At 74.9% G+C, this 57,671-nt stretch carries 42 protein-coding genes (2 of these 42 running past the window's edge); 10 read left to right on the top strand and 32 right to left on the bottom strand.

Annotation, left to right across the window (positions count from 1 at the left end; translation table 11 throughout):
• The 3 genes in view from O7628_RS25145 to O7628_RS25135 are tightly spaced (each overlapping or abutting the next) and all read left to right on the top strand, a layout consistent with a single transcriptional unit that may run on beyond the window.
• Positions 1–672, top strand: partial view of an enoyl-CoA hydratase/isomerase family protein gene (locus O7628_RS25145; RefSeq protein ID WP_278134240.1) — the 3' portion only. It extends 66 nt beyond the left edge of the window; 672 of the gene's 738 nt are visible here — the last part of the coding sequence; the start codon falls outside the window, past its left edge; the stop codon is at positions 670–672.
• Positions 669–1,487, top strand: a complete 819-nt coding sequence (locus O7628_RS25140; RefSeq protein WP_278134238.1) for a VOC family protein — start codon at positions 669–671, stop codon at positions 1,485–1,487. The genes O7628_RS25145 and O7628_RS25140 overlap by 4 nt, the downstream gene beginning before the upstream one ends.
• Positions 1,484–1,999: a flavin reductase family protein gene (locus tag O7628_RS25135; protein ID WP_178064395.1), complete on the top strand. Its 516-nt coding sequence runs from the start codon at positions 1,484–1,486 to the stop codon at positions 1,997–1,999. The genes O7628_RS25140 and O7628_RS25135 overlap by 4 nt, the downstream gene beginning before the upstream one ends.
• An 85-nt stretch (positions 2,000–2,084) precedes the next feature.
• Here the strand turns inward: O7628_RS25135 and O7628_RS25130 are convergent, their stop codons facing one another.
• The 5 genes from O7628_RS25130 to O7628_RS25110 all read right to left on the bottom strand — a co-directional run bounded on the left by O7628_RS25130 (position 2,085) and on the right by O7628_RS25110 (position 5,795).
• On the bottom strand, positions 2,085–2,573 hold the full coding sequence (locus O7628_RS25130) for a MaoC family dehydratase (RefSeq protein ID WP_278134236.1): 489 nt from the start codon (positions 2,571–2,573) through the stop codon (positions 2,085–2,087).
• A 72-nt stretch (positions 2,574–2,645) separates the two neighbouring features.
• Entirely contained in the window at positions 2,646–3,389 is a 744-nt protein-coding gene (locus O7628_RS25125; protein ID WP_278134234.1) for an enoyl-CoA hydratase/isomerase family protein, read from the bottom strand.
• Positions 3,386–4,342, bottom strand: a complete 957-nt coding sequence (locus tag O7628_RS25120) for a zinc-binding dehydrogenase (protein WP_278134231.1) — start codon at positions 4,340–4,342, stop codon at positions 3,386–3,388. The genes O7628_RS25125 and O7628_RS25120 overlap by 4 nt, the downstream gene beginning before the upstream one ends.
• Positions 4,339–5,049: a nitroreductase family protein gene (locus O7628_RS25115; protein WP_278134229.1), complete on the bottom strand. Its 711-nt coding sequence runs from the start codon at positions 5,047–5,049 to the stop codon at positions 4,339–4,341. The genes O7628_RS25120 and O7628_RS25115 overlap by 4 nt, the downstream gene beginning before the upstream one ends.
• The gene (locus tag O7628_RS25110) at positions 5,046–5,795 is read right to left on the bottom strand and encodes a nitroreductase family protein (protein WP_278134227.1); all 750 of its coding nucleotides are present in this window, start codon (positions 5,793–5,795) and stop codon (positions 5,046–5,048) included. Before O7628_RS25110 ends, O7628_RS25115 begins: the two co-directional genes overlap by 4 nt.
• 265 nt (positions 5,796–6,060) lie before the next feature.
• On the opposite strand from O7628_RS25110, the gene O7628_RS25105 reads away from it, so the two are divergent.
• A complete protein-coding gene (locus O7628_RS25105; protein ID WP_083303027.1) occupies positions 6,061–7,209 on the top strand; it encodes an acyl-CoA dehydrogenase family protein in 1,149 nt (382 codons plus the stop codon).
• Positions 7,210–7,318: 109 nt separating this feature from the next.
• On the opposite strand, the gene O7628_RS25100 is transcribed toward O7628_RS25105, so the two are convergent.
• The 10 genes from O7628_RS25100 to O7628_RS25055 all read right to left on the bottom strand — a co-directional run bounded on the left by O7628_RS25100 (position 7,319) and on the right by O7628_RS25055 (position 25,879).
• Entirely contained in the window at positions 7,319–7,957 is a 639-nt protein-coding gene (locus tag O7628_RS25100; RefSeq protein ID WP_074478869.1) for a TetR/AcrR family transcriptional regulator, read from the bottom strand.
• A 98-nt stretch (positions 7,958–8,055) separates the two neighbouring features.
• Positions 8,056–8,790 (bottom strand): SDR family oxidoreductase, encoded by a 735-nt coding sequence (locus O7628_RS25095; protein WP_278134224.1) that lies wholly within the window; start codon positions 8,788–8,790, stop codon positions 8,056–8,058.
• Positions 8,791–8,961: 171 nt separating this feature from the next.
• Complete coding sequence (locus O7628_RS25090) at positions 8,962–10,854, bottom strand: hypothetical protein (protein WP_278134222.1); 1,893 nt, start codon at positions 10,852–10,854, stop codon at positions 8,962–8,964.
• On the bottom strand, positions 10,851–14,534 hold the full coding sequence (locus O7628_RS25085) for a DUF5682 family protein (RefSeq protein ID WP_278134220.1): 3,684 nt from the start codon (positions 14,532–14,534) through the stop codon (positions 10,851–10,853). The genes O7628_RS25090 and O7628_RS25085 overlap by 4 nt, the downstream gene beginning before the upstream one ends.
• Positions 14,531–15,724, bottom strand: a complete 1,194-nt coding sequence (locus tag O7628_RS25080) for an AAA family ATPase (protein ID WP_278134218.1) — start codon at positions 15,722–15,724, stop codon at positions 14,531–14,533. The genes O7628_RS25085 and O7628_RS25080 overlap by 4 nt, the downstream gene beginning before the upstream one ends.
• 81 nt (positions 15,725–15,805) lie before the next feature.
• Positions 15,806–20,764, bottom strand: a complete 4,959-nt coding sequence (locus O7628_RS25075; RefSeq protein ID WP_278134217.1) for a hypothetical protein — start codon at positions 20,762–20,764, stop codon at positions 15,806–15,808.
• Complete coding sequence (locus O7628_RS25070) at positions 20,761–21,618, bottom strand: DUF4132 domain-containing protein (protein ID WP_278134215.1); 858 nt, start codon at positions 21,616–21,618, stop codon at positions 20,761–20,763. The genes O7628_RS25075 and O7628_RS25070 overlap by 4 nt, the downstream gene beginning before the upstream one ends.
• 108 nt (positions 21,619–21,726) lie before the next feature.
• A complete protein-coding gene (locus O7628_RS25065; RefSeq protein ID WP_278136397.1) occupies positions 21,727–23,862 on the bottom strand; it encodes a peptidase domain-containing ABC transporter in 2,136 nt (711 codons plus the stop codon).
• A 14-nt stretch (positions 23,863–23,876) separates the two neighbouring features.
• The gene (locus O7628_RS25060; protein ID WP_278134213.1) at positions 23,877–24,869 is read right to left on the bottom strand and encodes a TIGR04500 family putative peptide maturation system protein; all 993 of its coding nucleotides are present in this window, start codon (positions 24,867–24,869) and stop codon (positions 23,877–23,879) included.
• The gene (locus tag O7628_RS25055; RefSeq protein ID WP_278134212.1) at positions 24,866–25,879 is read right to left on the bottom strand and encodes an MvdC/MvdD family ATP grasp protein; all 1,014 of its coding nucleotides are present in this window, start codon (positions 25,877–25,879) and stop codon (positions 24,866–24,868) included. The genes O7628_RS25060 and O7628_RS25055 overlap by 4 nt, the downstream gene beginning before the upstream one ends.
• Before the next feature lie 120 nt (positions 25,880–25,999).
• On the opposite strand from O7628_RS25055, the gene O7628_RS25050 reads away from it, so the two are divergent.
• Positions 26,000–27,418, top strand: a complete 1,419-nt coding sequence (locus tag O7628_RS25050; protein WP_278134210.1) for a helix-turn-helix transcriptional regulator — start codon at positions 26,000–26,002, stop codon at positions 27,416–27,418.
• Positions 27,419–27,471: 53 nt separating this feature from the next.
• On the opposite strand, the gene O7628_RS25045 is transcribed toward O7628_RS25050, so the two are convergent.
• Positions 27,472–29,055 carry an arabinofuranosidase catalytic domain-containing protein gene (locus O7628_RS25045; protein ID WP_278134208.1) on the bottom strand — a complete coding sequence of 528 codons (1,584 nt, stop codon included), beginning with the start codon at positions 29,053–29,055 and terminating at the stop codon, positions 27,472–27,474.
• Between the two features lie 40 nt (positions 29,056–29,095).
• Complete coding sequence (locus tag O7628_RS25040) at positions 29,096–30,931, bottom strand: RICIN domain-containing protein (RefSeq protein ID WP_278134206.1); 1,836 nt, start codon at positions 30,929–30,931, stop codon at positions 29,096–29,098.
• A 260-nt stretch (positions 30,932–31,191) separates the two neighbouring features.
• Between O7628_RS25040 and O7628_RS25035 the strand changes: the two genes are divergently transcribed.
• The gene (locus O7628_RS25035; protein WP_278134204.1) at positions 31,192–32,904 is read left to right on the top strand and encodes a trehalase family glycosidase; all 1,713 of its coding nucleotides are present in this window, start codon (positions 31,192–31,194) and stop codon (positions 32,902–32,904) included.
• 9 nt (positions 32,905–32,913) lie between these two features.
• Here O7628_RS25035 and O7628_RS25030 read toward each other — a convergent pair whose 3' ends face one another.
• A complete protein-coding gene (locus O7628_RS25030; RefSeq protein WP_278134202.1) occupies positions 32,914–33,927 on the bottom strand; it encodes a LacI family DNA-binding transcriptional regulator in 1,014 nt (337 codons plus the stop codon).
• A gap of 157 nt (positions 33,928–34,084) precedes the next feature.
• The gene (locus O7628_RS25025; protein ID WP_278134199.1) at positions 34,085–34,987 is read right to left on the bottom strand and encodes an oxidoreductase; all 903 of its coding nucleotides are present in this window, start codon (positions 34,985–34,987) and stop codon (positions 34,085–34,087) included.
• A 64-nt stretch (positions 34,988–35,051) separates the two neighbouring features.
• Between O7628_RS25025 and O7628_RS25020 the strand changes: the two genes are divergently transcribed.
• The gene (locus O7628_RS25020; RefSeq protein WP_278134197.1) at positions 35,052–35,636 is read left to right on the top strand and encodes a TetR/AcrR family transcriptional regulator; all 585 of its coding nucleotides are present in this window, start codon (positions 35,052–35,054) and stop codon (positions 35,634–35,636) included.
• Positions 35,637–35,750: 114 nt separating this feature from the next.
• On the opposite strand, the gene O7628_RS25015 is transcribed toward O7628_RS25020, so the two are convergent.
• The 5 genes from O7628_RS25015 to O7628_RS24995 are packed head-to-tail and all read right to left on the bottom strand — an operon-like array spanning position 35,751 to position 42,501.
• The gene (locus O7628_RS25015; protein WP_278134195.1) at positions 35,751–38,147 is read right to left on the bottom strand and encodes a ricin-type beta-trefoil lectin domain protein; all 2,397 of its coding nucleotides are present in this window, start codon (positions 38,145–38,147) and stop codon (positions 35,751–35,753) included.
• 37 nt (positions 38,148–38,184) lie between these two features.
• Positions 38,185–39,423, bottom strand: a complete 1,239-nt coding sequence (locus O7628_RS25010) for a mandelate racemase/muconate lactonizing enzyme family protein (RefSeq protein WP_278134194.1) — start codon at positions 39,421–39,423, stop codon at positions 38,185–38,187.
• Position 39,424: 1 nt separating this feature from the next.
• Positions 39,425–40,255 carry a carbohydrate ABC transporter permease gene (locus tag O7628_RS25005; RefSeq protein WP_246384575.1) on the bottom strand — a complete coding sequence of 277 codons (831 nt, stop codon included), beginning with the start codon at positions 40,253–40,255 and terminating at the stop codon, positions 39,425–39,427.
• The gene (locus O7628_RS25000) at positions 40,252–41,211 is read right to left on the bottom strand and encodes a sugar ABC transporter permease (RefSeq protein WP_278134192.1); all 960 of its coding nucleotides are present in this window, start codon (positions 41,209–41,211) and stop codon (positions 40,252–40,254) included. The genes O7628_RS25005 and O7628_RS25000 overlap by 4 nt, the downstream gene beginning before the upstream one ends.
• Before the next feature lie 21 nt (positions 41,212–41,232).
• Positions 41,233–42,501: an extracellular solute-binding protein gene (locus O7628_RS24995; RefSeq protein WP_278134190.1), complete on the bottom strand. Its 1,269-nt coding sequence runs from the start codon at positions 42,499–42,501 to the stop codon at positions 41,233–41,235.
• Between the two features lie 154 nt (positions 42,502–42,655).
• Here O7628_RS24995 and O7628_RS24990 point away from each other — a divergent pair, with 154 nt between their 5' ends.
• Positions 42,656–43,423 carry an FCD domain-containing protein gene (locus O7628_RS24990; protein WP_278134188.1) on the top strand — a complete coding sequence of 256 codons (768 nt, stop codon included), beginning with the start codon at positions 42,656–42,658 and terminating at the stop codon, positions 43,421–43,423.
• A 65-nt stretch (positions 43,424–43,488) separates the two neighbouring features.
• Here O7628_RS24990 and O7628_RS24985 read toward each other — a convergent pair whose 3' ends face one another.
• The 7 genes from O7628_RS24985 to O7628_RS24955 form a co-directional block, all read right to left on the bottom strand.
• A complete protein-coding gene (locus tag O7628_RS24985; protein WP_278134186.1) occupies positions 43,489–45,900 on the bottom strand; it encodes a ricin-type beta-trefoil lectin domain protein in 2,412 nt (803 codons plus the stop codon).
• Positions 45,901–46,150: 250 nt separating this feature from the next.
• The gene (locus tag O7628_RS24980) at positions 46,151–46,846 is read right to left on the bottom strand and encodes a FadR/GntR family transcriptional regulator (protein ID WP_278134184.1); all 696 of its coding nucleotides are present in this window, start codon (positions 46,844–46,846) and stop codon (positions 46,151–46,153) included.
• 218 nt (positions 46,847–47,064) lie between these two features.
• Positions 47,065–48,354 (bottom strand): cellulose binding domain-containing protein, encoded by a 1,290-nt coding sequence (locus tag O7628_RS24975; RefSeq protein ID WP_278134183.1) that lies wholly within the window; start codon positions 48,352–48,354, stop codon positions 47,065–47,067.
• A gap of 28 nt (positions 48,355–48,382) precedes the next feature.
• Positions 48,383–49,711 carry a PHB depolymerase family esterase gene (locus O7628_RS24970; protein WP_278134181.1) on the bottom strand — a complete coding sequence of 443 codons (1,329 nt, stop codon included), beginning with the start codon at positions 49,709–49,711 and terminating at the stop codon, positions 48,383–48,385.
• A gap of 138 nt (positions 49,712–49,849) precedes the next feature.
• Positions 49,850–51,223: an endo-1,4-beta-xylanase gene (locus O7628_RS24965; RefSeq protein ID WP_278134179.1), complete on the bottom strand. Its 1,374-nt coding sequence runs from the start codon at positions 51,221–51,223 to the stop codon at positions 49,850–49,852.
• 726 nt (positions 51,224–51,949) lie between these two features.
• On the bottom strand, positions 51,950–52,399 hold the full coding sequence (locus O7628_RS24960; RefSeq protein ID WP_074478830.1) for a hypothetical protein: 450 nt from the start codon (positions 52,397–52,399) through the stop codon (positions 51,950–51,952).
• Positions 52,400–52,555: 156 nt separating this feature from the next.
• Entirely contained in the window at positions 52,556–53,527 is a 972-nt protein-coding gene (locus tag O7628_RS24955) for a PaaX family transcriptional regulator C-terminal domain-containing protein (protein WP_278134176.1), read from the bottom strand.
• A gap of 303 nt (positions 53,528–53,830) precedes the next feature.
• On the opposite strand from O7628_RS24955, the gene O7628_RS24950 reads away from it, so the two are divergent.
• Together O7628_RS24950 and O7628_RS24945 are read left to right on the top strand one after the other, a co-directional pair.
• On the top strand, positions 53,831–55,168 hold the full coding sequence (locus tag O7628_RS24950) for a PHB depolymerase family esterase (RefSeq protein WP_278134174.1): 1,338 nt from the start codon (positions 53,831–53,833) through the stop codon (positions 55,166–55,168).
• A 322-nt stretch (positions 55,169–55,490) separates the two neighbouring features.
• A complete protein-coding gene (locus tag O7628_RS24945; RefSeq protein ID WP_278134173.1) occupies positions 55,491–57,578 on the top strand; it encodes a UvrD-helicase domain-containing protein in 2,088 nt (695 codons plus the stop codon).
• Positions 57,579–57,596: 18 nt separating this feature from the next.
• Here the strand turns inward: O7628_RS24945 and O7628_RS24940 are convergent, their stop codons facing one another.
• A protein-coding gene (locus O7628_RS24940) for an FAD-dependent oxidoreductase (RefSeq protein WP_278134170.1) crosses the window boundary here: on the bottom strand, positions 57,597–57,671 show its 3' portion. 1,041 nt of this gene lie beyond the right edge of the window; 75 of the gene's 1,116 nt are visible here — the last part of the coding sequence; the start codon falls outside the window, past its right edge; its stop codon occupies positions 57,597–57,599.

Below are 57,671 nucleotides of genomic sequence, written 5' to 3'. Positions count from 1 at the left end.
CGCGGCAACTGCGTCGACGACGCCGCGCTGCGCGAACTCGTCGACACCATGACGGCCGCCGCCGCCGACGAGACCTGCGTGGTGATCCGCCTCGACATGGCCGGGCGGCACTTCTGCGGCGGCTGGGACACCTCGTCCTTCGCCAAGCTGGCCGGCGCAACCCGCGAGGCGGTCGCCGCCCGGCTGCGCGGCAGCGACGCGGCGCTGGAGGAGATCCGGCGGCTCCCGGTGCCCGTCGTCGCCGCCGTCCGGGGCCAGGTCATCGGGTTCGGCGCGGGCCTGCTCGACGCCGTGCACCTGCCCGTCGCCGCCGCCGACGCCCGGCTGTCGCTGCCGGAGGCCCGCTTCGGCTTCGCGCCCGCCGGGGTCGGCCACACGATCACCCGGGCCCTGCCCCGGCCGCACGCCTACCACCTGCTGACCGGCGCGGCGACCGCCACCGCCGCCCAGCTGCACGCCTGGGGCCTGGTCGCCCGGGTCGTCCCCGACGCCCACCTCGACCGCGAGGTGGACGACCTCGTCGACTCGCTGCTCGCCCTGCCGCCGGGCACCCTGCGGGCGGTGGTCGAGGTCGTCGAGTCGAGCCTCGCCAGCGGGGCCCCCGACCACGCGTACGACGTCTCGGCGCGCACGATCGTCGCCGGCCTCGCCGCGCGGGCGGTGTCCGGGTGAGCCGGCCGTTCCGGCCCGGCGAGGCCGTCTGGGTGGAGTTGTGCACCCCGGACCCCGAGCGGGCCGAGGCCTTCTACGGCGACCTGCTCGGCTGGACGGTGCGCGCGGAGCGGCTGGGCGTCGGCACCTACCGCATGTGCGGCGTCGACGGGCGCGACGTCGCCGGCATCTCCGACGCCGCCGCGCTGCACGGGGGCCGCCCCCGGGGCTGGCTCACCTACTTCGCGGTCGACGACGTCGCGGCGTCGGCGCGGCAGGCCGTCGCGCTCGGCGGCGAGCTGGTCACGCCCCCGCGCTACCTGCCCGCGGCCGGCACCGGGGCGGCGGTCGTCGACCCCTTCGGCGCGGCCTTCGGCCTCTACCAGGGCGAGTCGCGCGCCGGCGTCCAGGCCCTCAACTCGGTCGGCGCGCTGTGCTGGAACGAGCTGGACACCGGCGAGCCCGCGCGGGCCGTGGCCTACTACCGGGCCCTGTTCGGCTACACCACCCGCCAGCGCGGCGACGCGCCGACGGCCCGGCCGTACACGCTGCTGATGCTCGGCGACGTCCCGGTGGCCGGCGTCCTCGAACTGGACAACGAGTGGCCCAACCTCATCCCGTCGAAGTGGATCACCTACTTCGCCGTCGCCGACCTCGACGACGCGCTGGCCCGGGTCGCCGCCCTGGGCGGCACGCCGACCGTCGGGCCGGTCGACAGCCCGCACGGACGCCTACACCTGATCAAGGACCCCGGCGGGCACACGCTGTGCCTCATCCAGCTCGAAGGCGGGCTCCGCCCCGTACCCGACTCCTGCGACCCGGCGGTGACCCGATGATGGCCGAGCCCCTGTTCGACTCCGCCGAGTTCCGCCAGGTGTGCGGGCACTTCCCCACCGGCGTGACCGCCGTGACCGCCGTGACCGGCGCGGGCGAGGTCGCCGCGCTGACCGTGAACTCGTTCACCTCGGTCTCGTTGCGGCCGCCGAAGGTGCTGTTCTGCGTCACCAGCCACTCGTCGAGCTTCCCGGTCCTGATGGCGGCCGACCGCATCGCGATCCACATCCTCAGCCAGAACCAGGAGGACGTCGCCCGGCGGTTCGCCACCTCCGGCCTGTCCGGCGCGCAGCGGCTCGACGGCGTGTCCTGGGTGCCCGGCCCCGACGCCGTCCCGCTGCTGCCCGGCACGCCGGCGATCCTCGCCGGCCGCCGCGACGAGGTCATCACCAGCGGCGACCACGTGATCGTCCTGCTGGACGTCGACCACGTGCACCTGAAGCCGACGGGCGTGCCGGCGCTGTCGTTCTACCGGGGCCGGTTCGTCGCCCCGTCGGACGCCGCGCCGCAGTGAGCGCGCCGGCGCGACCGACCGGCGGGCCCGCGCCGGCGCGACCCGGCGGGTCGCGCCGGCCCGACGCCCGGCCCCGGGCGCGGGCTCAGCCGTAGTAGCGGAACAGGATCTCCGCCACGCAGCAGGGCTGCGACCGGTCGGCGAACTCCACGACCACCGCCGCCTTGGCCTGCACGCCGCCGGGCGAGCCGTCCTGCGCCGCCGGGATCGGCCGGGCCGAGACGAGGGTCGCCGTGCCCTGGATCTCGACGCCCGGCGGCAGCGGCCGGACGAAGCGGACCCGGTCCAGGCCGTAGTTGACCCCCATCGAGTGCGTGCGCACCTCAAGGATGTCCGCGAGCAGGAGCGGGACGAGCGCCAGGGTCAGGAACCCGTGTACGACCGTCGTGCCGAACGGCCCGGAGCGCGCCCGTTCGACGTCGACGTGGATCCACTGGTGGTCGCCGGTGACGTCGGCGAACCGGTCGATCTGCTCCTGGGTCACCACCCGGGGCTCGCTGACCCCGAGGTCCTGGCCGACCAGGTCGAGCAGGTCACCCGGGGTGTGCACGATCGTCTTCTTCGCGGTGCGCATGGTTCGCTCCGTTCCAGCGGGTCGGTCGAGGGCGGCGGCGGGACAGGGGCTGCGGCGGGACAGGGTCGTGGACTACGCCGGGGCCCCGGGCGGGCCGGGCCGGGCCGCCGCCTGGTCCGCGACGTGCGCGGCGAGGGCCGCCCACTCGCGTTCCCAGGCCGCGTCGGCGACGGCGGGCCGGGCCAGGCCCAGCATCCGGCGGACCGCCGTCTCGTCGCGGGCCGCGACGGTGGCCACCAGCGCGTCGACGTGCGGCACGAGGTCGGCGTCGGCGACGGCCTCGCTGACCAGGCCCCGGCGGGCGGCCTCGTCGGCCGACCACGTCTCGCCCGTGACGAGCAGCCGGCGGGCCAGCGCCGGGCCGACGGCGAGCGGCAGCAGGACGCTGGAGCCCCAGCCGGGGACCTGACCGGCGGCGAGGTGCCGGTCGCCGAGGCGGGCGCTGCCGGCCGCGACGGCGATGTCGCAGGCCAGCAGCAGTTCGAGCCCGCCGCCGAAGGCCGCCCCGTTGACCGCGGCGACGGTGGGCACCCGGGCCGACCGGATCGCGCGCACGAGTGAGCGGCCCCGGTCGAGGAAGGCCAGCAGCGCGGGCAGGTCGCCGAGCAGGCCGGTGGCCTCGGTGAGGTCGGCGCCGGCGCAGAAGCTGCGGCCGGTGCCGGTGAGCACGAGCGCCCGTACGCCGGGATCGTCCGCGCCGGCGAGCCACCGTTCGAGGCCGGCGAGCACCGTGCTGTCGCACGCGTTGCCCGCGCCCGGGCGGTCGATGCGGGCCCAGAGGGCGGGGCCGCGCCGGGTGACGACGACGGCGGTCATGCCAGGCTCACGCAGAGCTTGCCGAACGCCATGCCGGCGAGCATCCGGGCGGCCTGGGCGCGGACGTCGGCGAGGTCGACGACGCTGTCGACGGCGGGCCGGATGCCGTGGGTGTCGACGTAGTCGACCAGGGCCCGGAACTCGTCGAGGGTGCCCATGGTCGACCCGTGCACGGTGATCTCCCGGGCGAACAGGCGCGGCAGGTCCAGCTGGGCGGTGAAGCCGCTCGTGCCGCCGCACACGACGATGACGCCGCCGGCCCGGGTCGAGCGCACCGAGTGCGCGAAGGTGGCGGGGCCGACGGTCTCGACGACGACGTCGGCGAGCTCCGGCACGCGTTCGCCGACGTCCAGGGCGACGGCGGCGCCGAGGGCGAGCGCCCGCTCGCGCTTGGCCGGGGAGCGGGAGGTGACGACGACGGAGGCGCCGGCCGCCACGGCGAGGCCGACGGCGGCGGTCGCGACGCCGCCGCCCGCGCCCTGCACGAGCACGACCCGTCCGGGCCCGACCGTGGCCTTGGTGAACAGCATCCGGTACGCGGTCAGCCAGGCCGTCGGCAGGCAGGCGGCCTCGGCCCAGCTCAGGGCGGCGGGCTTGGGCACGAGGTGGCCCGCCGGCACGACGACGCGCTCGGCGAGGAGGCCGTGGCCGGCGTCGGGCAGCAGGGTCGCGTGGGCGACGGCGCGGCCGTCGGGCGCGGTGGGCAGCACCGGGTAGACGACGACGTCCCGGCCGTCGGCCACCCCGGCGGCGTCGCTGCCGATGACGTGCGGCCCGCCGTGGGGACGGCCGGCGACGCCGCGCAGCGTCCAGATGTCGTGCATGTTGAGCGTGCCGGCCCGGACGTCGACGCCCACCCAGCCGGGGTGCGGCTGCGGCGCGGCGAGGTCGCCGACGCGCAGGGCGTCGACGGGGTGGTCGGCGCTGGGCTGGACGACGTGGGCGGCCCTCATGCCGGCACCGAGCCCGCCCGCTCGACGGGCCCGTTCCAGAAGGCCACGTCCGACAGGTCGGCGCGGGCGGCGGGCCGGAAGTCGAGGCCCCGGGTGTACGCGACGGGGAGCAGGGTGATCGGCCGCCACTCGGCCGGCAGGCCGAGCACCGCCTGGACGCCGCTGGCCTGGTGGGCCAGGGCGGTGGCCATCACCGAACCCAGGCCCCGGGAGCGCAGCGCGAGTTGGAACGACCAGGCGAACGGGAAGATCGACCCGTAGTAGCCGGACGCGGTGCCGCCGACCGGCCGCTCCGGCAGCGGCTTGGTGCTGCACAGGACGACCAGGACGGGCACCCGGTCGAGGTGGTCGACGAGGTGCTTCACCGCGCGCAGGATCCGGGCCTGTCGCGCCCGGGACTCCGGGTCGGCACGGACGGTCGGCGACAGGCGGGTGGTGGTCGCCGCCTCGCCGCTGGCCAGGGGTCGCTCGACCGTCTGCTGCCAGATCTCGGTGTAGAGCTCGGACAGCTTCCGTTTGAGGGCGGGGTCGTCGACGGCGACGGCGCGCCAGTCCTCGAGGTTGGAGCCCATCGGCGCCTGCTGCGCGAGGCGCAGGCACTCCTCGACGACGGCGCGGCCGACCGGTCGGTCGAAGTCCATCCGGTGGCGCACGGCCCGGGTGGTCGTGAGGACCTCGTCGATGTCGGTGATCACTCTGGTGGTCATGCGGGGTCCTCCCCCGTGAGGCGGTCGACGGGCTTGTCCTCGTAGGGGAAGGGCACTCCCCACCGGTCGAGGTAGGTGACGCTGTTGACGGGACGACGGGTCGCGGCCCGGAAGTCCGTGCCGACGGTGTAGGCGACGGGCAGCATCGTGATCTGTAGCGCGTCGTCGGGGATGCCGAGCAGTTCGGCGGCCCGCGCGGCGTGGTGCAGGTGCAGGGTCGTGATGACGGTGCCGAGTCCACGGGCCCGCAGGGCCAGGTTGAACTGCCAGATCGCCGGGTAGAGGGAGCCGTAGACGGCGGAGTTCGTGCCGGGGCCGCCGGTGGCCGGGTTGGGCCGGGTCGCGCAGGGGATGACGAGGTACGGCGCGCGGCCGATGTTGTCCGCGAGGTGCTCGGCCCCCCGCAGGATGCGCGCGGTCCGGGCGCTGACCTCGCCGTGCGCGCCGACGCCGCCGAGGCGGCCCCTGACCACGTCGCTCTCGACGCCCGCCGCGCTGTGCAACGGCTCGTGGACGTGCTCCCGGTACGCGGTGCGGTAGAGCTCCGCGAGCTCGCCCTTGCGGGCCGGGTCGGCGACGACGAGCCAGCGCCAGTCCTCGGCGCCGCCGCCGGTGGGCGCCTGGAGCGCGAGTTGGAGGCACTCGCCGACGACGCCGAGGGGCACCGGGCGGTCGTAGTCGAGGCGGAGCCGGACAGACCGGGTGGTCGTCAGGACGTGGTGGAGGTCGGTGAACGGCGGCTTCATCGGCCGACCTCCGCGACGTGCTGGGCGTGGATGGTGTCGAGGTATCCGCGGACCGAGACGGGCGCAGCTACGCGCGAGGCCGCCGAGGCTCCCCCGGTCGAGCCCGGAGATGAATCCATCCCCGCCCGTACGGCGCGTGTCACCCGACCCCCTACATACCGACTGGAAGGTATCTACCACGCCCGGCGGGCCAACTCAAGGGGCGTACTTCATACCGACCGGATGGTATTCTGCGCCGACAGGGTGTCCGACGAGGGGGTTCGTGGTGTTCGAGGCATACCAGCTGCCCGAGGAGCACGCGGCGGTGCGGGCGGCCGTCCGCGCGGTGTGCGACGCGAAGGTCGCACCCCACGCGGCCGAGGCCGACGAGACGGGGCAGTTCCCGCAGTCCTCCTACGAGGCGCTGCGCGCCGCCGACTTCCACGCCCCGCACGTCCCCGCCGAGTACGGCGGCGCCGGGGCCGACGCCCTCGCCACCGCGATCGTCATCGAGGAGGTCGCCCGCGCCTGCGCCTGCTCCTCCCTCGTCCCGGCCGGCAACAAGCTGGGCACCATGCCGCTGCTGCTGGCCGCCGACGAGCACCTCAGGCAGCGCTACCTCCCGCCGGTGGCCCGAGGCGAGGCCATGTTCTCCTACTGCCTGTCCGAGCCCGAGGCCGGCAGCGACGCCGCGAGCATGCGCACCCGCGCCGAGCGCGACGGCGACACCTGGGTGCTCAACGGGGTCAAGCGGTGGATCACCAACGCCGGGCTGAGCGAGTTCTACACGGTGTTCGCCGTCACCGACCCGGCCGCCCGCTCCCGGGGCATCTCCGCGTTCGTGGTGGAGCGCTCCGACCCCGGGATCAGCTTCGGCGCGCCCGAGCGGAAGCTCGGCATCAAGGGGTCGCCGACCCGCGAGGTCTACTTCGACGACTGCCGCATCCCCGCCGACCGGATCATCGGCGCGCCGGGCACCGGCTTCGCCACCGCGATGCGGACGCTGGACCACACCCGGGTCACCATCGCCGCCCAGGCCCTCGGCATCGCGCAGGGCGCGCTCGACCACGCGCTGGCCTACGTGCGCCAGCGCCGGCAGTTCGGCCGGCCGGTCGCCGACTTCCAGGGCGTCCAGTTCATGCTGGCCGACATGGGCATGACGCTGGAGGCGGCCCGGCAGCTCACGTACGCCGCCGCCGGCCGGTCCGAGCGCGGCGAGGCCGACCTGACGTACTTCGGCGCGGCGGCGAAGTGCTTCGCCTCCGACGTGGCCATGCGGGTCACCACCGACGCGGTGCAGCTGCTCGGCGGCTACGGCTACACCCGGGACTTCCCGCTGGAGCGGATGATGCGCGACGCCAAGATCACCCAGATCTACGAGGGCACCAACCAGGTGCAGCGCATCGTGATGGCCCGTCAGCTCCTCGGCGGCTGACCCGCTCGGCCCCTACCGACCCGGTCGGCGGCCGGTAGGGGCCGGCCCGGTCGACAGCCTCCCCGGCCGCCGCCCGACCGTGCCCGACCGGGGGCCGGCCGGCCGGCGGTCAGGCGTGGAGGCCCTCCAGCACCATCGCGCTGAACTGGCGCGCCACTTCCTCGACGCTGAGCGGGCCGCCGACGTTGAGCCACTGGTACGCCCAGGCGCACATCCCGACCAGCCCGAACGTGGCGATGCGCGGGTCGACGTCGGAGCGGAACGCCCCCCGGGCGACGCCGTCGGCGATCATCCCGGCGAAGGCCGACTCCACCAGGCTCCGCTTGCGGGTCACCTCGGCGAACAGGTCGGCGGTGAGGTTGCGCCGCTCCTGGTAGAAGATCGTCACGTGCGCCCGGTATTCGGCCACGCTGGTGAGGCTGAACCGGATCAGCTCGGCCACCCGCACCTTCGGGTCGTCGCTGCCGGCCTCGATCTTCGCGATCGCGGCGAGCTGCGCCTCCAGGTATTCCTCCTGGATGTGGCGCAGCAGGTCGTCCTTGCTCTCGAAGTGGTGGTAGAAGGCGCCCTTGGTGAGCTTGGCCCGGTCGGCGATCTCCTGCACCGACGTGCGGTCGAAGCCGCGCTTCTCGAACAGCTCCAGCGCGCTGGCGATCAACGACTTGCGGGTGTTCTCCGGGTCGTAGCCGTCGGGCCACCGCTGCCGGCGACGGGTCGACTCCGGCCGGTTGGACGTGGCACGCGCCATTGGTGGCCTCCTATCCCCTGCACAGCCCCACAATGCTACCGTCCGGTCGGAAGGAATGGGGTACGCGACCCGGGGCGGTTCGCGCCGCGCCCCGCCGGTCAGGCCGCGCCCCCGTTGACGTACAGCACCTGGCCGTTGATCCAGCGGGCCGGGCCGGCCAGGAACGCCACCACCTCGGCGGTGTCGGCCGGCTCGCCGAGCCGCCCCATCGGCGACATGGCCGCCATCGCGGCGATCGTCTGTTCGTCCTTGCCCGCCAGGAACAGGGCCGTGGCCGTGGCGCCCGGCGCGACCGCGTTCACCGTGACGTCACGCCCGCGGAGCTCCCGGGCCAGGATCAACGTGATCGCGTCCACCGCAGCCTTGCTGGCGGCGTACGCGGCGTAGCCGGGCAGCGACAACCGGGGCGTCGTGCTGGAGATGTTGACCAGCGCGCCGCCGGGCCGGATCCGGCGCGCCGCCTGCTGGTCGACCACGAAGGTGCCGCGCACGTTGACGCGGTGCACCCGGTCCAGCTCCGCGAGATCCAGCTCGGTCACCGGGGCGTGCGACGCCACCCCGGCCGAGTGCACGACGACGTCGATCCCGCCGTACGTCCGCTCGGCGACGTCGAACAGCTCCGCCACCGCCAGCTCGTCGGCGACGTCGGCCCGCACCGCCACCGCGTCGCCGCCGGCGGCGACGATCGCCGCCACCACCTGCTCCGCCTCGACCTTGCCGGTGACGAAGTTGACCACCACCGCGAAGCCGTCCGCCGCCAGCCGGCGCGCCACCTGCCGGCCGATGCCCTGGGAACCGCCGGTCACGACGGCGACACGCTGCGGGACGGTCATGACGATTCTCCTGGTCCTCGCGGGGCCGGGACGGCGACGCCGCCCCCGGAGATCGAATTAGATCAAACGGAGTGCGTCGCGCGCCGCCCCCGCGGCGGCTGGAGCCGCCCCCACGGCCGCCCCGCACCAGGCGTCGTGGGGGCGGCCGTCAGGCCGGGCCCGCCCCGGGGATCAGCAGATCGCCGGGGCCACCCAGGAGGACCGGATCAGCTCCCGCTCGGTGGCCGCGAGGTGGGCGGTCGCGGCCAGCCAGGCCCAGGCGTACCGGTCCGGGTCGGGGTCGGTGAGCCGGCCGAACGCGTCCCGGCCGCGCCGGTCCGACTCCGCCACCAGCGCCGAGGCCACCGCGGCGGCGGTGGTGAAGCCGGCCCGACGCAGCGGCGCCGTCAGCGAGGCCGCCTCGTCGCGGGCCGCCTCGGCCACCGCCCGGCGGCCACCGGAGACGGCCAGCTCCACCAGCCGACGCACCCGCCACAGCGGGGACTCCGCGACCGTGTCGACGGCCGACGCCGGTTGCGCCGGGCCGGCCTCCGCGCGGGGCGGCAGGTGCGCGCCCTGGAGCTGGTCGTAGCCCAGGTCCGCCCGGCCGCGCCACTCGGGCGGCAGCCGCAGGGTCTCGGTGGCACCCGGCACCGCGCCGACCGCGAGCGGGCGCAGCGTGCCGGCCCGGTCGGGGTCCAGCCGGCCGACCACCCGGATCCGCAGGCCCGGCCAGGACGCCAGCCGCCGCAGGTTGGCCACGTGCGCCAGCACGGGGTGCGGGTCGGCCGGCACCAGCCGGATCACCGGACCGTCCGGCACCGGGGCCCGGTCCGGCCCCGCGCCGGGGGCCAGCTCGCGGGCCAGCACCTGGTCGCCTACCGCGCCGACCACCACCAGGTCGGCGCCGAGCAGCGCCGTGCCGGCCCGGCCCGGATCGGCCGGGTCGTCGGCGGCGAGCTGCCCGGACACCACGTCCGCCAGCGGCCGGGCGAACAGCTCCGCCAGCGGCCCGGTGGACCAGTCGGCCCCGGCGACCGGGGTGGACCGGACCCCCGCGCCGGCGCCGAGCCGGCCGTCCGGGGAGACCGTGGTGCCGGTGATCCGCAGGCCGCCCCGGGCCAGCGCCGCGTGGTCGACCGAGGCCGCGCCCATCTCCGTGACCGCGTGGGCGCAGTCCCTGGCGCGGTTCGGGCCGCCCGGCTTCACGTCGGCGAACGAGAGCCGGCGACCGTCGGCGGCGACCAGGTGGGTGACCACGCCGGCGTACCCGGTCGCGCTGATCACCGGTTCCCGGCAGATGCCGTGCACCTCCAGCGTGCCGTCCGGCTGGTAGGCCCGCCGGAGCACGCCGACCAGCGCCGGATCGGGATCGCCGGCGGCGAGCCGACCGGACGCGTACAACAGGTCGTGCAGCACCTCGACCAGGTCGGCGAGCCGGTGGCCGGTCTGCCGGGACCGCTGCGCGCGCAGGCCGCGCACCAGGCGCAGCGCGGCCGCCTCGGCGCGCGGCAGGGCCGCCAGGCGGGCGCCGTGCGCGGCGCGCAACAGGTCGGCCTGGCCGACCGCGCCGGCTGCCGGGACCCCGGAGGCGAGCACCGCGGCGGCGGCCCGCCACAGGGCCCCGGCGGCGGCCCGCTGCGCCTTCGTCGGCGCGCCGCCGGCGACGGCCGGGCCGGTCGCGCCCACCCGCCCGGCCTTGGCGGGGCGGCCGACGTCGTCCGAGATGGACGGCGCGGCGGGCGCCGGATCGGGGTGGCTGGCCGGGTCGGCCACCGGGCAGGCGGCCAGGACCGCCGCGAGGTGCAGGCAGCGCGGGGCCAGCAGGCAGGCGCACCGGGCCTGGTCCGGGCCGGTGACCGCGCCGTCCGGCCCGGGCCGCAGGACGACCAGGGCCTCCGGCCCACAGTCGACCGACACGCCGCCGTCGACCCGGCCCACGGGCACCGCGGCCAGCCGTTCGACGGTGGCGTCCAGCCGGCGGCGCAGCCTCGACGGCAGGGCCGCCACCGCCGCGGCGGCGACCGCCGGCGACACCGGCGGCAACCGGTCCGCGGCCACGGCGGTGGGGGTACGGTTCGTCAACGTGATCCTCCCCGGACACGGTCGCCCACCCAGCGGGCGAGTTCGAGCGGGCTGAGCGCGGCGACCGGCATCCCGGCCGCGACGAGCTGCTCGGCGACCGGCACCGAGTAGCAGGGCGCCCCCCGGTCGTTGAGCGCGGCGCAGCCCAGCAGGTGCACGCCGGCCGACGCCAGGGACCGGACCTCGCCGAGCAGCCCGGCCAGCGGGTAGCCCTCCTCGAAGTCGCTGACCACGGCGACGATGGTGCGGCTCGGCACGGTCACCAGCGAGCGGGCGTGGGCCAGCCCGGCGGCGATGTGCGTGCCGCCGCCGACGCGCACCTCCAGCAGCAGCGACAGCGGGTCGTCGACCCGGTCGGTCAGGTCGACCACCTCGGTGGAGAAGGCGAGGAAGTGGGTGGACAGGGTGGGCACCCCGGCCAGCACGGCGGCGGTCAGCGCCGACCACACCACCGACGCCTCCATCGAGCCGGACACGTCGACCACCAGCACCAGCCGCCAGTCGGCCTCCCGGCGGGTGCGGGTGTGGAACACCGGGCGCTGCGGCACGACGACCGTCCGGCCGTCGCCGAGCCGCCGGGTGTGCGCCAGGTTCGCCCGCAGCGTACGGGCGAGGTTGATCCGCCCGCCGGGGCGGCGGGTCGGGCGCGGGCTGGACAGCCCGGTCAACGCCGGCCGCGCCTGGTTGGCCAGCCGCGCGGTCAGCTCCTCGACCAGCCGCCGCACCAGGGGCCGCAGCGCGGCCAGCTTCGCCTCGGGCAGGCCGCCGGCCAGCGACAGCACCGAGGCCAGCAGCTCCACCGACGGGCGCACCGAGGCCGGGTCGAGCTCGCTGAGCACGTCGGTGCGGCCGCTCTCGGCGGCCCGGGCGATGACCTCCTCCCGCACCGTCGTGCCGAACAGCGCCTCCAGCTCGTCGGCCCACTCGCGGGCCGTCGGGAAGGCGGCCTCCTGCCCACCGCCGGCCGACGGGCCGAGGTCGATGCCGCCCTCGCCGCGCCCCGCCCCGTACAACTCGTCGAGGGCGCGGGCGTAGCGGCGGGCGTCGGCCGGCAGCCGGTCGGGTTGCCGGCCGAGCAGCAGCCGCCACCGGTCGGTCGGGGCGAGCCCGCCGCCCGGCGCGTGCGCCGCCCGGTCGCCGCCGTCGACGGGGGCGTCGACGGCCCCGGTGTCGGGGCCGGGGATCGGCAGGGCGCGGGCGAGCAGCACGGCCCGGCCGGCCGCGTCGGCGGCGGCCCACCGGGCCAGCAGCTCGGGCGGGGCGGACAGGGACAGGTCGAGCCGGTCGCCCAGCCGTTCGGCGACGGTGTCCAGCAGCCGCTCCCGGGCCGCCGGGGTGAGCGCGTCGAACCCGCCCCGCAGCGCGGGCAGCCGGTCCAGGAACTCGGCATCGGTGAGCCGTTCGACCCGGTCCAGCAGCGGGTCCAGCGCGGCGGGCGCGGACTGCAGCAGCGGGTGCGCGGCGGTGAGCAGGCCGCCGAGCAGCCGGTGCAGGTGCCGGCGGGTGTCCGGCCCGGTGGCCGCGTCGATCCAGCCGGCCACCCGGGTGCCGAGGGTCGCCAGGTCGGTCAGGTCGAGCAGCACCCGGGCGGCCAGGGCGGCGCCCTGCATCAGCGCCGAGCCCGACCGGGTCAGGTCGTCGAGGGCGGCGTCCAGGCGCAGGCCGATCCGGTCCTGTCCGGCCCGGATCGCGAGGTCGACCAGGGCGGCGGCGTCGTCCGCCGCGTCGCTGCCGGCCAGGCCGGGCAGCCCGCGCACCGCCGCGTCCAGCAGCACGACGGCCAGCTCGGCCGCCTGCTCCCGGCTCTCGGCGGTGGTGCCCGGCAGGTGCTGCCGGCGCAGCGCCTCCAACAGGTCCAGCGCGGCCAGCAGCTCGGGCAGCGTGCCGGTGGCGGGCAGCACGGCGGCGGCCAGGTCGAGCCGGTCGGCGACCAGCTCGGGCAGGTCGCAGCGGGCGGCGTCGCGGAGCCCGGCGAGGAGCTGCGCGGCGGTGGGCCCGCCGTCGGCGACCTCGCGGCGGAAGCGTTCCCGCAGCGTGCCGGTCGCGGCCAGCGCCGCGGTGACCCCGCGCACGCCGACCAGGTCCAGGCGGGCCGCCACGGACGGGGTCCAGGCGAGCTGCCAGCGGGTGGTCAGGGCGGCCCCGTCGCCGGTGCCGGTCACCGCGACGGGCTCGCCGTAGCCGACGCCGCAGACATGCAGGCGGTGCAGCAGGACCTCCCGCCGCCGGTCCAGGTCCGTACGCAGCGGGTCCAGGCGGACCTCGCGGGCCTTCGGGCTGTCGGGGTGGGGCAGGCGCAGCGCGGCCAGCGCCGCCTCGACCGCCGGGCCGAGCCCGGAGCGGGGCGTGCCGGGGGCCGTCCGGCCCCGGTCCGCGCCGACCAGCACGGTCTCCAGCGCGCGGGCCAGGGCACGGCCCCGGCCGAGCAGCTCGCCCTGGCCGAGCACGGTGGTGACCGCCTCCAGCACCTCGCCCCGGCCGGGGGCGGGCAGGCCGCGCAGCCGGGCCAGGTCGTCGGCCAGCCGGACCGCCTCGGCGGCCTCGCCGGTGCCGGCGGTGTGCCCGGCGGCGCGCAGCTCGCGGCACACGTCGGTGACGGCCCGGGCGGCGGCGGCCCGGATCCGGTCCGGGTCACCGGCGGCGGCGAGGACCGCCTGCTGCCAGCGTGGGTCGCGGATCCCGGCCGGGTAGCCCGACCGGGAGTCGAGCAGATCGAACGCGTAGGGCACCAGCGAGGTGGCGACCGCGTCGCCGCCGGGCGCGGCGCCCGGCCGGTCGGCCGCCCCGCCCAGCGGGCCGGCGGTGTCCGGGCCGGCGTGACCGGCGGGGTCGGCGTGACCGGCGGCGTCGGGCGCGGCGGCGAGCAGCAGGGCCGGAGCGTGGAAGGCGCCGACGACGGCGGCGACCCGCCGGCCGTCCGCGCCCGCGTCGGCCAGCACCCGGCGCATGTGCGCCTCGCGGGCCAGGTCCCGCGCCGGCACACCCTCGTCGCCGGCGCTGTCGGCGCGCATCGCCCAGCCCACCCCGAGGGCGGCCCGGCGCACGGCCTCCGGCGGGCAGCCCGGGGCGCGTACCTCGACCACCCGGTCCCACATGTCGTCGCCGTCGCGGCCGGTGCCGCTCGCGCCGAGCCCGGCGGCGTAGCGCGCCGGGCGGGGGCCGGGCACGCCCGGGTCCGCGTCGGCACCGTCGTCGGCCGTCGGGGCCGCGCCGGCGCCCGCCCCCGTCGCCGTCCAGCCGGGATCGGCCAGCGGCAGGTCGCAGCAGATCACCTCGACGCCGCGCTGCCGGGCCCAGCGGATCGCCGCCAGCTCCGGCGAGAAGTCGGCGAACGGGTAGAAGCCCAGCGGCCCGTCCGCGCCGTGGCTGCCGACCACGGCCAGCGGGGCCCGGGCGGCCGGGTCGGACAGGTACGGCAGCCAGTGCTGGAAGTCCGCCGGCAGCTCGACGGCGACCACCTCGGCCCCGGCGGCGTCCAGCAGGGCGGGGACCACCGACGCCAGGGCGGGGCTGTGGTGCCGCACCCCGATCAGGTAGGGCCGCGCCGAACCGGCGAGCGCGTCGACCACCGCGCGCGGGTCGTCGGCCGGCGGGCCGACCGGTGCCGGGCCGACGCCCGGCGGGTCGGTCACGGCCGGTGCGCCGGTCGGGCCGGCGGCTTCGCGGGACGCCGCCGTCACCGCAGGCTCGCCCGCAGGTCCCAGAGCCGACGCCACATCGCCGAGCCGTCCTCGGCGCGGCGGCGGACCGGGCCGTCCCAGTAGCCCAGCAGCCGGGCGTGGTCGTTCTCGTCGTCCTTGCGGACCACCCCGAGCAGGTGCCCCGGGACCAGGTCGAGCGGGTCACCGCCGGGCAGGTACGCGGCGGCCAGCCCGAGCGACGCCGCCACCTGAACCGCCTCGGCGGTGGACATCACGGTGCCGGGCCGCTCCACGTCCCAGCCCTCGCCCGACCGGCCGGTACGCAGGTCCCGGAACACCGTGATCAGGGCGTCGAGCACCGCGTCGTCCACCGTGTACGCGGCACCGGCGCGCTCCACGGCGGCGGTGGCCTGCCGGCGGACCAGGTCGGTCTCGGTGCCCGCGTCGGCGATCGGGTGGACCGTCTCGAAGTTGAACCGGCGCTTGAGGGCCGAGGACATCTCCGACACGCCCCGGTCGCGCAGGTTGGCGGTGGCGATCACGGTGAACCCGGGCGTCGCGCGGATCAGGCCGTCGCCGGTGCCGGACAGCTCCGGCACGTTCATCCGCCGGTCGGACAGGATGGACACCAGGGCGTCCTGCACCTCGGGCAGGCAGCGGGTGACCTCCTCGATCCGGGCCACCCGGCCGGTGCGCATCGCGGTCAGCACCGGCGAGTCGACCAGGGCCTGCGGGGTGGGGCCCTGGGCGAGCAGCAGCGCGTAGTTCCAGCCGTACCGGAAGGCGTCCTCGGTGGTGCCGGCGGTGCCCTGCACGGTCAGCGCGCTGGTGCCGCAGATGGCGGCGGCCAGCAGCTCCGAGAGCATCGACTTGGCGGTGCCGGGCTCGCCGACGAGCAGCAGGCCCCGCTCGCCGGCCAGGGTGACCACGCACCGCTCGACCAGGCTGCGTTCGCCGACGAACTTCGGCGCGATGGTCATGCTGGCCGGCAGGTCGACGCCGCCGGGGCGGCCGCGCCGGTCGGCCGGCAGCGACAGCGCCTCGCCGTCGCTGCCCCGGATGAAGGTGACCACGGCGCGCGGGGTCAGCGCCCAGCCCGGCGGCCGGGCCCCGTCGTCGTGGGCGGCCAGGAAGGCCAGCTCGTCGGCGTACCGCTGCTCGGCGGAGAGCACCTGGGCGGCGGCGTTGTCCGGTGCCGCGGTGGGGCGGACGTGTTCCGTCACGGTCACGGGTTTCCTCGATCTCTCACTGGTGTCGGACGGGTGGGCGGGTCGGTGGCGGGGCCGGCGGCCCCGCCACCGACGCGGGGATCAGCGCGGGGTGCGGGAGGCCGGGGCGTCGAGGCGGGGCGGGTCGCCGTCGCGCACCCGCCGCCAGGCCCGTCGGTAGAGGTCGGCGACCGGCTCGCCGGGCACGGTGACGCCGAGCGCGGCCGTGCCGTCGGGGGCCAGGTCGAACAGGCTGGCCTTCCAGCCCTCGATCGGGGCCTGCCCGCCGCCGCGGGCCAGCCACGGGCCGGGCAGGAACAGCGACCGGCCGGCCCGGGGCCGGCTGGCCGCGACGACCAGGTCGGTGCCGGCCAGCTCGGCGCGGGCGGCCTTGAGCCGGGCCGGCTTCCAGCCGGTCCACGTCGCCGTGTCGCGGTCGGTCGGGTCCGGCATGGCCAGCAGCATCAGGTACACCGCCGCCGCGTCGACGCCCAGGCCGTGCGCCGCGGCCACCTCGGCGACGAGATCGGGCACGGACCGGGTCGGGTCCTGCGGCCACCACGTCCCGTCGGCGGCCCGCTCGCCGCCGGCCGGGTCGCCGGGGTCGGCGAGCAGCGCCGCGAACCGCGGGTCGCGGACCAGCCGCAGGGCCACCTCCATCGGGTACGGCCGGGCGGCGTCGTGGCGCAGCGCCGGCAGGTACGGGTCCGTCCCGTCGGCGTCGAGCAGGTCCGGCCGCAGCGCGGGCGAGGGCTGGTCGTCGTGGGTGGCCAGCACGATCGCGCCGTAGCGTTCCCAACCCGGCCCGGTCTCCGACGGGGTGCCCGCCACCTGGCGGAAGGCGGGCAGGGAGACGTACCGGTCGAGGTCGAGCAGCAGCTCGGGGTTGGCCAGCCGGTCCCGGATCGCGGCGAGGGCGGCCGGCAACGCGGCCCGGCACGGGTCGCCGGCCGGCGTGTGGTGGGCGACCCAGGCGGCCAGGGCGACCGTCGAGGTCAGCACCGCGCCGGTGAAGCCGGCGGCCCGCTCGTCGACCGGCCGGGCCCGGTCGCCACTGATCCGGAAGGCCAGGTCGGTGCCCAGCTCGACCGAACGGGCCGGGTCGAGCAGAGCCGGCAAGGCCCGGGCGGGGCTCCAGGCGGCGCGGACCGCCCGCACCGCTGCGGCGAGCAGCTGCTCGGGCACCACGACCCGGCGGCCGAGGGCCGCGGTCCAGACCTCCGCCGCCGCGTCGACGTCCGGCCCGTCGGTCCACAGCCGGGCCGGATCGGCGGGCAGCAGGGCCGCGACCACGGCCCGGCGCAGCTGCGCGCCGGCCTCGCTGAGCACGCCGAAGGCCAGCTTGACCTCGCCGACCTGCCGGATGCCGAGCGCCCGGCGGGTCTCGACCGGCACGGGGGTCGCCGAGTCCACGTGCGGCAGCCCGGCCAGCACCAGCTTCGCTGCGGTGGGGGTGACGCCGGTCAGCTCGGCGAACCGCTCGGCTGCCTCCGGCCGCCACGGCAGCGGGCCGCGCGCGGCCCACTCGGTGCGGAAGCGGGCCAGCCAGCCGGCCGGCCGGTCGTCGCCGACCGACGCCGAGGAGTCCACCGTGTACGGCTCGGGCACGGCGAACACGCCGGCCGGGTCGTGGTGCAGCGCGTCGAGGTGGTAGCCGGTGTGGGTGCCGCTGGCGGTGAGGACGGCGAGGAACGCCCCGTCGGGCAGCGGCAGGATGCCCGGCCGGGGGCGGCGGCGGTTGCCCTGCGCGTCGAGCAGGTCGTCGTCGAGCAGGTGCAGCCGCAGCCGCCGCCACCGGGCGGGCTCGGCGGCGGTGGCCAGGTCGAGCCGGTCGAGTTCCGTGAGCAGGGCGGCCAGGTCCTCCCGCTGCTCGTCGGGGGTGACCGCCGCGACGGCCCGGTAGGCGACAGCCGCGACGCCGTCGAGCATCGTCCACCAGTACAGCGCACCGGGCAGCGCCGGCCCGTCGATGTGCAGCCGCACGGCGGGGTCGACGCCGCCGGTCGCGGAGCGTTGGGCGGCCAGCGCCTGGAACTGGGTGAAGGCGTGGGCCAGGTCGGCCTCCCCGTAGGCCGTGCCCCGCAGTCCGTCCAGCGCGGCGCCGAGCCGCCGGTCGGTGGGCCCGGTGGCGGTGGTCGCCGGGGCCGACGTCGGCGCGGACAGCGCCCGGGTGAGCCGAACGGTCGCCGCGTCCAGGTCGGTGCGGACGCGGGCGGCCATCCGCAGCACCCCGGCGACCCCGGCGAGCAGCGCGTCGTGGCGGATCGCCGGCACCGCCGACCGGATCAGCGCGACCAGCGGGTCGGGGGTGGGCTCGGCCTGCCCGCCGGTGGGCGCCGGCGCGGCCGGGCCGGGGCGGCCGGCGCCCGTCCGGTTCGCCGCCGGGTCGGCCAGCTGGGCGCGCCGTTCGTCGACGGCGGCGGCGAGCAGACCGGCGACGGCGTCCCGGTCGATCCGGCGCAGGGCGGCGGAGCCGGCCGGGTCCCGGGGCAGCAGGTTGCCGAGGAACTCCGCGCCGGGCAGCGGCACCGCGCCGGGGGTGTAGTGCCGGCCGGTCTCCCCGGCCACGGCCGACGCGACCCCGTCCGGGCCGAGCAGGGCGAGGTTGCCGAGCACGGCGCGGGGCCGGTCGTCGCCGGGCAGCACCAGCGCGGCGACCGGCTCCTGTCCCGCCGGCACGGTGACGGCGCGGCCGGCCAGGTCCTCGCCGCGCACGGAGCCGTCGGGCCGGGTGACGACCCGCCAGCCGAGCAGGCCGTCCACCGGCGCGGCGGCCGGGGTGGCCTGCGGCGACAGGGCGGGCCGCAGCCAGCTCGCCCGCTCCGTGAGGTGCTCCCCGGCGGGCAGGTCGGCCAGGAACCGGGGCAGGCTGCGCCGGCCGTGGGCGTCGCCGGCCGGGTCGTACTCGCGCCAGCCGCGGTCGCCGTCGTCGTCGGTGCGGTAGACCCAGTGGGCGGTGCCGTCGGTGATGACCGGCACCTCGTCGGGGACGGCGGTGTCCCCGGCGTGCAGCACGCCGCCGCCGGTGGTGCGCCCGCCACCGGGCAGGGGCAGGGTGATCGTGTTGCGCCGCGGCTGGCTGCCGCGGGTGCGGCCCTGGAGGGGCTGCGGCTCGTCGGGGGCGGTGTGCCAGTAGCCGCGCAGGTTGTAGTCGAGCTCCTGGGAGCGCCAGTAGACCAGCAGGCGGCCGTCGACGTAGTGGTAGCCGGGCTCGCCCCACTTGTCGCCGGCGGGGATGCGCAGGTCGTGGCGGAGCACGATGCCCTCGGCGCCGACGACGCGGACGGTGGTGGGGCTGCCGAGGATCACGTAGGGCCAGGCCTCCTGGCAGGTCGTCTCGACCCGGTGGTCGCCGCCGGTCACCTCCTGCCAGGCCGTCTCCCACTCCGGCCAGCCCAGCTCGTCGAAGATGCCGCCGCGCAGGCTGGCGGCGACCTGCTCGGCGAGGTCGGTGCCGAGCGCCCGCCCGAGGGCGCCCTGGCCGGCGGCGGGCCCGTCGGCGTCGTCGGTGACCAGCCGGAGCGCCTCGACCGGGAGCCCGCCCAGCCAGCTCACCGAGTCCCGCAGGTACGGCAGCCCGGCGGCGAACCGGTCGCGCACGCGACCCCGCAGCCAGTCGGCCAGCAGCGGCCGCAGGCCCGGCGTGCCGGCCAGCCGGCGCAGCGTCTCCGACTCGTTGTCGAGCCGGGCCAGCCCCCGGCGCAGGGGCTCGGTGAACCGGTCGTCGCCGGCCAGCGCGCGCAGGTCCCGTTCTCCCCCGGCCTTGGCCCACTGCGCCAGGTCCAGGGTCTCGCGCTGCCGCGGCTCGGCGACCGGCAGGTCGAGGGCGAGCAGCAGGTCGAGCAGGTCCAGGTCCTCGCCGACGGGGAGGGTCTCGCCGCGCTCGGCCAGCTCGGCGCGCAACCGGTCGGCCATCCGTTCGACCAGCGGATACAACGCCGGAAGCCGAAGGGGGCGGTAGCCGGAGGTGGCCCGGTCGAGGAAGCGGCGCAGCCAGCCGGCGACGCCGTCGCGGGGGCGGGCCGCGTCCGGCGCGTCGGGGTCGCAGAGCCCGGCGAGGGCGCCGGTCTCGGTCAGCAGGACCAGCCAGGACGGCAGGTCGTCCCGGTCGGTGGGCATCAGGTCGAGCAGGCTGCCACGCACCGCCGGGTCCCGGCCGGCCAGCGCCGCGAGCGCCGGCAGGTGCGCCCGCCACCAGCCGGCCGGCGCGTCGGCGACGGTGGGCAGTCGGAGCAGCTCGCCCAGGTAGGCGGCCACCCGGTCGGCGGCGTCGGCGTCGGCCTTGCCGGCGGCCCGGGCCAGCCGGTTGACCGCGGTGGCCGACTGGGTGGACGGCGCCACACCGGCGGTGGCGGCCCGCAGCGCCAGCCGGCAGAACCGGTCCAGGGCCTCGCCGGGCGGCAGCTGGGCGGACAGCTCCCGCGCGTAGCCGGCCAGCGCGGCGCCGGACACCACCTTGGCGGCCGCGAACTCCAGGTAGACCTCGTCGAGCCGGTGCAGGTCGATGGGCAGGCCGTGCTGGGCCTCCGCCCGCCGCGCCTTGTTGAACAGTTGCGTCGCGTAGGTGTCCTGCCCGGCGGCCAGGAACACCCGCGCCGCCTGCTCGAAGAAGGTCGGCAGCACGTGCGGCAGCGTGCGGGCGAAGCGCTCGGCGACGGCCAGGTGCCCGTCCAGGGCGGCCTTGGGCCGGGACCGGGCCTGCCGGGCGAGCTTGCGCAGCTCGGGCACCACCGCCAGGACGTGCCGGCCGTCGGCCGGGTGGTGGACCAGCACCCACTCGGGGAAGGCCAGCGGACGGCGGGGGCCGAGCCCGACGACGGCCGGCTCGGCGGCCGGGGTGAGGCCGAGGAAGGCGAGCGCGGCGTCCTCGCCCTCGCCGAGGGCGGCGTCGACCAGCCGTACCACCGGCCGGTCGTCGAGGACCGGGTGCCGGTAGCTGCGGGCGGTCAGCGGCACCGCGTCGCCGGCCCCGGCGGTGCCGGCCGGCAGCACCGCCCCGGCGGCCAGCAGGCTCTCCGCCGACGGCGGGGCAGCTGTGGTGCTGGTGGTGGTCGCGGTCATGCCGTCCTCCCCGTGGTGGTCGCGGCCCCGGACAGGGCCGTGGCCATGCGCATTCCCTCCGACCAGGCGACCGGCCCGACCTCGGCCAGCCGCAGGGTCGGCCCGTCCACGACCGTCCAGGAGAGGCTGCCCAGGGTCGCCTCGGAGTCCCAGTAGTCCTCGTCGAAGCCCAGGGCGGCCTCGACCGTGCGGCCGTCCTCCCAGACGCGACACCTGGCCTGGGAGCCGGAGACCCGGAAGCCGAACGTGGCGGCGCGGACGGCCAACCGGTTGGGCACCTTCGTGCCCCGGAAGTCGGTGACGGCGGTGTCCCGGTCGGCGAGGGTCGCGGGCCGGGCGAAGGTGCCCCGGTGCAACTGCTCGACGCGCTGGGCGATGTCGAGTTCGTCGGCGAACTCGCGCAGGTCGGCCAGGGCGGGCAGGTGCGCCGGGTGGGGCAGCCGCGCGCTGGTCGGCGAGAGCCGGACGGTCTCCCCGTCGAGGTCGACCATCCGCAGGTCGCCGCCGTCGGTGACGTCGCGCAGGAAGCCCGGCGCGGCGGGGTCGTCGCCGAGCACCACGAGGTCGCGCAGCGCGTCGCGCCAGGCCGGGTCCGGCCAGACCCGGGCCAGCAGCGCGGTCGGCACCGGCAGCGAGGACACCACCCAGGCGTCGACCCGGGCCAGGCACTCGGCGGCGTGCCGGTCGAGCCACTGGGCGAGCTGCCGCAGCCGGTCCACCTCCGGGTCGTCCCGCAGCGCCTTGGGGAAGGTCTTGAGTGGACGCCCGGTGGCCCGCGGGCCGGCCGACCGGGCCGCCACCTTTCCGTCGACGAGGGAGATCTCGTGCGAGTCTCCCACCGCTAGCCAGCCCATCAGGAATACCCTCCGTAATGGCGAAATCACCAGATTCCCCAAGGAATCCGCCATGATCGACGACGTCCGGAGGCTAACAGTAGCGACCGACAAGATCGCTGGGGTCGGTCAGGGAGCGGTGCCGGACCAGGCCCGGGTGGCGTCGGGTGCGCCGGCCAGCCGGGCGAACGGCCCGCCGCCGGCCAGCAGGGCCGCCGGCGGCCCGCACTCCACCAGCCGGCCCCCGTCGAGGACCAGCACCAGGTCGGCGTCGGCGACCGTGGAGAGCCGGTGCGCGATGACCACCCGGGTCATCGGCAGCGCGCGCAGGCCGGCCTCGACCGCCGCCTCGGTCACCGTGTCCAACGCGCTCGTCGCCTCGTCCAGGATCAGCAGGGCGGGTTCGGCCAGCAGGGCCCGGGCGAGCGCGACCCGCTGCCGTTGCCCGCCGGACAGGCCGGCCCCGCCGTCGCCGAGGCGAGTCTGCAACCCCATGGGCAGGGCCGCCACGTCGTCGTGCAGGGCGGCCAGCCGGATCGCGCGGGCGATCGCCGCGTCGGAGGCGTCGGGCCGGGACAGGGTGAGCGCCTCGCGCAGCGTGCCCGCGCCGACGTACGTCTCCTGCAACACCACGCCGATCTGCCGGCGCACCGAGGCCAGCTCCAGCGTGGCCAGGTCGACGCCGTCGAACCGGATCTGCCCCTGCGTCGGCGCGTACAGCCCGGTCAGCAGGCCGACCAGGGTGCTCTTGCCGCTGCCGGAGCCGCCGACCACCGCGACCTTCTCCCCCGGCCGGAACACGGCGGTCACCTCCCGCAGCGCCCAGGGGGAGCGCCGGTCGTACCGGAAGCCCACCCCGGTGAGGGTGACCAGGCCGGTCAGCGCGGGCGCGGGCCGCCCCGGCGCGGGCTGTTCGACGGGGGCCTGCGCGATGTCGGCCAGCCGGTCCACCGTCGGCGTCAGCAGCGTGAACGACGGCAGCCGCTGGGCCAGCGCCACCGCCGGGGTGACCGCGGCGACCGCGAGCGCGGCCAACCCGGCCGCCCGCCCCGGCGAGTCGGCCAGCCGGGCCGCCACCAGGAGCATGAGCACCGGGCTGGCCACCGACCAGGCGGCGAGCAGCGCCTCCCCGGCCGCCGACAGCCGGGCCAGCCGGTACGCCGCGTCGACGCCCCGGTCGAACGACTCCTGCCACCGTCGCAGCACCCGCCGCTGCGCACCGGCGACCCGGATCGCCGCCATGCCCTGCAACGCGTCCGACAGCCGGGCCGCCTCCTCGCCGGAGGCCAGCAGCTCCTCCCGTTGCAGGGCCCCGGCGCGGCTGCCGATCCACGCCGCCGTGCCGACCTGCGCGGCGATGACGACGGCGGCCACCAGGCCCAGCAGCGGCGCCAGCACGGCCACCACGGTCAGGTAGCCGACGACCAGCAGCCCGTCGAGCGCCGTGGCCACCAGCGACGATGCCAGGAGGTCCCGCACGGCGGCCACCGCGCGCACCCGGTCGATCAGGTCGCCGGCCGAGCGGCGCTGGAAGTACCGGTAGACCACCTCGAACAGCCGGCCCACCGTGTCGGTGCCGAGCCGGCTGCCGATGCGGCGTTGCAGCGCGGTGACGGCCAGCCCCCGCGCCAGCGACAGCGTCCCGGTGACCGCCGCCAGCACGGCGACGGCGGCGAGCCACGACGCCCGCGGGGGCGTCGTGGCGTCGATGATGGCGGCCGTCGCCCACGGCACGGCCAGCCCGGCCACGGTGATCAGCAGCGACGCCGCCGCGAGCACGGCAAGCAGCCCGGTGTGCCGGCGGAGCACCGGCGCGAGCAGTTCACGCACCGGCCCGGGGGTGGGGGTGGCCGGCGGCGCGGGGCCGGCGGGCTCGGCCAGCAGCACCACCCCGGTCGAGCCGGCGCAGAACTGGGCGGGCGTCAGCCGCCGCCGCCCGACGGCCGGATCGACGACGTCGACGCCGCGCCGGCCGACGCCTTCCACCACCACGTAGTGGTCGCCGTTCCAGTGCGCCACCAGGGGCAGCGGCAGGTCCCGCAGCCGCGTCGCGTCCTGCCGCAGGGCCGGCAGCGCGATCGCCCGGCAGCGCAGCCCGAACTCCTGCGCCGCGTCCCGCAGGTCGCGCAGGCTCAGCCCGTCGCGGCCGACGTCGAGGTGGGCCCGCAGCCTCGCCACGGGCACCGCCCGGCCCGACGCCGCCAGCAGCATGGCCAGCGCGCTGGGGCCGCAGTCGGTGGCGGCGACCTGGAGCACCACAGGCACCCGCCGCCGGCCGGTCACCGGGGTTGCGCCGTCCGCTCCCGGGGCAGCCAGAACCACTCGACGTCCGTGTCCGCCCGCCGGTCGGCCAGCCACTCGTCGAACACGGCCCGCTCGACCAGCGGCCGGGTGGCGTCGTCCAGCTCGGCGGGTTCCCGGGCCACCACGACGGCGGTCACCGGCGTGCCGGCGACGACCGTCGACACCGGCCCGGTGGCGTCGCGCACCTCCGGGGCCGCCGCGGCAGCGACGGTCCGCAGCACCCCGGCGGCCCGGCCGGCGCGCACGGCCGCGGCCACCGCCGCGAGGGCCGCCTCCGGTTCGCTGGGCGGCGGCGCGTCGGCGGCCCAGGCGACGACGAGGGTGTCGAAGTCCGAGCGGTGCCGGGCGAACCAGGCCGGCAGCCGGACGCCCACCACCCGCTCGCGCAGCCGGGCCACCGCGACCGTGTGGGCGACCAGGTCGGCGAAGTCCCCGGCGGACAGGCCCCGCTCCGCCAGCCACCGCGCGGTCGACGCCGGGTCGAGCAGGCCCTTGGCCCGGCGGTACGCGTCGGCCGCCGCCTGGAGCTCGGCGTCGGTGACCTCGACGGGGTGCAGCTCCAGCTCGGCGGCGAGCACGCCGGTGTCGACCAGCCGGGCGAGCACGTCGTGGTCGTACCAGAGGAAGTCCAGCGCGGTCAGGGCCTCCCCCACCAGCAGCGTCCGGGTGCCGATCCGGGCGAGATGGTGTTCGGAGTGCCGGATCGCCCCGCGCAGCGGCCACGGCAGCGCCGGGACCGGGCTGTACGCGACGGAGACGGTGCCGGCGGGCTCGCGCAGCAGCACGTCGAAGGAGACCGAGCCGTCGCTGCCCTCCTCGTCGCGCACGAGCGCGGGATCGGCCTGCGGCCAGCGGCTCCGCAGGGGGGCGAGCCGGTCCTGCGCGTCGCGCAGGCTGGCGCGGGCGTGGGTCAGCTCCCGCACCAGGGCGAGGGCCTCGTCGAGCAGGGCCGGGTCCAGGGTGCTCACAGGGCGGCTCCGGGGGTGGACGCGGCCCGGGTGAGCAGGTCGACCACGGCCGCCGTGATGGGCAGCCCCGTCTCCTCCTCGACCCACAGGTACTGGCCGCTGGGGTTGATCTCGATGTACACGTGCCGGCCGTCGGGGGTGACGATCAGGTCCAGGGCGCCGTAGCAGAGGCCGAGGGCGCGGGTCAGCGCCACGCAGCGCGCCGCCACGTCGGCGGGCAGGTCGTACGGGCTCAGCGGGGTGTTGCGGCCGTCCTGCCGCCGCCAGTCGTGGCGGGCGTGGTTGGAGCGTTGCGAGTCGATCGCCGCGGTGAAGACCCGGTCGCCGACGACGGTCACCCGCAGCTCCACCTGCTTGGGCACGCGGGCCTGCGCGATGAACGGGCAGTGCCGTACCCCGTCGACGTGGCCGATGTCGCGGTGGGTGACCGGCTCGGTGAAGCGCATCAGCCCGTCGCCGATGTCGGTCAGGCCGACCTGCTTGGCGATCAGCCGGCCGCCGGTGTGGCCGAACAGGTCGAGCACGGCGGCCGGGTCGTTGCCGACCACGGTGGCCGGCACGTCGAAGCCGAGGCGCAGCGCGAGCTGGAGCTGGCGGACCTTCTGCTGGGCGCGCAGGACCACCGGGCGGGGCGCGGGCAGGGTCGGCACCTCGGCGAGGGTCTCCCAGACGTCGCCGACGAACTGCCGGCTCTCCTCGGCCACGTACCGCGCGTAGGGGTCGCCGAGGTGGGCGGGGGCGACGGGGTTGCCGGGGCGGCGGAACCAGACGGCCGTCACCGCGTCGAGGTCGACGACCTGCCGGCCGGCGGGGTCCGCGCCGGGGCCGGACGGGTCGGGGTGGCGCACGAGGGTACGGGTCAGCCGCCCGTCGCGGACGGCCACCGACAGCGCCGCGCGGGCCGGCACGTCGGCCGGGTCGAAGCGGACCCAGTTCGCGCCGCGGCGGCGCAGCTCCACCTCGGCCGCGTCGGCGTGCACGTCGTCGGGGGCGGTCAGGATGAGGATCATGGAGGCTCCGGACGAGGTCGCCGCCGGAGGGCCGGCGGATGGCAAGCAGTGTCTGCCGGCGGGGGTCGGGGGGACACCGGGGAAATCCCGGGCTTGGACCCCGGTTCTACGCTCACCGGCGTGTCTACCGAGATCGCGGCCGAGCGTCTCCTGTCGGCGGCCGACGGCGCCGACCCGGAACGGGCCGCCCGCCTGGCCTTCCGGGCGTTCGTCGCGCTGTCGCGCACCGCCGACAGCCACCAGATGCTGCCGTTCCTGGCCCGCGCGCGGAAGGCGCACGGCGCGATCCGCTCGCCACGGACAGAGTTGATCTACTGCACGCTCGCGGGGACCGCGGCGACCCGGGCCGGCCTCGCCGACGGACCGGAATACCTCGACAGCGCTTTGCGGATCTTCGACCAGAACGCCTTCGGCGACGACCCGGTGCTTGTCGAGTGCGCGCTGACGGCGGCGCTGACCCTGATGCGCCCGCACGAGGCGCGGCGCTTCGCCCCGCTGGTCGACGCCCTCGACCTGACGCCGGTGGACCGGGCCCGGCTGCTCGCGATGATCGGGGCCGGCGACGCGTGGGCCGGGCACCTGGTGCGGGGGCAGGCCGAGCTGCGGGAGGCGGTGCGCCTCGCCGCGCTCTGCGACAGCCTGGACGTGCAGGCCGAGGCGACGTCGTGGCTGGCCAAGTGCGACGCGCTCCGGGGTGACCTGGACGAGGCGGCGGACCATCTCGACCAGGCCCGGGGCCTCGCGGCGCGGGTCGGTTCGGCCTGGGTAGCCCGGCATCTGCCCGAGTGCACGGTCGCGTTGGCGTTCGCGCGCGGCGACCACGACGCGTGGGTGGGGCTGCTCGAACTGGTGGTGGCCACCGACGCCGGAGTGACCGCCGGCCTGCAACACGAACACCGCTGGGAGCTGGCCACCCACCATGCCCTCGCCGGCCGGCCCCGGCTGGCCGCCACCCTGCTCGCCGACGTCGCCGACCCGCCCGACTCCTGGCCGGGCGGCCCGGTGCTGCCGGCGTGGCGGGCCTGGATCCTCGATCCGGACTCGCCCGCGACCACGGCCGCGCTCACGGCCGCGCTGGGGAGGCTGACCCGCCCCATCGAGCAGCTCCTGGCGGCCCGCGTCGCCTGGCTGCTCGGCGCGCACCACGGGCGGTCCGGGCGGCGCGGCGAGGCCGCCCGGCTGCTGGAGCAGGCGTCCGCCGGCTACGCCCGCGCCGGCGCCGCCGGCCTGCTCGCCCTGGTCCTGAAGGACCTGCGGCTGCTCGGCGGCCAGCCGCCGGCCGGGACGCAGGGCGCGGGGCCGGTCGGCGTGGACCCGTCGGCGGCGGCCGCGTTCCCGGGCGCGGCGGGTCGGCCGGCGCTGACCGACGCCGAGGCCCGGGTCGCCGCCGCGATCGCCGACGGGCTCAGCAACCGGGAGGCGGCGCAGCGCCTGTTCGTCTCGGTCAAGACGATCGAGTTCCACCTGGGCAACATCTTCCGCAAGCTCGGGGTGCGCAACCGCACCGAGCTGGCCGCCCGCCGGGCGCGGACCGGCTGAGCCCGGGCCGGCGCGGCGGGGCCCGGCCGGCTCTGCCGGGCCCCGCCGTCAGGTCAGCGGTAGCCGGCGGCCACCACGTTGGCCTGCACCGCGTTCTCCGTCGCGTCGGACGGGTAGCCGGCGACCATCGCCCCCTCGTAGAAGGTGCCGGCGCTCAGGTTCGCGCCGCCGTCGGGCTTGCAGCAGTCCCCGCCGCTGCCCAGGATGATGGCCCCCTGCTTCTTCATCGGGCTGTATCCGGGCGGGAGCGCTCCGTCCCAGAGCGTGTAGAGGCCGCCCGACTGGGCGTTGCTGCCCTTGATCGCGAAGCGGGTCGTGCCGTTGTTCTTCAGCGTCGCCGTGACGAACTTGCTGGTGAACGCCCGCTGGTTGGGGTTCCAGGAGCTGCTCCCGCCGGGGAACAGCCCCCATTCGAGGTCCGCCTGCACCCACGGGCCGGTGCCGGAGCAGCCGCCGAACCAGCACTGGGTGCCGAAGTTGATGGCGTCCATGGCCCCGGCGGCGTCGGCCTTCCTCGTCGTCTCGCTGTTGCCGTAGTCGAAGCAGCAGCCGTTGTTGACGTGGGTGCCGCTGGTCACCATGTACATGCCCTCGGGCGCGGCGCCGGTGGGCACACCGGTCAGGTGGCCGTCGCGCCAGTAGCTGTTGCCGGGGTTGATGTAGAGCGAGTACGCCTTCGCGCCGCCCACCGTGAGCGACTCCGAGGTGGCGACCGCCGGCCTGCTCTGCGGCGAGCCGGGCACCACGCTCGACCCCTGGTACCACAGGTCGTTGCCGCGCCCGGACTGGTCGTAGACGACGGTGATCACGCAGGTCGTGCCGGCGCAGAACGAGTCCTGCGTCGCCGCGTTGGCGGTGCCGCCCGCGCCCGACAGGCCGATGTTGCGGGTCGTGTTGTCCGACGAGCGCCGGACCTGGTAGAGGTTGCCGTTGTACGCCGCGTAGAGCGCCCGCGTCGTGCTGTGCGCCGCCACGCACGGGGTGCCGCCGGAGGCGTAGATGTCGCAGGGCCGCCCGCCGGGCGGCGGCGGGGCCGTCGTCGGCGGGGTGGTCGTCGGCGGGGTCGTCGGCGACGTCCACTGCTGGTTGGCGCCGCCGTTGCACGCCCAGAGGATGAGCTTCGTGCCGTTGGCCGTGCCGGCGCCGTTGGCGTCCAGGCACAGCCCGGACTGCACCCCGGTGATCGTGCCGTTGGCGTTGACGTTCCACTGCTGGTTGGCCTGGCCGTTGCAGTCCCAGATCACGACCTGGGTGCCGTTGGCGGTGCCCTGCCCGGAGGCGTCCAGGCACTTGCTGCCGTACACCATGAACTGCCGCCCGGACGTCCAGGTCCAGGTCTGGTTGGCGCTGCCGCGGCAGTCCCACAGTTGGGTCTGGGTGCCGTTGGTGGTGCTGGAGTTGGGGACCTCGGCGCACCGGCCGGACTGGACGCCCACGACCGGGGTGCTCTGCCCCGGCTCGATGGCGGCCGCCGCCGACGCCGCCTCGGCGGCCGGGAACAGGGCGGCGGGCGCGGCGCCGCCGACGACGAGGAGGCCGAGCAGCGCGCCGGACAGGACGCCGAGGTGGCGCGGGCGACGCCGCCTCGGGACAGGTCCGCGGGCCGGTCCTGGCCCGCTGGGGGACGGGGTTCGCACGGGGTTGCTCCTTCCGTGGGTGGGGGTGGCGCGGGACGGGCTACCGGCCCCAGATCCGCCAGGTCTGGTTCAACGGGCTGCCCTGGCCGACCGGCTTGCAGGTCCACTGGAGAATCCGCGCCCCGGCGGCGGTGGAGACCCCGTTGACGTCGACGCACTTGCCGCTGTGCCGGGCGACGAGCTGGTAGTCGTGCGGGTCGTTGCCGCCGTAGGTCACCCTGCGGAGGGCGAACTGCTGGCTGGGGCTGTTCTGGCAGGTCCACTGCTGCACGGCCGCGCCGTCGGCGGTGGACGCCCCGCTGACGTCGAGGCACTTGCCGCTGCCCTGGTTGACCACGGTGTAGGTGTTGGCCACCCCGTCGACCGGGCGGAAGTTCCACAGCTGCTGGTCCCCGCCCTCGCAGGGGTACTGCTGCTGGGGGTTGCCGTCGGCGGCGCTGAGCCCGGTGTTGTCCAGGCACTGCTGGGAGTGCTGGGCCACCGCCACCGACTGGAAGCCGGTGTCCGAGGGCGGCAGCAGGGTGACGGTGTAGGTGTCGGTCTGGTTGCCGTACGGCAGGGTCACGGCGACGTTGTTGTTGGCCACGCCGACCACGCTGTTCGAGACCGTGACCGGTCCCTGCACCGCCCCGCCGTTGTTGTGGGGGATGCGCTGCGTGAGGACCCGCACCTGGTTGTTCTGCACGATGCCGCTGGTGGTGTCCAGCCGTTGCAGGTTGACGGTGAGGTTGCCGGTGGTGCGCCCGCCACCGACGAGGACCTTCGCCGCGCCGGTGGCCTTGGTGGCGTACGCGTCGTAGGACTGGCTGGCGGTCACCGCGACGGCCTGCCCGGTCTGCGAGGCGTAGTAGCGGTAGGCCCACCACTCGCCCTTGGGCTGGTGCTGGCCGGCGGAGTTGCGGACCAGCAGGTTGCCGAGGTCGTTGTGCAGGTTGCCGCCGCCGGCCCAGTTGGCCCGCAGGCCGTCCGCGCGGGCCCGTTCCAGGCGCGCGATGTACCAGGCGCCGTCGGCCGGGTTCTGCTCGTCGGTCGCGCCGTACTCGTTGATCTGGTAAGGCCGGGGGTGGGCGATGCCGCGCGGGTCGAGGGTGGCGTTGGCGGCGGCGACGTTGGCGACCGGGTCGCCCGGCAGCGCGTGCCAGCTGACGATGTCCGGCACCGTGTTGGTCGAGCGGACGAAGTCCAGGTACTGGTTCCAGAACGCGTGGTTGGTCGACGGCACGCAGGCGCAGCTCGGCCCGACGATGAGCTGGTTGGGGAACTCCGCGCGCAGGCGCTGGTAGGTGCGCCGCCACAGTTCGAGGTATTGCGAGATCGGGCGGTTCCAGAAGATCGTGATGTTGGGTTCGTTCCAGATGTCCCACTGCACGGTCAGCCCGGCCGCCCGGACGTCGCCGATGAGCCGGGTGAGGAAGTTGTCGTAGTCGGTCCAGTTGCCGTTGTCGCCGGGGAAGCGGGAGATGCCCGCGCCGTCGGCGCCCCACAGGTCGTGGGGCAGGATGATGAACTGGCCGCCGAGGGCGGCGGTCCGGCGGGCCTGGGCGAGGGTGGAGTTCCAGCGACGGTCGTAGTTGCCGCCGACCCAGCCGCTGCCGGGCAGCTGTGCGCCGCCGGCGCGCATGTACTGGAACTTGACGTCGCGGTAGAAGTGGTCGGCCGGGCCGCTGGCGTTCTCGGTCATGCCGTAGATCCAGCCGGACGCCCGGTAGGTGGGCGTGCCGGTGGTCGTGGCGAAGTTGACGGTGATCGACTCGTCGGCGGCCCGCGCGGGGGACCCGGCGACGGTCACGGCGGCGGTGGCGGCGAGCAGGGCGACCACGAGGCGGGCGACGAGCGCACGGGCTCCTCCTGGCCTGCTGCGGGACGGGGTCTTCACGGGCGGCTCCTTGGTGGGGCGTGGGGGACGCTCTCCGGAGGGCAGCACTTGCGAACCGATTCGCAGGGATCGTAGGGCCGGGCGTCGATAGATGTCAATGAAATGACAGTGCGGTGACGACGCCGTTTCCCTCCTGGTAGATCCCCCGACCCCCGCCACACCTTGACCGCCAACCATCGACGGACCTATCTTCGTCCGAACCGGTTCGTCGAATCGGTTCGCCGACCGCGAAGCGTTCAGAGGAAGGGCATTCGCCGCCCATGACCGTCGCCCCGCCCGGCCCGGAGTTCCCCATCCAGGACATCCCGTTCAGCTACCGCGGGTCCTGGCTCGACATCTCCCCGGTGATCGCCGAGAAGACGTACGCCGACGACCTGCACCTGGTCTCGCACCAGACCGGGCTGCACGCCGTGCTGCGCCTGACCCCCGCCGGGTCCGACGCCACGGTCGTCGCCACCCCCACGCTGCTCACCTGGCGCGACGGGGCCGGCCGGATCGAGGCCGTCTACGCCGGGCCGGACACCCTGCGGCTGCGGGGCCGGCGGCTCGGGCTGCGGATCGCCGCGGCGGCGGCCACCCTCACCCCGTTCAGCGGCACCTACCTCTACCTCGACCCGCTCGACGGCTCGCACGTGTTCACCTCGTACGAGACCGGTCGCCGCTACCGGGTCACCGTGCTCTCCGGCGCGCTGCGGCGGACCGGGGGCGTCGAGGCGCTCGGCACCGCCGACCGGTTCCTCGACCTCCCCGGCGACCAGCCGTGGGAGGTCGCGATCGAGGAGTACGCGACCGCCCGTGCGCCGCACGCCGCGACCGCCGCCTTCGACCGGCTGCACCACGACCGCAGCACCGAGTTCGCCGCCTTCGTCGACGCGGTCGCGCCGTGGCGCGGCCCGGACACCCCGGCCGCCGACCTCGCCGCGTACGTGCTGTGGTCGGCCACCGTAGCCCCCGCGGGCTTCGTCACCCGGCCCGCCGTGCTGATGTCCAAGCACTGGATGGACAAGGTGTGGAGCTGGGACCACTGCTTCAACGCGATCGCCCTGGCCGCCGGCGAGCCGGAGCTGGCCTGGCACCAGTTCCACCTGCCCTTCGACCACCAGGACCCGGCCGGCGCCCTGCCCGACTCCGTCACCCACTCCGAGGTCCTGCACAACTACGTCAAGCCGCCCATCCACGGCTGGGCCCTGCGACGCCTGCGCCGCCGCCTGCCCGCGCCGCCGGACCGGGCGGCGCTGGCCCAGACGTACGAGCGGCTGGCCCGCTGGACCGGGTTCTGGCTGGACGGGCGCCGGGCCCCCGGCCAGGACCTGCCCCACTACCAGCACGGCAACGACAGCGGCTGGGACAACGCCACCACCTTCGACGGCGGGCGGGTCGTGCAGACCGCCGACCTCGCCGCGTTCCTGGTCGCGCAGCTGCGCTGCCTGGCCGACCTCGCCACCGAGCTGGGCGAGCCCGCCGGCCGCTGGTCCGCCGAGGCCGACCGGATCCGCGCGGCCCTGCTCCGCGACCTGTGGGACGGCGCGCGCTTCGCCGCCCGCGACCCGCGTACGGGTCGGCGGCGGGTGAGCCGCAGCCTGCTCGATTTGATGCCCGTCACGCTCGGCGCGGACCTGCCCACCCCGGTCGCCGCCGCGCTGGCCCGGGGCGTCGAGGCCCACCTGACCACGCACGGGCTGGCCACCGAGCCGCCGGACTCGGCCGACTATCTGGCCGACGGCTACTGGCGCGGCCCCATCTGGGCCCCCTCCACCGTGCTGGTCGAGGACGGGCTGCGCCGGGCCGGGCACACCGACCTCGCCGACGAGGTCAGCCGGCGCTTCCTCGCCCTGTGCGAGAAGTCCGGCTTCGCGGAGAACTTCGACGCCGAGACCGGCGCGGGGCTGCGGGACCGTGCCTACACCTGGACCGCCAGCAGCTACCTGATCCTCGCCGCCGCGCAGCAGGGGCGACGGGCCGCCGGCGGGTAGCCGGGCCGGTCAGCGGGGCCGGGCCGGGCCGGTGCTGGACCGCAGCGAGACGGGCGGGTGGTAGAGGCGGTGGCGCGGCACGGCGCCGGGGGCGGCGATGATCTCCAACAGCAGCGCCACCGCCTCGGTGCCCATGTCGGCCATCGGCACGTCGGCGGCGGTCAGCGGCGGGGAGAAGTCCTCGGCCCAGTGCCGGGCGGCGACCCCGGTGACCGAGAAGTCCCCCGGCACGGCCAGCCCGGCGCCGGCCAGGGCGCGCTGCACCCCGGGCAGCGCGGCCTCGTTGATGGTGGCCATCGCGGTGAGCTGCGGGTACGTCGCGAGCAACTGCGCCACGCACGCCTCGCCGGAGGCGGCGTCGTCGCCGCAGCAGACGTCCACGCCGACCAGGCCCCGCTCCGCCACCGCCGCCCGGAAGCCGGCCAGCGCCCGGTGGCTGGGCCCGTAGCCGGAGGCGACCAGCTCGGCGGAGCGGTTCACCAGCGCCACGTGCCGGTGCCCCAGGTCGGCCAGGTGGTGCACACACCGGGCGATCAGCCCGGCGTAGTCGACGTCGATCCAGCTCATCCCGTGCGGCTCGGCCGTCCGGCCGATCGTGACGAACGGCAGGCCCACCTTGGCCAGCCGGGTCACCCGGTCGTCGGACAACCGGATCTCCATCAGGACCACCCCGTCGACCCGCCGCCCGGCGACGATCCGCTCGAACGAGCGGTCGTGGTCGCCACCGGACGGGGACAGCAGCACGTCCAGGTCGTGCCGGGCCGCCGCCTCGACGACGCTGGCGACGAAGCCGAGCTGCATGTCGGTCAGCCGCTGGCTGGCCGGGGGGATCACCAGCCCGAGGGTGCGGGTGCGCCCCTCCTTCAACGCGCGGGCGCTGGCGTTGGGGCGGTAGTCCAGCTCGTCGATGACCGCCTGGATCCGCTGCCGGGTCGGCTCCGACACGGTCCGCTTCCCGCTCAGCACGTACGACACGGTGCTGCGGGACACCCCCGCCCGCCGGGCGATCTCCCCGATGTTCATCACACCGCCCTCGACTCGACGCCCGCCCCGGCGCTCGGGGGACGGGCCACGCTCCGCGCCGAAGCATAGCCCTCCCCGTTACCCGCCCGGCCCGGGACAGTGGCCGGACCGTCACGCGGGGTTGCCTCCGCCAGGTGGCCGGCGGGCCGGGGAACCGCTACCGGGCGCGCTGGGCGGCCAGCGGGAAGGCGACCCCGGTCAGCTCCTCGGAGACCGTCCACAGGCGACGGGCGGCGTCGCCGTCGCGGGCGGCCTTCGACCGGCCGACGAGCTTCGGCGTGCCGCGAGCCTCGAGGAAGCCGCCCGGACCGGCGTAGCTGCCGCCCGGCACGTCGGCCACCGCCGCGTAGAGCGTGGGCAGCGCGCCGTCCTCGTCGCTCTGCGCCAGCCGGTTGGTCACCGCCGTCTGGAGCCGGTGCAGCAGGGAACGGTCGTGGTCGAGGTGGCCGAGCAGGTTGGTGGCCGCGAGGCCGGGGTGGGCCGCGGTCGCGCGCACCGGCGAGCCGGACTCGGTGAGCCGGCGGTGCAGCTCCGCGGTGAACAGCAGGTTCGCGAGCTTCGACTGTGCATAGGCGGGGAACGCCCGGTAGGGCCGGCGCTCCCAGTTGAGGTCGGCGAAGTCGATCCTCCCCGCCCGGTGCCCGCTGGAGGAGACGGTGACCACCCGCCCGCGGATCCGGGGCAGCAGCAGATTGGTGAGCGCGAAGTGCCCGAGGTGGTTGGTGCCGAACTGGAGCTCGAACCCGTCGGCGGTGCGGCCCAGCGGCGGGATCATCACGCCGGCATTGTTGATCAGCACGTCGATCGGTTCGGCGTAGCCCTCGGCGAACGCGCGGACCGAGGCGAGGTCGGCGAGGTCGAGCCGGCGTACGGCGACGTCGCCGGTCATGGTCGCGGCGGCGGCTTCGCCCTTGGCGGGGTCCCGGACGGCGAGCACGACGCGGGCGCCCCGCGCCGCGAGCGCGCGGGCGGCAGTGCGGCCGATGCCGCTGTTCGCGCCGGTGACGACGACGGTACGGTCGGTCATGGCGGGGAGCTGGGCGAGCGTAAATGTTGTCATGGGAAACAATGTATCCGGTGACAACAATGTCGGCAATGACGACATCGTTGGCTACCATGACCCGGTGCCCGCGTACCACCATGGAAACCTCCGCCCGACGTTGCTCGCCGCCGCCGAGCGCAGCCTGCGCCAGCACGGCGCGGAGCAGCTCTCGCTCCGCGAGCTGGCGCGGGAGGTCGGGGTCAGCCACGCCGCGCCGCGCCGGCACTTCCCCGACCGTCAGGCGCTGCTCGACGCGCTCGCCGAAGCCGGGTTCGCCCGGCTGCACGCGCAGCTCCGCGCGGCGCTCGCCGCCGCCGGGGGCGACTTCGGGCCGCGCCTGCACGCCATGGCGGCGGCCTACCTCCGGTTCGCCACCGAGGACGCCGCGCTGCTAGAGCTGATGTTCACCAGGAAGCACCGCGCGGGGGCCGATCATCTCGTCGAGGCCGCCGCCGCGCCGTTCGGGCTGATGCACGACCTGATCGTGCAGGGGCAGGCGCAGGGGGTGCTGGAGCCCGGCGACCCGGAGCGCGTGGGCATCGTGCTGTTCGCGACGTTGCAGGGCATCGCCATGCTGGTCAACGGCAACCTGGTGGCGTCGGAGCTGCTCGACGGGATCACGCAGACCGCCGTCGACCAGTTCATCCGGGGATCGCGACGCCACTAGCCGGGCCGGCGGCCGGCGCGCGCCGCGCCGCCTGCGACGTCGTCGCCGCCCGGGAGGCCGGCACGGGCGCGGCGCGCAGGGCCGGCGACGGGCCGGCCCTGCGCGCCCCCGGGCTCAGCTGCGCAGGCTCCACTGCTGGTTGGCGCCGCCGTTGCACGCCCAGAGGATGAGCTTCGTGCCGTTGGCCGTGCCGGCGCCGTTGGCGTCCAGGCACAGCCCGGACTGCACCCCGGTGATCGTGCCGTTGGCGTTGACGTTCCACTGCTGGTTGGCCTGGCCGTTGCAGTCCCAGATCACGACCTGGGTGCCGTTGGCGGTGCCCTGCCCGGAGGCGTCCAGGCACTTGCTGCCGTACACCATGAGCTGCCGGCCGGCGGTCTGCGTCCACCGCTGGTTGGCCGCGCCAAGGCAGTCCCAGAGCTGGGCCTGGGTGCCGTTGGTGGTGCTGGAGCCGCCGATCTCGGCGCACCGGCCGGACTGGACGCCGACGATCTGCGCGCCCTGCGGCGACGGGTTGCTGCCGCCCTGCACGCCGGCGTTGGCCATCACCGTCTGGGCGCCCGAGGGCCAGTTGTTGTTGCTGACGACCGTGTTGTTGTTGACGACGTTGCCCCGGTCGCCGTTGGTCACGTTGGTGCTGTTGTTGGTCGACCAGTTGTTGGTGACGGTGAAGTTGCCCATGTTCTCGGCGTACCAGTAGTTGGCGGTGGCCCAGGTGCCCGTGTTGGAGAACACGTTGGTGCGGGCGGTGTAGTAACGGGACCCCTCGTCGAAGTAGAGCCCGAACCAGCCGTTGGTGCGCAGGCAGTAGTTCTCGTTGATGGTCGCGCCCGGGTTCGCCGACAGCGTGTAGATGCACCCGCCGTCGGTCATCTGCTGCATGACGTCGTGCACGTAGTTGCCGATGACCTGGTTGTTGGACGCGGTGGTCGCCGTCGTGTAGCGGGGCTGGTAGTTGTACAGGCCGCGGTTGGCATAGTGGTTGCTGCCGCCGGCGTCGTTGGCGCCCCAGCCGTAGCCGACCGACAGGCCGGTGTACGGCATGTTGTAGACCTCGTTGTGGGAGACCAGGGCGGTGCTGACGTAGGTGGTCAGGATCGAGACGACCCCCCGGTACTCCAGGCCCAGGTCGTGCACCCGGTTGTTGCTGACGGTGATGTTGCGGTTGACCATCCGCTGGTCACTGGGGTGGTGGGCGTCGGCGCGCACGCCGCCGACGACGATGCCGCCGGCCGAGTTGCGGGCGATCTCGGAGCGGGTGACGGTGATGTTGCTGGCGCCGAGGCCGACCCCGCTGGCGTGGGCGTTGGCGTCGTTGCCGATGCCGATGGCGGTCTGCCCCAGGTTGACGAACTGCGAGTCGCTGAAGGTGATGGTGTTCGCGGCGGAGACCTGCACGGCGGCGGGCATCTGGGCCCAGTTCGGCCGGGTGGCCTCGAACTGGGGGCAGCCGGCCTGGCAGGAGGTCAGGGCGTCGGCCGGGCGGGCCCAGGTGCCGACGATGTGCGCGCCGGTCTGCTGGTCGGCGAAGCCGTTGCTGCTGCTGGGGCCGAGCCAGCTGGTGCCGGTGAAGGTGATCCCGCTGAACGAGATGTGGTGCGCGGGAGCGTCGTAGGTGCCGCCGACGTTCACCAGGGACTGCAACTGCGGCAGCTCGACGCTGACGCTGCTCATGTTCTGCCCGGCCAGCGGGATGTAGTTGAGCTGCCCGCTGCCCGGGTTGAGGTACCACTCCCCCGGCGTGTCGAGGAACTCGTACGCGTTGGTCAGGTAGAACGGGCCCGCGCGGTGTGGGCTGGAGAGGGTGTCGAAGCCGAACGTGTTGTTGTTCCAGGCCGGCTGCTGCATGGTCAGGAAGTTGCCGCTGATGCTCTGCACCGGGGAGTACCGGTCGGTGAACGAGCCCACGCTCTCCACCTCGACCCGGTTCTGGTTGCCCAGGTTGTTCAGGTAGTTGAGCGCGCTGTTGCTGAACCGCAGGCCGGAGGTGGTGAAGGTGAAGTCGGCCCGGTTCACGGCGGTGCGCGCGCGGGTGGCGACGGCGCCGTTGACGTAGAGCTGCCGGCTGTCGAGCCCGGCGGGGACGCTGGCCCGCCAGATGTTCTTGCCCGAGTCGACGAGCGACCAGCCGGTGACCGCCCGGGCCCCGCTGACGACGGGTCGGGCGGACGCCGCGGCCCGCCACGTCACGGTGTAGCCGTTCGTGCCGGAGTCGGCGGCGGTCATCCGCAGCGGCGCAGCGAGCCGGTAGACGCCGTCGGCCAGCTCGACGACGATGTCGCCAGACATCGCCGCGGTGCGGGAGCGGACGGCGTTCTGCGCCTCGGTCAGCGCGCACGGCTGGCTGGCCGAGCACGCGGTGCCGCTGCCGGCGGGGGACGCGTAGAGGGTGGTGGTGGCCGCGAGGGCGGGTGTCGCCGGGGCGAACACGGCGGCCGCGGCGGCGGCCGTCGCCGCGGCGACGGCGGCCAGCACCGGCCGACGCCTGCTGGGTGATGACGGGACGGGCACGGGCGGGGCTCCTATCGTGGTGGGGTGGCGGCCGGGGTCAGGGCCGGACGGCGGGCGCGACGCCGTCGAGGGTGTGCGCGGGCCCGCCGGGCCGGGTGGTGGCGTGCGGTCGGGCCGTGGTGTAGGCGTGGTCGGCCACCGCCAGCAGGCGTCGCCCGGCCCGTTCCGGCCGCACGTTGGGCCCGTCGGCGGCCGGGGGCTGCGGGCGGCGGTGGGGCGCGCGGAGCTGGTCCTCGGCGACCGTGACGCCCAGGCCCGGCGAGTCACCGAGGACGAACGCGCCGTCGGAGACGTGCAGGTCGAGGCTGAGCCCGACCGGGGCGTGCAGGTCCTGCAACTCGCTGACCAGGTGGTTGGGCACCGACGTGGCGGCGTGCAGGAGGCCGATGGGGCTGTTGCCGATCGGGCTGACCGGCAGGTCGAAGGCGTGCGCCAGGGCGGACACCCGCAGGAAGTGGGTGACGCCCCACACCGCGGCGGCCTGCACGACGTCGACCGCCGCCGCGGCGAGCAGCGGACGGTACTGTTCGAGGCCGGTGAGGTTCTCGCCGGTCGCGACCGAGGCGCGGATGCCCTGCCCGACGGCGGCGAGGCCCTCGGCGTCCCACCGGCGCACGGGCTCCTCGATCCAGACCAGGTCCAGGTCGCGTTCGAGCTCGCAGACGTGCCGGACGGCCTGCTTGCGGGTCCACGCCTCGTTGACGTCGAGCATCAGGCCGGGCCGCCGCCCTTGCGCCGCGTCGGCCAGCACGTCGCGCACCAGGCGCAGGCGGTCGCGGTCCCGCTCGATGTCGAGGCCGCCCTTGAGCTTGGCGGCCCGCAGGCCGTGCCGGGCGTACTCCTGGTACGCCGCGACCAGCTCGTCGTCGCCGAGCCCGATGTCCAGGCCGGACGCGTAGGCGGGGACCCGCCGGTCGCGGCCGCCCAGCAGCCGCCAGAGCGGTTGCCCGGCCGCCCGCGCCTTGATGTCCCACAGTGCGGTGTCGAGCGCGCCGATGGTGCCGAACACCGAGCCCGCGTGGCCCGCCTTGAACGTCTGCCGCAGCATCCGGTCGTACAGGCTGGTCACGGCGCGGGGGTCCTCGCCGTGCAGCGCCGCGAAGATGTTCTCGATGTCCCCGTGCGGCCCCAGGCCGACGCCGTTGATGCCCTCGTCGGTCTCGACCACGACGATCGGCACGGCGGTGACGCCGTCGGCGAAGACGCCGTTGGCGTCCCCGACGGGGCGTCCCCATTCCTGGCTGGTGGTCAGGGTCCGGTAACCGGTGATCCGCATGTCAGCCCTTCGTGGAGCCGGCGGCGACGCCATCGGCGATCTGACGCTGGAGGAAGAGGTAGATCACCAGGACGGGGATCGCGGCGATCAGCACCCCGGAGGCGAAGGTGGGAATGTCGGCGGAGTACTGCCCGCGCAGCGAGGTCACCCCGACCATGAGGGTGCGGTGCTCGGTCGAGGGCATCAGCAGCAGCGCGATCAGCACGTCGTTCCAGCAGAACAGGGCGTCGAGGATGCCGACCGACAGCAGTGCCGGGGCGCCCAGCGGCAGCATGATCCGCCGGTAGACGCCGTACACGCTGTTGCCGTCGATGCGGGCCGCGTCGACGATCTCCGTCGGGATGGTCCGGTAGTAGCTGGTCATCAGGAAGATCGTGAAGGGGAGGAACTGCGCGACGTAGGCGAGGACGAGGCCGGGGTAGGTGTCGACGAGCCCGGCGTCGGCCATGATCCGGTTCAGCGGCACCATGATCACCTGGAACGGCACGAAGAGCGCCGCGAGGCAGCCCAGGAACAGCGCCGACGAGCCCCGGAAGCGCAGCTGGCTCAGGGCGAAGCCGGCCATGGAGCCGAACAGCAGCAGCAGGACCACCGCGGCGGTCACCGTGCCGACCGAGTTCGCCAGGTACCGGGCCATGCCGACGCTGTTCCACGCGGTGGCGACGTTCTCCCAGCGCAGGGCGTCGGCCAGCGAGAAGCGGTCGAGGATGTACTCGCGGCGGGTCTTCATCGCCACGTTGGCGGTGAACACCAGCGGGTAGATCGTGGCCAACGCCAGGAGGCTCATCGGGACGGCGAGCAGCCACCTGCCCGGCCGGACGCGGGACGTCACGCCTCCCTCACCCCCCGCCGGAGCAGGCTGATCTGCAGCAGCCCCACCACGAGCATGACGACGAACAGCACCGTCGAGGCGGCCGACGCGAGCGCCGGGCGGTTCATCTGTCCCTGCTGGATCCAGATGTAGTACTCCGGCAGATAGGTCGAGCCCTCGGGGCCGCCGCTGGTCATCACGTAGAGCAGGCCGAACATGGAGGTCAGCATCCCGATCATCGTGGTCACGAAGACGAACTGGATGGTGCGGGAGAGGCTGGGGACGATCACGTGCCGGATGGTCTGGGGCAGCGACGCGCCGTCGACCCGGGCCGCGTCCAGCAGCGAGGCGTCCAGGGTGGCGAACCCGGCGAGGAAGACCACCAGCGCCATGCCGAAGGTCGCCCAGACGTGGACGCCGACCACCACGAACATCGCCACGTCGGGGTCGCCCAGCCAGTCCGTCGGCCCGATGCCCACGCCGCCGAGCACGGTGTTGAGCGGGCCGTCGAAGGCGAGCAGGAGGTTGAAGATCGCGCCGACGATGACCGGGGAGAGCACCGCCGGGAAGAAGTAGACGCTGCGGTAGAAGCGGTGCCCGGGCACGCGCAGGTAGATGAACGTCGCGAGCAGGCCGGGGATCGCCACCGCCACCGGCAGCAGCAGCACGAGCAGCCCGACGTTGCGCAGCGCGCCCCGGAACAGCGGGTCGGCCAGCAGCTCCCGGTAGTTGTCGAGGCCGACCATCGTCCCGTCGCGGTCGCCGTCCCCGGTGAACGAGAAGTTGACCCCGAGCAGCAGCGGCCACAGCCGCAGCAGCACGATGACCAGCACGGCGGGGGCGAGCAGGACGTAGGGGGCGAGGCGTTCGCTCCGCCGGGCGCCACGGCCACGCCGGGCCGCGGCGCCCGGCGACGCCGGCCGCTGGTGTCGCGCCCGGTCGGTCCGCCCGGCCACCACCGGACGGACCGACGTCAACGGTTCTCCACTCGGCACGGGTCAACCGGCCTGGTCCGAGGCCGCCAACTGCCGCACGGCCTCGTCGACGGTGATCGAGCCGCTCAGCAGCTTCTGGGAGACCCGGCCCATCAGGTCCAGGGTGCGCGAGGAGAGCGCCACGTGCAGGGCGGGCTTGCCGCTGGCGAGGTCGGCGACGATCGTGCTGACGGCCGGGCCGCCCTGCGACACGTCGATCGTCGTGTCGGCGGCGATCGCGCCGGCCTGCGTGTGGAAGGCCGTCAGGGCGTCGGTCGAGGTCAACGACCGCACCAGGTCGGCGGCCAGCTTCGGGTCCCTGGTCCACCTGGCGACCCCGTACCCGATGCCGCCGTCGAACGGCAGGCTGGGGGTCGCCCCGGGGACGACCACCGGCGCGCGCATCACGCCGACCTTGTCGGCGGTGAGGAACTCGCCGAAGTCCTTCCAGTGCCCGATGTCGGACATCAGGCCGATGACGTGGGACGCCTTGGCGGACTGGAAGAGCGCGAACGCGTCGTTGAACATCGCCGTCGAGTTCGGCCCGTCGCTGTTGAGCTTCGCGTCCTGGGTCTCCTTCCAGAGCGCGAAGATCCGCTTGACGTGCGGCGAGGTCCAGTCCCGCTTGCCGGCGATCCAGGCGTCGTACTCCTGCGGGGTGAGCACGCCCGAGCCGAAGGCCGAGAGGAAGAACTGGATCCCGATGCCCTCCTTGTTGCCGAGGGCGAAGCACTTCGTGCCGGTCCGCTTCGTGATGGCGGCGCAGTTGGCCACGAACTCGGGCCACGTGGCCGCCGGCTTCGCCGGGTCGAGGCCGGCCTTCTCGTAGAGCGACCGGTTGTAGTAGATCGGGTGGCCCTGGAGGGTCACCGGGCCGGCGTAGGTCTTCCCGTCCTTGGTGAACGCGTCCCAGCCGGCCAGCCGCTGCCGGTCCTCGGCCACGTACTCGTCCAGCGGCAGGAGCGCGTCCACCCGGTCGCGGATCTGCCCGCCGCCGTTGAACAGGATCACGTCGGGGCCCTTGCCCGACTGGATCGCCGTGCCGAGCAGGGTGTAGTACTGGTCGTGGGGCTGGGCGACGAACTCGACGGTCACGCCGGGGTGCTTCCTGGCGAAGTCCGCCTTCGCCTTCTCGACGTACTGCGCGGCGGTGGGCTCACCGGACTTCCAGTCCCAGACCACCAGTTTGGCGTCGGATCCGCCGGGCGAGGAACGCGTCCCCGAGGCGCTCCCGCAGCCACCCAGCACCAGTGCCGCGACGAGGATCGCTGGCCACACTGCTCGCTGCTTCATCGCTGCTCACCTTCGACTATGCGGGTGCCGGAGAGCCGGCCGTCGATGCAAGAATTGACGAGAAGGTAACTCGTATGACGTATGACGTCAACACTGAGGCGTAGAATTTCCCGACGGCGCCACGACCGCCGCCCGCGGGGGCACTGGAGGGGACATGACGGCAGCACAGGAGACCACCCCGAGCATCTCGGGCTCCCCGGCGTGGGCGCGGCGGCCCGCGAACCTCGCCACGGCGGTCACCGCGGAACTGGTGGAGCGCATCGTCCGGGGGGTGCACCCCCCGGGGACCCCCCTGCCCCCCGAGCCGGCGCTGTGCGGGGCGTTCTCCGTGAGCCGCACCGTCGTGCGGGAAGCGGTGAAGATCCTCCAGGAGAAGGGGCTCGTGCAGGTCCGCCAGGGCAGCGGCACCATCGTCACCCCGCCGTCGACGTGGGACATGCTCGACGAGCTCGTGCTCGCGGCGACCATCGCCGAGGACGACAGCCTGGCGATCCTCGACGACCTGGTCGTCACCCGCCGGGTGCTGGAGTCCGACATGGCCAACGTCGCCGCCCGCCTGGCCGACGAGGAGACCGTCGACCGGCTGCGCGCCCTGGTCGACCGGATGGACGAGCTGGTCGACGACCACGTCACCTACCACGAGCACGACCGCGCGTTCCACGACGTGATCATGCAGGCGTCGGGGAACCGCATCGCCCGGGGCGTGGTGCGGGCCCTGGAGAGCCAGGTGGTGAACACCGCCCGGTACATGGGCCGCACCGAGCGCGCGCTCTGCGTGGCGTCCAACCGGGGGCACCGGCGCATCTACGAGCGCATCGCGGCCCACGACCCCGACGGCGCGGCCGAGGCCATGATCACCCACATCACCGAGGCGTGGCTCGTCCGCCGCAGCGGGCCGGACACCGCCCGGCTCGTGCGCTGACGGACGCGCCGCCTGCGGAAGGGACTCCCCTGGGGCAACCCCTTCCGCACAGGCGCGGGCAGCGGTCAGCTCCGCGTCCACTTCTGGCTGTTGCCGCCGGTGCAGGTCGCGATGACCACCTGCGTGCCGTTGGCGGTGCCGCCGCCGGTCGGGGACAGGCACAGCCCGGACTGCACCCCGGTGATCGTGCCGTCGGAGTTGAGGTTCCACTGCTGGTTGGTGCCGCCGGTGCAGTCCCAGATGATCACCCTGGTCCCCGACGAGGTCGCCGCGCCCTCGGCGTCGAGGCACTTCGTGCCGTACACCTGGAGCTGCTTGCCGGCGGTCTGCGTCCACTGCTGGTTGGCCCCGCCGTTGCAGTCCCACAGGGTGAGCTGGGTGCCGTTGGTCTGCGACTGCGACGGGACGTCCAGGCACCGGCCGGCGTTGGTGTTGCGCAGCGCGACCTGCGTGCCGCCGCCCACGCCCGGCACGACGCTGAGGTTGTCGAACTGGGCGGTCTGGCCCTGGCTGGTGCCGAAGCCGACGAGACCCGCGCCGAAGGACGAGTCGGTGGCCGTGCCCACGGTGACCCCGTCGACGGTGGCGGTGATGGTGCTGCCGGAGAAGCCCAGGGCGAGGCTGTGCCAGCGGTTGGTGCCGAGCGCGGCGACGGTGCCGCTGCGCAGGGTGGTGAGCTGGTTGCTGGTGTTGTTGCGCAGGATCGACCACGCGCCGGCGTCGGTGACCCGCAGGAAGTACGCGTTCTGGGCGCTGACCGGGTCGAGGTTCTGACTGCCGACCCGGCCCTCCAGCTGGACGTAGCCGGCCTTCTCCAGCAGCACGTCGGCCGAGACCGTGTAGTTGTTCCAGTTCAGGTTGCCGCCGTAGGTGCTGGGGTCGGCCAGGGTCTTCCAGGTGATCGGGGCCATCGGCGACGACTGGCGCAGGCACATGCCGGCCCGGCCGCCGCCGCAGGCAGCGGTCTCGAACGCGCCCTGGTTGTCCTGGAGGTACCGGGCCAGCTTGCCGGCGGGGTAGCTGTCGAAGTTGTCGCTGTAGGGCAGGCTGAGCTGCCCCTGCGGCGGGCTGGTCGCGGTGCCCTTGCCCCCGCCCGTCGTGGTGGTGATCGTGTAGACGCGGCCGGGCTGCACGGTCAGCGAGTAGCGGCCGCCCGAGGGAGTGATGTCGGCGCCGCGGACGAAGTGGTCGGCGGTGTTGTTGGAGTTCAGGTTGGTCGACCACACCCGCACGGAGCCGGTGGAGAGCCCGCCGGTGACGGTGAGGTCCAGGGTCTGCGCGGCGGTCGCGTCCATGGTCTCGACGACCGTGGTGTAGTCGGTGTTGTTCGGCGACTTCAGCGACACGTAGCTGCCGTTGTTGCGCGCGCCGCCGATGTAGCCGCTGGACGAGTCCAGATACTTCCAGCCCGGCGCGGTGAACTGGGTGGTGTGGGCGAGCGTCCAGGCGTTCTTGCCGACGGCGTACCAGCCCGACCAGGGCTGGTTGGCCAGCATCAACCCGACGGTGGCCCAGGGGATGTTCGTGGTGGTCGCGCCGATCAGGTTCCAGTTGATGTACGCGGTCATCCGCCCGTCGAGGTAGCCCCGGTTGATGCCGCGCGCCAGCGGCTTGGCGCCGTCGTTGTAGTCCTGCGAGCCGCCCTCGCTGTTCCACAGGGTCTCGCCGGTGGCGGTGGCGTTGGCCGACACGGTGCAGGTGGTCTGCGCGGCCAGGTAGCCGCACGGGTAGTGGCCGCCGATGACATCGATCGCGTTGCGCAGCGCCGCGTTGTTGACGGCCACGTTGGCCGGGTTCCAGCTGCCCGGGTAGTCGTCGCCGAAGATGAGCTTCACGCCGGCGTAGCCGTTGTTGTTGAGCGCGGTACGCAGGTTGATGGTCCAGTTGGCGTCGTACAACCGCTCGTTCTGGGCGGCGGTGAGGTAGTCGATGGTCAGGTTGTGCTGCTTGGCGCAGCCCAGCCAGGCCAGGTGGTAGTCGATCGAGTCCTGGGACATGAAGGTGCCGTTGCCGATCCAGCCCGGCGCGCCCCAGGCCAGCCCGACGAGCTTGATGCTCGGGTTGCGGAGCTTGGCCTGCTCCATGATCCACCACTCGTAGCCGCGGTTGCAGTCGAGGTCGCCGCGGAAGTGGGAGTGGCTCGGCTCGGACCCGCTGGTGGAGTTGGTGTCGCCGCCGATCTCCACCTTGAGGATCTGCAACGAGGCGCCGTAGTCGGGCTTGAAGAGGTAGTCGAGGATCTGGCCGCGCTGGGGCTCGGGATAGTCGATCAGCAGCCGGCTGTTGCCGCCGCCGCCGCTGACCGCGCCGAGGCCGTCGAAGGTCTTGCCGCCCGACGCCCCGTTGATCGTGATCGAGGTGGCGGCCCGGGCAGGCGCGGCGAGCCCGCCCACCGCGCCACCGACGGCCAGCAGAGTGCCGACGAGCAGAAGCGCGAGGGCCGATGGGCGGCGAAGGAGCCGCCTGGTTCCTGACATGGGTCGGGCCTCCCCGGGGAACACGGCTCGACCTCGCCGGCCTGGTCACCCCGCTGGGACCGACACCCGTGTGGTGGTGGTGCGGTGCGGCATGAGGGAGGATCGGGTCGCGCCTATTCATAGATAAACGTCGACTAGTTAGTCGTCATACGTTATATCTCTCGCGGGGGTGCGGGTCAACCCTGCCCGGCCGGGACGGCGACGGCCCCGGCGGGCGGGACCCGGCGGCGGGGCCGGCCGGCGGGCCGGGTCAGGCGTCCGTCGCCTGGGCGGCGAGCACCCGCCGCAGCCACGCCTCGGAGGTGTTGACGTGCATCAGCGCGCTGGCCTGGGCCAGCAACTGGTCACCCGCGCGCAGCGCGAGGTAGATCGCGTGGTGCTCGTCGATCGTCTGGTGCGCCGAGTTGCCCTCGATCAACCCGCGCCACACCCGCGCCCGCACGGTACGGCTGGACAGCCCGTCCAGCAGCGAGGTGAGCGTCTCGTTGCCGGTCGCGGCGACGACGGTGTGGTGGAACGCGGTGTCGAACCGGATCAGCTTCTCCGCGTCGTCGGCCGCCGCCCGCATCTCCTCCAGGATCCGGCTGAGCCCGTCGAGGTCGGCGTCGGTCATCCGCAGCGCCGCCAGGCCGGTCGCCACCGGCTCCAGCATCCGGCGCACCTCCATCACCTCCAGCAGGGTGTCGTCGCGCAGCAGCTCCACCGCGACGCCCAGGCCCTCCAGCAGCAGCCGGGGGGCGAGGCTGGTGACGTACGTCCCGTCGCCCCGCCGCACGTCGAGCACCCGGGCCGATTCGAGCACCTTCACGGCCTCCCGCACCCCGCTGCGGGACAGCCCCATCTGCGCGGCCAGTTGCGGCTCCGGTGGCAGCCGCGCGCCCGGCGGCAGCTCGCCGCTCTGGATCATGCTGCGGATCTTCGCGATCGCGTCGTCGGTCAGTGCCACCCCGGCCCCCTCAACGCCCGCCGCCACACGCCGACGGCACGGGACCCGGCACCCGCGCCCCGCGGATGCCGGCAGCACCCCACTATAGGAGACGTCACATGTTTGCCTCCCGGCGCGGACACGGCCGACGCCGCGCCGGGAGCACGGCGCGCCCCGGGGCGACGGACCAGGTGCGTCCGCCGCCCCGGAGCCGGGGTACGCCTGCCGCCGTCCGTCGGTCAGGAGGCCGTGCAGGTGGGGGTCTGGGTGGGCGCGGTGCCGTTGCCCTGGAACCCGAACTCGGTCACCTGACCGGCGGCGAGCTGACCGTTGTAGTCCACGTTGGCAAACCGCACCGTCCCCGAACTACCACTGGCCGTCGCCGACCACGTACCCGTGACACTCGTGCCACCCGGCAACACCACACTCACGTTCCAACCCCGGGTACCACCGGAACCAGCGGTCACCTTCACCGTGGCCACGAAACCACCCGTCCACGAATTCGCCGACACCGTCGCCGAACACCCGGCCCCACCCGGCGGCGGAGTCGTCGGGTTCGGCGGAGTCGTGGTGGGGTTCGGCGGCGGAGTCGTGGGGTTCGGGGTGCCCTGGAACTGGGCGAAGAAGCGCCAGATCTCGACCTTGGTCCAGGTGGTGACACCGCTCTCGGCGTACGTGCCGTCGACGGGGCCCGGCATGTGGCCGTTGTCGAACGCGGCCCACTGCACCGGGTACCCGGCCCGGCAGCCCGAATACGCGGTGGTGATGTGCGTCCTGCTGCCCGGGGCCGGCTCGCGCGGGCTCTGGGCGGTGCAGCCGTTGTTGCGCACGAACGTGTCGCGCAGCGCACGGCCCTGGGAGATGTTCAGGACGCTGTCGCTGATGCCGTGCAGCCCGAAGTACGCGATGGGCTGGGTGCCGCCGCTGCATCCGCTGATCTGCGCGCCGCTGATGACCGCGACCGCCCGGAACACCGTGGCGCGGGCGCAGGCGAGGGCGTAGCTCATGCCACCGCCCCAGCTGAAGCCGAGGGCGAAACGCTGGGTGGTGTCGACGCAGAGATCGCCCTCGATGCGGCGGAGCATGTCGTCGACGAAGGTGACGTCCTCGCCGCCGGCGTTGCCCCACCCGTTGCCGAGGCCCTGGGGAGCGACCAGGATGGCGGTGTTGTTCGACTGCTCCAGTTGGCCGTAGTAGGACCAGGCGGCCCCGCTGGTGCCGCCGTTGTCGATCTCGGTGGCGGTGCCGCCCCGCCAGTGGAACGCGAAGATCAACCGGTACTGGTTGTTGTTGTTGTAGTTGTTGGGCATCCGCAGGATGAAGCTCCGGCTCTTGCCGTTGCTCTGGATCGTGTGGGTGCCGCTGCGCAGCGTCGGGGCCTTGCCGCAGCCTGCGGTCGCCGCGGCGGCGCCCACGTCGGCAACCGTCTCGACGGCGCCGAGGCCACCGTTCAGCGTGACGCCACCCGCCGTCGCGACGAGGAGGGCCGCCAGCGCGATGGGGCCGGAGAAGAACCTGTTTCTGGACATGTCGCTCTCTTCCAATGTGCGCGTAGCGTCAGCTGGCGGTGCAGGTGGGGGTCTGGGTGGGCGCGGTGCCGTTGCCCTGGAACCCGAACTCGGTCACCTGACCGGCGGCGAGCTGACCGTTGTAGTCCACGTTGGCAAACCGCACCGTCCCCGAACTACCACTGGCCGTCGCCGACCACGTACCCGTGACACTCGTGCCACCCGGCAACACCACACTCACGTTCCAACCCCGGGTACCACCGGAACCAGCGGTCACCTTCACCGTGGCCACGAAACCACCCGTCCACGAATTCGCCGACACCGTCGCCGAACACCCAGCCCCACCCGGCGGCGGAGTCGTCGGAGGCGGCGTGGTCGGGGGCGGGGTGGTCGGAGGCGGCGTGGTCGGAGGCGGCGTGGTCGGGGGCGGGGTCGTCGGGGGCGGCGTGGTGGGGTTGGCCACGTCGAAGCCGAGGAAGCGGATGGCCTGCGCGGTGTCGAACGGGATGGAGTGGCCGTACCCCTGGAAGCTGATCGCCTCGACCGGCGGCGTGCCGCCGGTGCCGCCGTAGCGGGTGCGGGTGGCGCTGGTCTGCGGGTAGTCGGTGGAAACGGGGGTCTGGGACACCCCGAGCACGTTGGTCCACTGCTTGATCTGCTCGCCGAAGTTGACGTAGCTCAGCGTGGTGTCCGTGGTGCCGTGCCAGATCTGCATGCGGGGACGCCTGCCGGTGTAGCCGGGGTAGGCGTTGCGCACCAGGTCGCCCCACTGCTGCGGGGTCTTGACGATCCGTCCGCCGGAGCACTCGCTGTTCCACTCCGAGCCGTTCGTGGTGGCGAAGCAGCCGAAGGGCACGCCGGAGGAGCTCACCCCGGCGTGGAACACGTCCGGGTAGAGGCCGGCCATCACGTTGGTCATCATGGCGCCGGACGAGAACCCGAGGACGCCGATGCGGTTCGCGTCGACCGGGTAGCGGGCCCGGACGTAGTCGATCATGGACTTGAGGCCCACCGGGTCGCTGCCGCCGTCACGCCGCAGGGCCTGCGGGGAGGAGACGTCCCAGCACTTGCTGCTGCGGGTCACCGACGGGTAGATCACGATGTAGCCGTAGCGGTCGGCGAGGGAGCTGAGCTGGTAGCCGGTGTGCAGCGCCGGGCCGCTGCCGGTGCAGTAGTGCAGGGCCAGCAGCAGCGGGGGCCGGGCCGCCACCCGGTCCGGCACGTACAGGTGCATCTGAAGGTTGGTCGGGTTGGTGCCGAAGTTGGTCACCTGGGTGAGCGTCGCGGCCGACGCCGGGGTGGCGGCGCTGATCACGGCCGTCGTCGTCGCCAGGGCCGTCGCCAGCGCGACCGCCAGCAGGGCGATCCTTCGTTTCATCGGCGCTTCCTTCGTGGTGGGTGGGGTGCGGCGGCGGGCGGTGCCCGGCCCCGTCGGGCCGCGCGGCGGTCGACGGGCCGGCCCGACCAGGGGCCGTCGGCCCGACCAGGGGTGCTCCGGGTCGGGCCGACGGGCGGGTCAGCTGGCGGTGCAGGTGGGGGTCTGGGTGGGCGCGGTGCCGTTGCCCTGGAACCCGAACTCGGTCACCTGACCGGCGGCGAGCTGACCGTTGTAGTCCACGTTGGCAAACCGCACCGTCCCCGAACTACCACTGGCCGTCGCCGACCACGTACCCGTGACACTCGTGCCACCCGGCAACACCACACTCACGTTCCAACCCCGGGTACCACCGGAACCAGCGGTCACCTTCACCGTGGCCACGAAACCACCCGTCCACGAATTCGCCGACACCGTCGCCGAACACCCAGCCCCACCCGGCGGCGGAGTCGTCGGGTTCGGCGGAGTCGTGGTGGGGTTCGGCGGGGTGGTCGTCGGGTTGGGGATGCCGGTGCCGGCGTTGAGGGCGTTGAGGACGGAGTCGTACGCCGGCTTCTTGTTGCCGTTGCAGTCGAACAGCAGGGCGTTGTCGGACCCGCGCCACGAGTCGCAGTCCCGCACGCCCCACACCGTGATGCCGGTGCAGCGCGACACGTTCATGCACGCCCGGGTCACCGCGCCGAAGATGTTCGCCTGGTTGCCGCCGGTCATGACGTCCAGCTCGGTGATCTGCACGTCGACGCCGAGGTCGGCGAAGCGCTGGAGGTTGGCCTGGTAGTCGCTGGCCAGCGTGGTGCCCAGGTGGGACTGGAAGCCGACGCAGTCGATCGGCACGCCCCGGGACTTGAAGTCGCGCACCATGTTGTAGATGCCGGTCGACTTCGCGTTGACCCCGTCGGTGTTGTAGTCGTTGTAGCAGAGCTTCGCGCCCGGGTCGGCGGCCCGCGCGGCGCGGAACGCCGCCTCGATCCAGTCGTTGCCGGTGCGCTGGAGGTTCGAGTCACGCCGGCCGCCGCTGTTGCCGTCGGCGAACGCCTCGTTCACCACGTCCCAGGCGTAGATCTGCCCCTTGAAGTGGGTGGCGACCTGGGTGACGTGGTTGATCATCGCGCTGCGCAGGGCGCTGCCGGACATGCCCTGCGCCCAGCCCGGCTCCTGCTGGTGCCAGAGCAGGGCGTGGCCCCGCACGCTCATCCCGTTGGCCCGGGCGTGGCTGACGAGGCGGTCGCCGCCGCTGTAGTTGAACTGGCCCTGCTGCGGCTCGGTGGCGTCCCACTTCATCTCGTTCTCGGCCACGACGCTGTTGAACTCGCGGTTGAGAATCGTCGTGTACGTGCTGTTGGAGAGTTTGCCCGTCGCGACCGCGGCGCCGAAGTAGCGGCCCTTCTCGGCCGCGGCAGCCCGCAGGGTCGTCCCGGCGCTGGCGGCGGGGGCCATCGTCACCAGCACGCCGGCGGTGAGTGCGCCGGTGACCGCGAGGGTCACCGTCGTCAGGAGGGCTCTCTTGCGTCTCATGTCGATTCCTTCTCCGGGTGGATTGCAGCGGTGGTGGTGCGCCCGGATTGGTTCCGCAAAGGAGATCCGGGCGGATGATCCTGAAACGGTCACTGTTGCCGCGCGAGGCCCGTCCCGCCGTCACTGACAGCGCCGATGGGGATGCTGATCCGACGCCCGCATGCCCTGTGGGGAAGCCGCGATCCCGAGGTGCGACCGGCAGGCCCGCCCGGTGGGCCATCGACGCCGGCATCCTCGACATCGACTGTGAACGATAACAAGGTCGTTCGTCAAGTCCTGCCGAATCGCACCGGTTCACGCCGACGCCGTGCGGCGCAGGCCGCCGGGCCGGCCATCGAGCCGGCCACCGCCGGCCGCCGGGGGCAGTAGGATCCGGTCGCGGTCGGTCGTCGACGGCGCGCCCTGCGCCGGGCCCTGGCGGCCGTGCTCCTGGCCGGTGCCGCCTCGGTGCCCGCCGTGCCGTCGGCGTCCCCCGCCGCGACCACGACGCTGCGGGTGCTCCAGCTCAACCTCTGCAACAGCAGCCGGGCCGGCTGCTACACCGGCCGGGCGGTGCCCCGGGCCGCCGAGGTGATCCGGGCCGAGGCCCCGCAGGTGGTGACCCTGACCGAGATCTGCCAGGGCGACGTGCCCGCACTCGGGCGGGTGTTCGGGCGGGTCCACCGCGGCGGCCCGGTGGTGGCGGAGTTCCCACGCTCACGATCGACCACGGCCGTGCGGCCCCGGTCAGGAGACGGCGGCCCTGACCAGCTCGACGACCTTCCGCTCGACGGCGGGGCTCCACGCCCGCAGCGCGTACGCCACCGGCCACAGGTCGCCGTCGTCGAGGTTGGCCGCGTCCTGGAAACCGAGGGTCGAGTAGCGGTAGTTGAACTTGCCCGAGTCCTGGAAGAAGACGACGATCTTGCCGTTCGCGTCGGCGTAGGCGGGCATCCCGTACCAGGTCTTGGCCGACAGCTGCGGGGCGGCGGCGGTCACCGCCACGTGCACCCGCTCGGCGAGCGCGCGGTCCTCCGGCGCCATCTGCGCGATCCGGTCGAGGACCGCCTGGATCCCGTCGGCCCTCTTGGCGCCCTTCCTGCCCTCGGCGCGCAGCTCGGCGGCGCGCTCCTTCATGGCGGCCCGCTCCTCGGGGGTGAAGCCGTCGGACCCGGTCGTGGACTCCTTGGCGGACATGTGGGGCTCCCTCGCGCCGTTCGGGGCCGGCGGAGCGCCGGTCACCTGGCAAAAGGCTAGGCCCGGCGGCCCGGCCGTGCTTCTCGATTCCTGATCGTTGCGCCGGGGCCGGTCGGCGGCCGGCGGCCCGGTGCGTCCCACCGGCGGGCGGGGAGGTCAGGGCACGGGCGCGGCGGCGCCGCACACGCCGGCGAGGAGATCGGCGGTGGTGTGGGCCGCGACGCCGGGCTGCGCGCCGTCGGCGAACCGCGCGACCACGGCCCGGACGTGCCGCTCGGCGGGCTCGGCGAGGCCGTCGTAGACGGCCGCGAACAGCTCCCGGGCCCGCTGCCTCGGCCACCCCTGCGGCAGCAGGTCCAGCGGCAGCTGCGGATCGAGGGTGGGAAAGCGCCGGTAGGTGTCCATCACCTCGGTGCGTGCCCGCACCGCCGCCGCGCCGTCGAGCCGTCGGGAGCGCACCCGGGGCAGCAGCGGCGTCCACCGGCGCAGGAACGCCTCGTAGTGCCGGCTGATCGCGTCCACGTCCCAGGCGTCGACGGGGGCGCGGTGGCTGATCGCGTCGAGGGCGGCCTGCCGGCCCCGGAACACCGTGACGGCACCGGGGGTGAGCTCGGCGAGCTGCGCCCGCGCCTTGGGCGTCAGCTCGTGCGGCGAGATCCACAGGCCGTCGTACAGGGGCGCGTAGCCGAGCCAGCGGAGCCGACCGCGCAGGGCCCGCCGCTGCGCGCTGCGCTCCTGCGGCAGGGAGAAGGCGACGATCGTCCAGCACCCGTCCCACGGCACCGCCGTGGCGGTGGACGCCACGATCCAGCTCCCCCCGGCCGCGAGGCTCGCGGCGGCGGCGCGGCTGAGCCGGTAGGCGCTGCGCCGGCCCTGGCGGCTGCCCTCCAGCACGCCCCGGCGGGCCAGCCGGCTGATCGCGGTCCGGGCGCCGGCCGTGGACACCCCGGCCTCGGCGAGCAACGCGACGATGGCGGCGGACGGGAGCGCGGCCCGGGTCCGCAGCGTGTAGTCCGCCAGCAGGGTCACCGCGACGCCCTGGGGCGAGTTGCCGGACTGCCTCCGGGGCAGCCGCAGCGGGTGCTCGTCGTCCGGATAGATCTCCTCGATGCTGAACGGGCTTGCCACAGGCGCTCCGGGCTCGAACTCGGGGACGGAACAACGACTGTAGACGGATCTCCGGCGGCCCGGCTCGCCGTGGCGCGCCCGCCCCGGACCGGCCCGACCGACGACCCAACGTGATCGAGGTGCATCGATTGACACTTGTGGGACCCAGGGGAACACTAAGTGCTACGCGATGCCCTACGGAGCCGGGCGGGCGGACGGAGCACACGCAAGGGGCGACACGCGATCCCGCGGGGCCGGGCATACCCCGACCGGACCGCGCGTGGCCCGACTTCAGCCTGCACAGGTGACCGAAGGAGTCGTCCCGTGAGAATCAGAAGGAAACTGCTGCTCGGCCTGGCCACGACCCTGGTGGCGGCCGGCCTGGTGGCCCCGTCGTTCCAGCCCGCGTACGCGGCGTCGCTGGTCGAGGTGACCAGCTTCGGCAACAACCCGGGCCGGATGCGCATGCACATCTACGTGCCGGACAACCGCCCGGCCCGGCCGGCGACGGTGATCGCCATGCACGGCTGCGGCGGCTCGGGCCCGGCCTTCTATTCCGGCAGCGAGTTCGCATCCCTCGCCGACCGGTACGGGTTCATCGTGATCTACCCGACCGCGACCCAGCAGGCCGGCTTCGGCAACTGCTTCGACACCTGGTCGGACGCCGCCAAGCGCCACGACGGCGGCAGCGACCCCGTGTCGCTCGTCTCGATGGTCCGCTACGCGCAGCAGCAGTACAACGTCGACCCCGAGCGGGTCTACGCCACCGGCAGTTCGTCCGGCGGCATGATGACCAACCACATGCTGGCCGTCTACCCCGAGGTGTTCAAGGCCGGGGCCGCGTTCATGGGGGTGCCCTACAACTGCTTCGCCGGCGCGGCGGACTACCCGCCCGGCAGCAGCCAGTGCACCGGCGGCAACATGAACCGCACCCCGCAGCAGTGGGGCGACGCGGTCCGCCAGCAGGCCTACCCCGGCTACTCCGGCCCGCGCCCGCGCGTGCAGGTGTGGCACGGCACCGCCGACACGCTCGTGCCGTACAGCCTGCTCCAGGAGTCGATCGAGCAGTGGACGAACGTGTTCGGCCTCAGCCAGACCCCCACGTCCACCGACACCCCGCAGGCCGGCTGGAACCGCCGCCGGTACGCCGACGGCAGCGGCACCGTGCAGGTCGAGGCGTACAGCATCCAGGGCGCCGGGCACAGCCTGCCCGCCGGCGGCATGGCCGCGGCCGCCATCGCCTTCTTCGGCCTGACCAGCACGCCCACCACCCCGCCGCCCACCACGCCACCCCCCACGACCCCGCCGCCCACCACGCCGCCGGCCACCACGCCGCCGGCCTCCGGCGCCTGCCGCGTGACCGTCACCGTCAACGCCTGGAACACCGGGCTGACCGCCAACCTCACCATCACCAACACCGGCGTCAGCGCCGTCAACGGCTGGTCCCTGGCGTTCGGTCTGCCCGCCGGGCAGACCATCACCTCCGGCTGGAACGCCACCTACTCCCCCACCTCGGGGCAGGTGACGGCCAGGAACCTCGCCTACAACGCGGCGATCCCCGCCAACGGATCGATCGACATCGGCTTCCAGGTCAACCACAGCGGCAACGCCGCCAAACCGGCCTCGTTCGCCCTCAACGGCACGCCCTGCACCGTCGCCTGACCGTGCCGAGCTCCGGGTGGGCATGCCCCGGCATGCCTGCCCGGAGCACCGCCGGGCGTCGCCACCGGCCGCGCGCAACGCGCCGGGCGGGCCGCGCCCGCCCCCTGCGCCATCTCCATCATATGAGCCGGTCAAGCCGCCCGAATCGTCCTGGATGCTGATCTTCCGTCCCCGCCGGGCGCATAGTCTCGACCCGTCCGCGCCGGCCGCGCGCGCCCGTCGGGCGCACGGGCCGTGGCCGCCGCGCCCGCCTGCCTGCCGACCCGACCCGAGGGTCCGCGCCGACGCCGCGCGGCGGGACGCACACAGGGATCGGGGGAACGTGTCCGAGACAGCACACCAGATCGCCGTCGAACAGCAGGTGGTCGACCGGGTGTACGCGCGCCTGGAGGTCATGCGCGAGCAGACGAGGCAACTGGACGCGGAGGGCCACCGCCGCGCCGGCTCCGGACCGGTCACCGGCCTGGTCGAGCGGGACGCCATGGTCCTGCGCGCCGCCGCCAGGCTGGCCGAGCTCGACGGCCAGGAGGAGGGCGTCGTCTTCGGCCGGCTCGACTTCGACGACGGCTACACGTACCGCATCGGCCGGCTCGGCGTCCGCGACGAGGACCGGGAGCCGCTCGTGGTGGACTGGCGCGCCCCCGCCGCCGCGCCGTTCTACCGGGCCACCCCGGGCGAGCCGCTCGGCGTGACCCGCCGCCGCGTCATCACCTGCGCGGGCCCCCGGGTCGTCGGCCTCGACGACGAGGTCCTCACCGCGCGCGACGTCGACGGCGTGGTCGGCGAGGGGGCCCTGCTCACGTCGCTGACCAGGGCACGCGGCGCGCACATGCGCGACATCGTCGCGACGATCCAACGCGAGCAGGACGAGGCGATCCGCGCGCCCGCGCACGGCGTCACCGTGATCACCGGCGGCCCGGGCACCGGCAAGACGCAGGTGGCCCTGCACCGCGCGGCCTACCTGCTCTACACCGACCGGGGCAGGTTCACCGACGGGCGGGTGCTGGTGGTCGGCCCGTCGACGGTGTTCACGGAGTACATCGGCAGGGTGCTGCCCGGGCTCGGCGAGGACAGCGTCCACCTGCGGGCGATCGGTGAGCTGTTCGACGGCGTCGTCGCCACCCGGCGGGACCCGGCCGCCGTGGCCCGCGTCAAGGGCGACCTGACGATGGTGCGGGTGCTGGCCGACCTGGCCTGGGACACCCCGCCGAACGCGCCGGACCGCCTGCGCGGCCTCGCCGCCGACGACCTGGCGAAGGCCCGCGTCGAGATCCGGCGCAGGTGCGAGGCCGGGGGCGTCGCCGTCAACGGCGCGCGGGGCGAGGCCGCGCGGGTGCTCGCCGAGCTGCTGGGCGGCGGGGAGGTGCCGGAGGCGTTCCTGAACGCCTGGTGGCCGCCGCTGACCCCGCAGGACGTCCTGCCCGCGCAGGACGGGCAGTGGTCGGTCGACGACGTCCCGCTGCTCGACGAGCTGGCCGAGATCCTGGGCAGGCCGCCGGAGCCGACCCGGGCCAGGCCCGAGTGGCAGCTCCGTGAGCTGCGCAGCGGCGCCCGACTCCCGGAGACGTTCGTGCTGAGCTGGAGCCTCAACGACGGCTGGCAGCTCTTCGCGCCCGGCCTGGCCACGCCGATGGCGCTGTCCGGCCAGTCGATCGACGACAACGACTACTGGGCGGCGCAGCGCTGGGCCGCCGCGATCGTCCTGCGCGAGGGCCACCGGGTGGTGAGCTGGGTCGACGGCTTCGACCCGTACGGCGAGGAGGGTTTCGTGCCGGTGCTGGCCGAGCCGTTGCCGGTGGCCGAGGCCGAGGATCCCGTCGACGACGCCTACCTGCACGTCATCCTCGACGAGGCGCAGGACCTGTCGCCGATGGAGTGCCGGATGATCGCCCGCCGTGCCGCGCACGCCTCGATGACCATCGTGGGTGACCTCGGCCAGGCCACCCACCCGCTGGCCGCCGGCTCCTGGCCGGAGCTGGTGCGGCGGCTGGGCAAGCGCGGGGCCAGGACGCTCGACCTGCCCACCGGCTACCGGGTGCCGCAGGTCATCGCCGACTTCGCCGCCCGCGCCCTCGCGCCGGGGATCGCGCCGACCCGGTCCTTCCGGCCCGGCGGCAGCCTGGAGATCCGCCAGGTCGACGACCTGGCCGAGGCGGTCGCCGGCGAGACGGGCACGGTCATCGCCCCCGACCACCTCGCCGCCGCCCTGGGCGCCGTCGGTGTCAGCCAGGTCAAGGGCCTGGAGTACGACCGCGTGGTGCTGGTGGAGCCGGCCGACATCGTCGCCGCCGAGCCCCGCGGGATGAGCCGCCTCTACGTCGCCCTCACCCGGGCCGTCGCGGAGCTGGTCGTCCTGCACACCAAGCCGCTGCCGGAGAACCTCGCGGTCGGCGGGCCGCAGGCGGGCTGACCCGACCCTACGACGGGGTCAGGGCCGGAACCGCTCGAAGCGGAACGCGGCCAGGGCGTCGTCCCGGTTCTCGCCGAGTGCCTCGGCGGCGAC

Origin of the sequence: Micromonospora sp. WMMD956 (assembly GCF_029626125.1) — a bacterium.
In the GTDB taxonomy this organism is placed as follows: Bacteria; Actinomycetota; Actinomycetes; order Mycobacteriales; family Micromonosporaceae; genus Micromonospora; species Micromonospora carbonacea.
Note: the sequence above shows the minus strand (reverse complement) of the source record. Positions and strands in the feature narration are given on the sequence as shown.

What these genes read in the sequence shown, in the direction of transcription:
- O7628_RS25135 (WP_178064395.1), top strand. Translation starts at nt 1,484, where the DNA reads ATGATGGCCGAGCCCCTGTTCGACTCCGCCGAGTTCCGCCAGGTGTGC.
- O7628_RS25130 (WP_278134236.1), bottom strand. Translation starts at nt 2,573, where the DNA reads ATGCGCACCGCGAAGAAGACGATCGTGCACACCCCGGGTGACCTGCTC.
- O7628_RS25125 (WP_278134234.1), bottom strand. Translation starts at nt 3,389, where the DNA reads ATGACCGCCGTCGTCGTCACCCGGCGCGGCCCCGCCCTCTGGGCCCGC.
- O7628_RS25120 (WP_278134231.1), bottom strand. Translation starts at nt 4,342, where the DNA reads ATGAGGGCCGCCCACGTCGTCCAGCCCAGCGCCGACCACCCCGTCGAC.
- O7628_RS25115 (WP_278134229.1), bottom strand. Translation starts at nt 5,049, where the DNA reads ATGACCACCAGAGTGATCACCGACATCGACGAGGTCCTCACGACCACC.
- O7628_RS25110 (WP_278134227.1), bottom strand. Translation starts at nt 5,795, where the DNA reads ATGAAGCCGCCGTTCACCGACCTCCACCACGTCCTGACGACCACCCGG.
- O7628_RS25100 (WP_074478869.1), bottom strand. Translation starts at nt 7,957, where the DNA reads ATGGCGCGTGCCACGTCCAACCGGCCGGAGTCGACCCGTCGCCGGCAG.
- O7628_RS25095 (WP_278134224.1), bottom strand. Translation starts at nt 8,790, where the DNA reads ATGACCGTCCCGCAGCGTGTCGCCGTCGTGACCGGCGGTTCCCAGGGC.
- O7628_RS25075 (WP_278134217.1), bottom strand. Translation starts at nt 20,764, where the DNA reads ATGACCGCGACCACCACCAGCACCACAGCTGCCCCGCCGTCGGCGGAG.
- O7628_RS25070 (WP_278134215.1), bottom strand. Translation starts at nt 21,618, where the DNA reads ATGGGCTGGCTAGCGGTGGGAGACTCGCACGAGATCTCCCTCGTCGAC.
- O7628_RS25055 (WP_278134212.1), bottom strand. Translation starts at nt 25,879, where the DNA reads ATGATCCTCATCCTGACCGCCCCCGACGACGTGCACGCCGACGCGGCC.
- O7628_RS25035 (WP_278134204.1), top strand. Translation starts at nt 31,192, where the DNA reads ATGACCGTCGCCCCGCCCGGCCCGGAGTTCCCCATCCAGGACATCCCG.
- O7628_RS25030 (WP_278134202.1), bottom strand. Translation starts at nt 33,927, where the DNA reads ATGAACATCGGGGAGATCGCCCGGCGGGCGGGGGTGTCCCGCAGCACC.
- O7628_RS25025 (WP_278134199.1), bottom strand. Translation starts at nt 34,987, where the DNA reads ATGACAACATTTACGCTCGCCCAGCTCCCCGCCATGACCGACCGTACC.
- O7628_RS25010 (WP_278134194.1), bottom strand. Translation starts at nt 39,423, where the DNA reads ATGCGGATCACCGGTTACCGGACCCTGACCACCAGCCAGGAATGGGGA.
- O7628_RS24995 (WP_278134190.1), bottom strand. Translation starts at nt 42,501, where the DNA reads ATGAAGCAGCGAGCAGTGTGGCCAGCGATCCTCGTCGCGGCACTGGTG.
- O7628_RS24990 (WP_278134188.1), top strand. Translation starts at nt 42,656, where the DNA reads ATGACGGCAGCACAGGAGACCACCCCGAGCATCTCGGGCTCCCCGGCG.
- O7628_RS24985 (WP_278134186.1), bottom strand. Translation starts at nt 45,900, where the DNA reads ATGTCAGGAACCAGGCGGCTCCTTCGCCGCCCATCGGCCCTCGCGCTT.
- O7628_RS24975 (WP_278134183.1), bottom strand. Translation starts at nt 48,354, where the DNA reads ATGTCCAGAAACAGGTTCTTCTCCGGCCCCATCGCGCTGGCGGCCCTC.
- O7628_RS24970 (WP_278134181.1), bottom strand. Translation starts at nt 49,711, where the DNA reads ATGAAACGAAGGATCGCCCTGCTGGCGGTCGCGCTGGCGACGGCCCTG.
- O7628_RS24965 (WP_278134179.1), bottom strand. Translation starts at nt 51,223, where the DNA reads ATGAGACGCAAGAGAGCCCTCCTGACGACGGTGACCCTCGCGGTCACC.
- O7628_RS24960 (WP_074478830.1), bottom strand. Translation starts at nt 52,399, where the DNA reads ATGTCCGCCAAGGAGTCCACGACCGGGTCCGACGGCTTCACCCCCGAG.